The 57,671-nt window shown below is 34.9% G+C and carries 55 protein-coding genes, 1 tRNA gene, 1 pseudogene and 1 riboswitch (1 of these 58 running past the window's edge); of the genes and pseudogenes, 41 read left to right on the plus strand and 16 right to left on the minus strand.

From position 1 onward, the window contains the following. From ACTTKP_RS00690 to ACTTKP_RS00795, 22 genes and pseudogenes are all read left to right on the plus strand, one after another. Nucleotides 1–665 (plus strand): annotated as a pseudogene (locus tag ACTTKP_RS00690) (hypothetical protein); the annotation flags it as partial. A gap of 4 nt (nt 666–669) precedes the next feature. Next, nucleotides 670–1,635: a heme ABC transporter substrate-binding protein IsdE gene (isdE, locus tag ACTTKP_RS00695; protein WP_442551984.1), complete on the plus strand. Its 966-nt coding sequence runs from the start codon at nt 670–672 to the stop codon at nt 1,633–1,635. A gap of 28 nt (nt 1,636–1,663) precedes the next feature. After that, the gene (locus ACTTKP_RS00700) at nt 1,664–2,701 is read left to right on the plus strand and encodes a FecCD family ABC transporter permease (protein ID WP_442551985.1); all 1,038 of its coding nucleotides are present in this window, start codon (nt 1,664–1,666) and stop codon (nt 2,699–2,701) included. Next, the gene (locus tag ACTTKP_RS00705; protein WP_442551986.1) at nt 2,691–3,470 is read left to right on the plus strand and encodes an ABC transporter ATP-binding protein; all 780 of its coding nucleotides are present in this window, start codon (nt 2,691–2,693) and stop codon (nt 3,468–3,470) included. The genes ACTTKP_RS00700 and ACTTKP_RS00705 overlap by 11 nt, the downstream gene beginning before the upstream one ends. A gap of 264 nt (nt 3,471–3,734) precedes the next feature. Then, on the plus strand, nt 3,735–3,911 hold the full coding sequence (gene rpsU, locus ACTTKP_RS00710) for a 30S ribosomal protein S21 (protein ID WP_021886387.1): 177 nt from the start codon (nt 3,735–3,737) through the stop codon (nt 3,909–3,911). A 122-nt stretch (nt 3,912–4,033) separates the two neighbouring features. After that, nucleotides 4,034–5,032, plus strand: a complete 999-nt coding sequence (locus ACTTKP_RS00715) for a PhoH family protein (RefSeq protein WP_442551987.1) — start codon at nt 4,034–4,036, stop codon at nt 5,030–5,032. After that, nucleotides 5,029–6,279 carry a hypothetical protein gene (locus ACTTKP_RS00720; RefSeq protein WP_442551988.1) on the plus strand — a complete coding sequence of 417 codons (1,251 nt, stop codon included), beginning with the start codon at nt 5,029–5,031 and terminating at the stop codon, nt 6,277–6,279. Before ACTTKP_RS00715 ends, ACTTKP_RS00720 begins: the two co-directional genes overlap by 4 nt. After that, the gene (gene ybeY, locus ACTTKP_RS00725) at nt 6,257–6,763 is read left to right on the plus strand and encodes an rRNA maturation RNase YbeY (protein ID WP_442551989.1); all 507 of its coding nucleotides are present in this window, start codon (nt 6,257–6,259) and stop codon (nt 6,761–6,763) included. The genes ACTTKP_RS00720 and ybeY overlap by 23 nt, the downstream gene beginning before the upstream one ends. A 1-nt stretch (nt 6,764) precedes the next feature. Continuing rightward, a complete protein-coding gene (locus ACTTKP_RS00730; protein WP_442551990.1) occupies nt 6,765–7,892 on the plus strand; it encodes a DUF3048 domain-containing protein in 1,128 nt (375 codons plus the stop codon). A 7-nt stretch (nt 7,893–7,899) separates the two neighbouring features. After that, the gene (locus ACTTKP_RS00735) at nt 7,900–9,159 is read left to right on the plus strand and encodes an aminoacetone oxidase family FAD-binding enzyme (RefSeq protein ID WP_442551991.1); all 1,260 of its coding nucleotides are present in this window, start codon (nt 7,900–7,902) and stop codon (nt 9,157–9,159) included. Next, nucleotides 9,156–10,766 carry an NAD(P)/FAD-dependent oxidoreductase gene (locus ACTTKP_RS00740; RefSeq protein ID WP_442551992.1) on the plus strand — a complete coding sequence of 537 codons (1,611 nt, stop codon included), beginning with the start codon at nt 9,156–9,158 and terminating at the stop codon, nt 10,764–10,766. The genes ACTTKP_RS00735 and ACTTKP_RS00740 overlap by 4 nt, the downstream gene beginning before the upstream one ends. 13 nt (nt 10,767–10,779) lie before the next feature. Further along, nucleotides 10,780–11,364, plus strand: a complete 585-nt coding sequence (locus ACTTKP_RS00745) for a 5-formyltetrahydrofolate cyclo-ligase (RefSeq protein WP_442551993.1) — start codon at nt 10,780–10,782, stop codon at nt 11,362–11,364. A 10-nt stretch (nt 11,365–11,374) separates the two neighbouring features. Next, complete coding sequence (locus ACTTKP_RS00750; RefSeq protein ID WP_442551994.1) at nt 11,375–11,533, plus strand: hypothetical protein; 159 nt, start codon at nt 11,375–11,377, stop codon at nt 11,531–11,533. Nucleotides 11,534–11,661: 128 nt separating this feature from the next. Continuing rightward, complete coding sequence (miaB, locus tag ACTTKP_RS00755; protein WP_442551995.1) at nt 11,662–13,200, plus strand: tRNA (N6-isopentenyl adenosine(37)-C2)-methylthiotransferase MiaB; 1,539 nt, start codon at nt 11,662–11,664, stop codon at nt 13,198–13,200. 21 nt (nt 13,201–13,221) lie between these two features. Further along, nucleotides 13,222–14,580 (plus strand): Trk system potassium transporter TrkA, encoded by a 1,359-nt coding sequence (gene trkA / locus ACTTKP_RS00760; RefSeq protein ID WP_442551996.1) that lies wholly within the window; start codon nt 13,222–13,224, stop codon nt 14,578–14,580. A 5-nt stretch (nt 14,581–14,585) separates the two neighbouring features. Further along, nucleotides 14,586–16,022: a TrkH family potassium uptake protein gene (locus ACTTKP_RS00765; protein WP_442551997.1), complete on the plus strand. Its 1,437-nt coding sequence runs from the start codon at nt 14,586–14,588 to the stop codon at nt 16,020–16,022. A gap of 37 nt (nt 16,023–16,059) precedes the next feature. Continuing rightward, nucleotides 16,060–19,281, plus strand: coding sequence for an SNF2 helicase associated domain-containing protein (locus ACTTKP_RS00770; protein WP_442551998.1), 3,222 nt, complete (start codon nt 16,060–16,062; stop codon nt 19,279–19,281). 128 nt (nt 19,282–19,409) lie between these two features. Then, on the plus strand, nt 19,410–20,021 hold the full coding sequence (gene ruvA, locus ACTTKP_RS00775; RefSeq protein WP_442551999.1) for a Holliday junction branch migration protein RuvA: 612 nt from the start codon (nt 19,410–19,412) through the stop codon (nt 20,019–20,021). 13 nt (nt 20,022–20,034) lie between these two features. Next, entirely contained in the window at nt 20,035–21,036 is a 1,002-nt protein-coding gene (ruvB, locus tag ACTTKP_RS00780) for a Holliday junction branch migration DNA helicase RuvB (RefSeq protein ID WP_442552000.1), read from the plus strand. An 18-nt stretch (nt 21,037–21,054) separates the two neighbouring features. Next, on the plus strand, nt 21,055–21,387 hold the full coding sequence (locus ACTTKP_RS00785; protein ID WP_442552001.1) for a cell division protein ZapA: 333 nt from the start codon (nt 21,055–21,057) through the stop codon (nt 21,385–21,387). Further along, nucleotides 21,384–23,858, plus strand: coding sequence for a peptidase U32 family protein (locus tag ACTTKP_RS00790; RefSeq protein WP_442552002.1), 2,475 nt, complete (start codon nt 21,384–21,386; stop codon nt 23,856–23,858). The genes ACTTKP_RS00785 and ACTTKP_RS00790 overlap by 4 nt, the downstream gene beginning before the upstream one ends. Continuing rightward, nucleotides 23,839–26,568 carry an FtsW/RodA/SpoVE family cell cycle protein gene (locus tag ACTTKP_RS00795; RefSeq protein ID WP_442552003.1) on the plus strand — a complete coding sequence of 910 codons (2,730 nt, stop codon included), beginning with the start codon at nt 23,839–23,841 and terminating at the stop codon, nt 26,566–26,568. The genes ACTTKP_RS00790 and ACTTKP_RS00795 overlap by 20 nt, the downstream gene beginning before the upstream one ends. Nucleotides 26,569–26,761: 193 nt before the next feature. Here ACTTKP_RS00795 and ACTTKP_RS00800 read toward each other — a convergent pair. Further along, nucleotides 26,762–26,844, minus strand: a tRNA-Leu gene (locus tag ACTTKP_RS00800). Between the two features lie 189 nt (nt 26,845–27,033). Here ACTTKP_RS00800 and prmA point away from each other — a divergent pair. From prmA to thiI, 4 genes are read left to right on the plus strand one after another with little or no spacing between them, the layout of a single operon-like run. After that, on the plus strand, nt 27,034–28,050 hold the full coding sequence (gene prmA / locus ACTTKP_RS00805) for a 50S ribosomal protein L11 methyltransferase (RefSeq protein WP_442552004.1): 1,017 nt from the start codon (nt 27,034–27,036) through the stop codon (nt 28,048–28,050). Between the two features lies 1 nt (nt 28,051). Then, nucleotides 28,052–28,792 (plus strand): 16S rRNA (uracil(1498)-N(3))-methyltransferase, encoded by a 741-nt coding sequence (locus ACTTKP_RS00810; RefSeq protein ID WP_442552005.1) that lies wholly within the window; start codon nt 28,052–28,054, stop codon nt 28,790–28,792. A gap of 8 nt (nt 28,793–28,800) precedes the next feature. Beyond that, nucleotides 28,801–29,982: a cysteine desulfurase family protein gene (locus ACTTKP_RS00815; RefSeq protein WP_442552006.1), complete on the plus strand. Its 1,182-nt coding sequence runs from the start codon at nt 28,801–28,803 to the stop codon at nt 29,980–29,982. 2 nt (nt 29,983–29,984) lie between these two features. Next, nucleotides 29,985–31,190 (plus strand): tRNA uracil 4-sulfurtransferase ThiI, encoded by a 1,206-nt coding sequence (thiI, locus tag ACTTKP_RS00820; RefSeq protein ID WP_442552007.1) that lies wholly within the window; start codon nt 29,985–29,987, stop codon nt 31,188–31,190. A 52-nt stretch (nt 31,191–31,242) separates the two neighbouring features. Here thiI and ACTTKP_RS00825 read toward each other — a convergent pair whose 3' ends face one another. Continuing rightward, nucleotides 31,243–31,476 (minus strand): HPr family phosphocarrier protein, encoded by a 234-nt coding sequence (locus tag ACTTKP_RS00825; RefSeq protein WP_442552008.1) that lies wholly within the window; start codon nt 31,474–31,476, stop codon nt 31,243–31,245. Between the two features lie 108 nt (nt 31,477–31,584). On the opposite strand from ACTTKP_RS00825, the gene mtaB reads away from it, so the two are divergent. The 11 genes from mtaB to thiC all read left to right on the plus strand — a co-directional run bounded on the left by mtaB (nt 31,585) and on the right by thiC (nt 41,483). Then, entirely contained in the window at nt 31,585–32,961 is a 1,377-nt protein-coding gene (mtaB, locus tag ACTTKP_RS00830) for a tRNA (N(6)-L-threonylcarbamoyladenosine(37)-C(2))-methylthiotransferase MtaB (protein ID WP_442552009.1), read from the plus strand. A 13-nt stretch (nt 32,962–32,974) separates the two neighbouring features. After that, nucleotides 32,975–34,252 carry a methionine gamma-lyase family protein gene (locus ACTTKP_RS00835; RefSeq protein WP_442552010.1) on the plus strand — a complete coding sequence of 426 codons (1,278 nt, stop codon included), beginning with the start codon at nt 32,975–32,977 and terminating at the stop codon, nt 34,250–34,252. A gap of 132 nt (nt 34,253–34,384) precedes the next feature. Further along, nucleotides 34,385–34,981, plus strand: a complete 597-nt coding sequence (locus tag ACTTKP_RS00840) for a hypothetical protein (protein WP_442552011.1) — start codon at nt 34,385–34,387, stop codon at nt 34,979–34,981. 18 nt (nt 34,982–34,999) lie between these two features. Continuing rightward, entirely contained in the window at nt 35,000–35,185 is a 186-nt protein-coding gene (locus ACTTKP_RS00845; protein ID WP_442552012.1) for a hypothetical protein, read from the plus strand. 158 nt (nt 35,186–35,343) lie between these two features. Beyond that, entirely contained in the window at nt 35,344–36,405 is a 1,062-nt protein-coding gene (locus tag ACTTKP_RS00850) for an RluA family pseudouridine synthase (RefSeq protein WP_442552013.1), read from the plus strand. A 171-nt stretch (nt 36,406–36,576) separates the two neighbouring features. Further along, complete coding sequence (locus ACTTKP_RS00855) at nt 36,577–37,110, plus strand: Holliday junction resolvase RecU (protein ID WP_442552014.1); 534 nt, start codon at nt 36,577–36,579, stop codon at nt 37,108–37,110. A gap of 53 nt (nt 37,111–37,163) precedes the next feature. Continuing rightward, nucleotides 37,164–37,272, plus strand: a riboswitch (TPP riboswitch). Nucleotides 37,273–37,399: 127 nt separating this feature from the next. Further along, complete coding sequence (gene thiM / locus ACTTKP_RS00860) at nt 37,400–38,146, plus strand: hydroxyethylthiazole kinase (RefSeq protein ID WP_442552015.1); 747 nt, start codon at nt 37,400–37,402, stop codon at nt 38,144–38,146. Further along, the gene (gene thiE, locus ACTTKP_RS00865; protein WP_442552016.1) at nt 38,143–38,790 is read left to right on the plus strand and encodes a thiamine phosphate synthase; all 648 of its coding nucleotides are present in this window, start codon (nt 38,143–38,145) and stop codon (nt 38,788–38,790) included. Before thiM ends, thiE begins: the two co-directional genes overlap by 4 nt. A 30-nt stretch (nt 38,791–38,820) precedes the next feature. Further along, a complete protein-coding gene (thiW, locus tag ACTTKP_RS00870) occupies nt 38,821–39,330 on the plus strand; it encodes an energy coupling factor transporter S component ThiW (RefSeq protein WP_442552017.1) in 510 nt (169 codons plus the stop codon). A gap of 6 nt (nt 39,331–39,336) precedes the next feature. Further along, nucleotides 39,337–40,152 carry a bifunctional hydroxymethylpyrimidine kinase/phosphomethylpyrimidine kinase gene (thiD, locus tag ACTTKP_RS00875; protein ID WP_442552018.1) on the plus strand — a complete coding sequence of 272 codons (816 nt, stop codon included), beginning with the start codon at nt 39,337–39,339 and terminating at the stop codon, nt 40,150–40,152. 17 nt (nt 40,153–40,169) lie between these two features. Next, on the plus strand, nt 40,170–41,483 hold the full coding sequence (gene thiC / locus ACTTKP_RS00880; protein ID WP_442552019.1) for a phosphomethylpyrimidine synthase ThiC: 1,314 nt from the start codon (nt 40,170–40,172) through the stop codon (nt 41,481–41,483). Nucleotides 41,484–41,603: 120 nt separating this feature from the next. Here the strand turns inward: thiC and ACTTKP_RS00885 are convergent, their stop codons facing one another. Then, nucleotides 41,604–42,335, minus strand: a complete 732-nt coding sequence (locus ACTTKP_RS00885) for a Fic family protein (RefSeq protein ID WP_442552020.1) — start codon at nt 42,333–42,335, stop codon at nt 41,604–41,606. Between the two features lie 115 nt (nt 42,336–42,450). Here ACTTKP_RS00885 and ACTTKP_RS00890 point away from each other — a divergent pair, with 115 nt between their 5' ends. Continuing rightward, on the plus strand, nt 42,451–43,026 hold the full coding sequence (locus ACTTKP_RS00890; RefSeq protein WP_442552021.1) for a thymidine kinase: 576 nt from the start codon (nt 42,451–42,453) through the stop codon (nt 43,024–43,026). 86 nt (nt 43,027–43,112) lie between these two features. Beyond that, nucleotides 43,113–43,484, plus strand: a complete 372-nt coding sequence (locus tag ACTTKP_RS00895) for a BlaI/MecI/CopY family transcriptional regulator (RefSeq protein WP_442552022.1) — start codon at nt 43,113–43,115, stop codon at nt 43,482–43,484. A gap of 138 nt (nt 43,485–43,622) precedes the next feature. Here ACTTKP_RS00895 and ACTTKP_RS00900 read toward each other — a convergent pair whose 3' ends face one another. After that, entirely contained in the window at nt 43,623–45,212 is a 1,590-nt protein-coding gene (locus ACTTKP_RS00900; RefSeq protein WP_442552023.1) for a glycoside hydrolase family 10 protein, read from the minus strand. Between the two features lie 13 nt (nt 45,213–45,225). Then, the gene (locus ACTTKP_RS00905; protein WP_442552024.1) at nt 45,226–47,979 is read right to left on the minus strand and encodes an N-acetylmuramoyl-L-alanine amidase; all 2,754 of its coding nucleotides are present in this window, start codon (nt 47,977–47,979) and stop codon (nt 45,226–45,228) included. A 145-nt stretch (nt 47,980–48,124) separates the two neighbouring features. On the opposite strand from ACTTKP_RS00905, the gene ACTTKP_RS00910 reads away from it, so the two are divergent. Further along, nucleotides 48,125–49,177 (plus strand): tyrosine-type recombinase/integrase, encoded by a 1,053-nt coding sequence (locus tag ACTTKP_RS00910; protein ID WP_442552025.1) that lies wholly within the window; start codon nt 48,125–48,127, stop codon nt 49,175–49,177. Nucleotides 49,178–49,264: 87 nt separating this feature from the next. Then, nucleotides 49,265–49,879, plus strand: a complete 615-nt coding sequence (gene lexA / locus ACTTKP_RS00915) for a transcriptional repressor LexA (protein ID WP_442552026.1) — start codon at nt 49,265–49,267, stop codon at nt 49,877–49,879. Between the two features lie 72 nt (nt 49,880–49,951). Here the strand turns inward: lexA and rsfS are convergent, their stop codons facing one another. From rsfS to ACTTKP_RS00970, 11 genes are all read right to left on the minus strand, one after another. After that, on the minus strand, nt 49,952–50,308 hold the full coding sequence (rsfS, locus tag ACTTKP_RS00920; RefSeq protein ID WP_442552027.1) for a ribosome silencing factor: 357 nt from the start codon (nt 50,306–50,308) through the stop codon (nt 49,952–49,954). After that, nucleotides 50,308–50,892: a bis(5'-nucleosyl)-tetraphosphatase (symmetrical) YqeK gene (yqeK, locus tag ACTTKP_RS00925; protein WP_442552028.1), complete on the minus strand. Its 585-nt coding sequence runs from the start codon at nt 50,890–50,892 to the stop codon at nt 50,308–50,310. Before yqeK ends, rsfS begins: the two co-directional genes overlap by 1 nt. Before the next feature lies 1 nt (nt 50,893). After that, on the minus strand, nt 50,894–51,514 hold the full coding sequence (nadD, locus tag ACTTKP_RS00930) for a nicotinate-nucleotide adenylyltransferase (protein WP_442552029.1): 621 nt from the start codon (nt 51,512–51,514) through the stop codon (nt 50,894–50,896). Between the two features lie 18 nt (nt 51,515–51,532). Beyond that, nucleotides 51,533–51,826, minus strand: coding sequence for a ribosome assembly RNA-binding protein YhbY (gene yhbY, locus ACTTKP_RS00935; protein WP_442552030.1), 294 nt, complete (start codon nt 51,824–51,826; stop codon nt 51,533–51,535). 27 nt (nt 51,827–51,853) lie between these two features. Then, nucleotides 51,854–53,140, minus strand: a complete 1,287-nt coding sequence (gene obgE / locus ACTTKP_RS00940) for a GTPase ObgE (RefSeq protein WP_442552031.1) — start codon at nt 53,138–53,140, stop codon at nt 51,854–51,856. Between the two features lie 74 nt (nt 53,141–53,214). After that, complete coding sequence (rpmA, locus tag ACTTKP_RS00945) at nt 53,215–53,505, minus strand: 50S ribosomal protein L27 (protein WP_023353147.1); 291 nt, start codon at nt 53,503–53,505, stop codon at nt 53,215–53,217. A 4-nt stretch (nt 53,506–53,509) separates the two neighbouring features. Beyond that, the gene (locus tag ACTTKP_RS00950) at nt 53,510–53,839 is read right to left on the minus strand and encodes a ribosomal-processing cysteine protease Prp (RefSeq protein WP_442552032.1); all 330 of its coding nucleotides are present in this window, start codon (nt 53,837–53,839) and stop codon (nt 53,510–53,512) included. Between the two features lie 2 nt (nt 53,840–53,841). Then, the gene (gene rplU / locus ACTTKP_RS00955) at nt 53,842–54,150 is read right to left on the minus strand and encodes a 50S ribosomal protein L21 (protein ID WP_442552033.1); all 309 of its coding nucleotides are present in this window, start codon (nt 54,148–54,150) and stop codon (nt 53,842–53,844) included. Between the two features lie 188 nt (nt 54,151–54,338). Beyond that, entirely contained in the window at nt 54,339–55,283 is a 945-nt protein-coding gene (locus ACTTKP_RS00960) for an L-lactate dehydrogenase (RefSeq protein ID WP_442552034.1), read from the minus strand. Between the two features lie 348 nt (nt 55,284–55,631). Beyond that, nucleotides 55,632–56,360: an N-acetylmuramoyl-L-alanine amidase gene (locus tag ACTTKP_RS00965; protein WP_442552035.1), complete on the minus strand. Its 729-nt coding sequence runs from the start codon at nt 56,358–56,360 to the stop codon at nt 55,632–55,634. 430 nt (nt 56,361–56,790) lie between these two features. Further along, nucleotides 56,791–57,671: the 3' portion of an oxaloacetate decarboxylase subunit alpha gene (locus ACTTKP_RS00970; RefSeq protein ID WP_442552036.1), read on the minus strand. The gene runs 532 nt beyond the window's last position; 881 of the gene's 1,413 nt are visible here — the last part of the coding sequence; the start codon falls outside the window, past its right edge; the stop codon is at nt 56,791–56,793.

Here is a 57,671-nt window from a genome sequence, read left to right on the forward strand (position 1 = left end):
CACCTGATTCTGAAGTTAACGGGATGAATCAGGCACAAGGAGGTTATGCAATGCCACCGGTACAAGGAGGTTATGCAATGCCGCCGGCACAAGGAGGTTATGCAATGCCGCCGGTACAAAATGGTTATGCAATGCCGCCGGTACAAGGAGGTTATGCAATGCCGCCGGTACAAAATGGTTATGCAATGCCGCCGGCACAAGGAGGTTATGCAATGCCGCCGGCACAAGGAGGTTATGCAATGCCACCTGTACAAAATGGTTATGCAATGCCACCTGTACAAAATGGTTACGGAATGATACAGCCGCAAAATTCTTATGAATTTTTACCTAATTGGGGTTGGCAAGGAAACGGATATTATCCGGTGAATCCCGAGAATCATTTAAGCTCTATTCAAAATCCTATGATGATTAATCCGAATTTAACTGCTGTCGATCCGAGATTGGAATTTAACAATACTTATAGTGAAGCGGGCAGTGATGGAGTGAAAGGACTTGTCTTATCTACAGAAAAAGAAGCTCAGGAAGAATCACAAAAGCCTGTTAGAGTAAAGATACATTTAAATGAGGAAATACTTGAATATATTTTTGTGCTAGTACAGGGATTTGTTTTATGTTTTACTGTTACCTTTGGAGTAGGATATTTCAAGAAGAAAAAGAGAGAATAGTTGTATGAAAAAATTAAAAAAAATAATTTCGGCGATATTCTTTTTATTAATTATATCGCTACAGGTTTCGTGTGTTGATCAACATCCTGAACATAGTGGGGGGACATTAAGTGATATTGATTTACAAGAAAATAAGATTGTAAGACCGGCTGTAGCTTTAGCGAAAAAAAAAGCTAATAAGAAAAATTTGCGTATCATTGCTACATCTCCTACTATTATGGATATATGTGATAAGCTGCAGCTTGATTTAGTTGGAGGGGTGGGAAGTGTTATTTCGACTATTCCTGAAAGATATAAGGATGTGGAAAAAGTAGGAACACCTATGAGCCCTGATATGGAAATTGTTTCTTCACTCAACCCGGATTGGATTTTAAGTCCTCAGAGTTTAATATCAGACTTGAAGCCTAAGTACGAGGGAATAGGGATTAATTATGCTTTTTTGAATCTTAGCAGTATAAAGGGGATGTATAAATCTATTTATGAATTGGGTGAGATTTTTAATAGAAGAGAAGAAACAAAAGTATTGATTGATGAATTTGAAGCTTATTTGAAAACTTATAATGAAAACCATAGAGAGCAGAAACGACCTAAGGTTTTAATACTTATGGGATTGCCGGGGAGTTATATTATTGCAACAGAAAATTCCTATGTTGGCAGTTTAGTTGAAATGGCAGGTGGAATTAATGTGTATGCGGGTACTGATGAAGAATTTTTGAATGTAAATACAGAGGATATGAAATTAAAGGAGCCGGATATTATCTTAAGAGCTTCTCATGCAATTCCTGATAAAGTTAAGAGTATGTTTGATAAGGATTTTAAAGAAAATGATATTTGGAAACATTTTAAAGCTGTGGAAAGTGGAAGGGTGTACGATTTAACTTATCAAAATTTTGGAATGAGTGCTAAATTTAATTATCCGTCTGCATTAGAAGAGTTAGATGAAATTTTTTATGAAAAAGATAATAAGTAATATATTGTTGATTTGAAAGGTAGAGGATATGGATAATCCGAAAATAAGTAGTCTAAATGCTGATGAAAGGGATAGAAAGATAAAAAAAATTACGGCTTTACTTTCTTTTCTTATTTGCATTTTTTTTAACATAATATTAATTCTATTTGCTGTAAATACAGGTAGTTTAAAAGTATCTTTAATGGAATTGTATGATGGTTTATTTATTGCGTATAATCCTAATGTGGCAACGATTTATGATCTCAGATTTCCACGCATCATTATTTCGCTTTTGGCAGGAGCGGGGATAGCTACATCAGGATGTTTATTTCAGGCAGTACTTAAAAATCCTTTGGCGGATCCGGGAATTATAGGAATATCAAGTGGAGCAGGATTTGTATCAGTAATTATTACTGCATTTTTTCCGTTGTTATTCTTTCTGACACCTATTTTTGCATTTATCGGAGGGATTTTAGCATTTTTTTTAGTTTATACATTATCATGGAAGGATGGTCTATCTCCTCTAAGAATTATTTTAGTGGGTGTAGCTGTGAATGCTATGTTTGCCGGTTTATCGAGTGCATTAAATTCTATGGCGGGAGGTAATATGCAAGGAGTTGCATCTATTGTAAACGGTAATATTACTATGAAGACTTGGAGTGATGTATCTATCCTTTTTCCATATATTATAATTGGAATTATCTTATCTTTATTTATGGCTGTTAATTGTAATCTGTTAAGTTTGGAAGATACTACAGCAAAAGCGCTTGGAGTAAATGTGAATAGAACACGGATTGTAATATCTTCTATAGCTGTACTGCTTGCCAGTATCTCCACAGCTGTTGTTGGAATTATAGGATTTTTGGGGTTGATTGTACCACACATAGGACGCTTATTGGTGGGAGCAGATTATAGAAAACTTATTCCTTTTTCTGTTATTTTAGGTTCGTTTACTTTTTTACTCGCAGATACCTTGGGGCGTACGATTGCAAGTCCTTATGAAGTTCCAGCTGCAATTATTATGAGTATAATAGGTGGTCCTTTCTTTATTGCTTTATTAAGGGGGAGTCGAAATTATGGAAAATAAAGCTGTTATGACTGTAGAAGGTGTGCGTTTTTCTTATGGAAAAAATGAAGTATTAAAGGGAATTGATTTAGAAATAGAGGAAAATAAGATTACTACATTTTTGGGAGGTAATGGTTGTGGTAAGTCAACTTTGTTTTCTCTTATGACTAAAAGTCTTAATGTTTCAGAAGGAGAAATATGTTTAAGAAATATGAACATAAAAGATTATTCTCTTAAAAAATTTGCTCAAAATGTGGCAATTGTACATCAGTATAATAAAACAAGTTTGGATATTACAGTTGAACAATTGGTTGCTTTCGGTCGTACACCTTATAGGAGAGGGATGGTATTTAAAACAAAAGAAGATGAAGAAATAGTTGACAGAGCGATGGAAGTGACGGATATAAAGGATCTTAGACATAGGGAGATTGGACGTTTATCCGGAGGACAGAGGCAAAGAGTGTGGATAGCTATGTCCATTGCTCAAGACACTAAGATTTTATTTTTAGATGAACCTACTACCTATTTAGATATCAGATATCAAATAGATATATTGGAGTTAGTAAGAAAACTAAACAGAGAATATTGTATTACTATAGTTATGGTGTTGCATGATATGAATCAGGCTATTGCTTATTCAGATAATATTATAGCAATGAAACAAGGGAAAATAATGGCTACAGGAAATCCAAAGAAGATTATAGACAGTGAGTTAATAGAAAATATTTATGGAGTAAAATTGCCCGTAGTAAATGTTAATGGAGAAATATTTGTAATGAATTCCTTGTAAGCCTGTGTTATCTATAATTGGGTTTTATCACTGTATCATTTTGTAATAATCAGTAAGAGCATAGGTAAAAGTATGATATATGGAATAAGTAAAATCCATACTAATGTGGAATTTACTTTTTCAAATAACATTTGCTTAGAAATGGCGAAAATTAGGCTTGACAAAATGCCTGCCATCTTGTACAATATAAGAGTGCTATGATTATTATTACCCAATCAGTTGTCAGCACTAAATCTACAGCTGGAGGGGAGGGTTGGTGAGAGAATGTCAAATGTAATCGTGAAAGAAAACGAAACTCTTGATAGTGCTCTTCGCCGTTTCAAAAGAAACTGTGCGAAGGCCGGTATTCAGCAGGAGATTCGTAAAAGAGAGCATTACGAGAAGCCATCTGTCAGACGTAAGAAAAAGTCTGAGGCTGCTAGAAAACGCAAATTCAAATAGTTAAAGTTGAAAGGACGCAGTGTCGATATGGCTCTGCGTCTTTTTATATATTTTGTTAAAGATTGTTCGCTTATGAAATGGATGTGCACTCACACTTTTTATGATAAAAGGAGTATATAAAATTGGCACTTTCTGAAATTACAATAAATATACCGGTAAGTCATGAGTCAAATGTATCAGGAGCGTTTGACGCTAATATTAAGATTATAGAGAAATCTTTTGGTGTTAGTATAGTATCAAGAGATGGAATTACATATATAAAAGGAAGTAAAGAAGATGTTCTAAAGGCTCTGAAAGTAATGGAGCAGCTTCTCGCACTTTCTTTACGAGGAACGGATATAACGGAACAACAGGTGAATTATGCCGTTTCAATAATAAAAGACCCTATTGATTCCAGTGAAAGTCTTGAGAGTATAGACAAGGAAATAATAGCTCATACGGTAAGTGGTAAGCCTGTAAAGCCAAAGACTATAGGGCAGAAGAAGTATGTAGATCAGATAAAAAAAGATATAATTGTCTTTGGACTGGGACCGGCAGGAACCGGTAAGACCTATCTTGCGATGGCGATGGCTATTCAGGCATTTAAGGACAATAAAATAGAAAGAATTATACTTACCAGACCTGCGATAGAAGCCGGGGAAAAGCTTGGTTTTCTTCCCGGTGACTTACAGAGTAAGGTAGATCCTTATCTGAGACCATTATATGACGCCCTTAACCAAATTATGGGAGCTGAAAATTTTCAGTCAAATGTAGAAAAGGGGTTGATAGAAGTTGCACCCCTTGCTTATATGAGGGGAAGAACTCTTGATAATGCTTTTATTATTTTAGATGAGGCACAGAATACAACTCCTGCACAAATGAAGATGTTTCTTACAAGGATAGGGTTTGGTTCTAAGGTGGTTATTACAGGAGACTTAACTCAAAAAGACTTGGCAAGCGGTACTAAATCAGGGCTTGAGGAGGCAGTTAAAATACTGAAAAATATCGAAGGAATAGGTTTTTCAACCCTTACCAACAAGGATGTGGTTCGTCATCCTTTGGTACAAAAAATAGTGACTGCCTATGACGATTATGAAAAAAAGAATTTACACAAAGAAAATAAAAGGAGTTATCGGAGATGACCGAAGATAAACCTATATATAAATTGATAAAAGATAATCTGGTATTTATTTCAGTACCTTTATGTGCTCTGCTTAGTACAGTTAAATTTGACAGTTCATATAAAATAATCGGATTAGCTTTATTTGTATCTGTCTTTTGCGTCATTTACAGGCTGTATGCAAAGGCTGCAAGTCACAAAAATACAAGATGCAATAACGGTATTATGATGGAGCTGCTGTCAGTCTCAGGCTTTACAATAACTGTTTGCTTAGGTTTGTTTGCTGAAATGCCGATTTTCAGATGGTTTTTTTTAATAGGCATTATACTTGCCGTAACATTTACAGATATGCTCAGTGCATTAATGTCATCTTTTGCTTATGTGCTGATAGTGACTGTCTTTACTAATGTTACTCCTGAATTTGTGGCAAACAGCTTTCTGACAGCTGTTATTATGATTATCCTGACCAGGTATTATTCCGACTTTTTGAGTGTTATTTACTCAATCATAACTTTGCTGTCTTTTGAAGTGGCATTTTTTGTAATAGTGAATGGACTTAGGACGGATCAGATAATTACTGCATCACATTTAATTGATGTATTAATAATTTCAGGCTGTATTTTTTTAGGATGGATATTAAATAAAACTGCGGTTAAGAATATAGAACCGGATGTTAATATTATTTCAGAAGTTATAAAAAATGCTGCCGGAGAACGGAAAGCGGAAGACAAAATATCTGAACAAAAAGACTATTCTTATTTGCTTAATAATGATATAGCTGTTTATAAAAAAATGGTTGAAAATGAAAAACTTTTTAATATAGCAGAAAGAAATTCCAAATTTGTAAAGGAAATAGTTGAGCTTTTAGGTGGAAATGTAAGTCTTGCAAAGACAGGTGCTTTTTATGCGGAATGTGGCCGCCTTATAAGTAATAATTATATAGTAGAGGGTTTAGTTTTAGCAAAAGATAATAATTTCCCTAATGAAGTTATTGCTTTTATAAAGGAACATAATTTTAAGTTAGGTTATCCGAAATCTCGTGAAACTGCGATAACTATGATAGTATGTAAATTTTCTGCAACTGTATCCTATCTTGAAGGTAAGGGCATGAAACACAGCCTTAATCAAATAGTGGATAGTGTTATGGATTCTTGTCTTATGGCGGGAAGACTGAATGCATCAGGTCTTTCTTTGAATGAATATAAATTGATTAAGGACTATCTTATTGAGGAGGCAAGAGTGAACTATGACTATTTTAGTGGAGAATGAAACTGAGAAAGAGCTTGGATTTGATTATGAAAAGATTATTGAAGATGTGGTAAAGCAAACTCTTGAAACGGAGCATTGTCCTTACGAAGTAGAGATAAATATACTGATTACCAACAATGAGGAAATTCATAAAACAAATAAAGAATTCAGAGGTATTGACAGACCTACAGATGTACTTTCGTTTCCTATGGCAGATTATATTTCACCTGCTGACTTTACTTTGGTTGAGGAAAGCCCTGAAAGTTATTTTAATCCTGAAACAGATGAACTTCTCTTAGGAGATATTATGATTTCGGTTGATAAGGTATTAGAACAGGCTAAGGAGTACGGGCATAGTAATAAGAGAGAATTTGCCTTTTTGGTAGCTCACAGTATGTTACATTTGCTTGGGTATGACCACATAGATGAGGAAGAACGCTTAGTAATGGAGGCAAAACAGGAGGCAATATTACAGGCGTTAAGTATAACTAGAAATGAGGGATGAGATGAAAAATAAAATATTAATTACAGGCTTAATTATGCTATCCGCAGTATTTGTTTCTCTTTCAGGCTGTGGCAAAAAAACAGATACTTCATCTGTTATCAAAAATGTAACATCAGTTGTTTCAAATACTGTACCCAATATGCCGGAGTCTTCTTCCTCTGTATCTGAAATTCAGACAGAACCTGAGAAACCTGCTTACACCAGTCCTTTGAGTGGAAAACCTTTAGATGAAAAATATAAGGATAAGCGCCCATTTGCTTTTATGTTCAATAATATAGAATTTGCCTATCCACAAACAGGTACAGGGAGGGCAGAGATTATATATGAAATCTTGGCTGAAGGCGGAATAACAAGGCTTATGGGAGTCTTTGACTATATGAAGGGTGATAAAATAGGCTCAGTAAGGAGTGCAAGACATTATTATGTAGATTTTGCAAATGAGTTTGATGCCATTTTTGTTCATTTCGGTCAGACACATTATGCAATAGATGAAATAAAAAAATTAGGAGTGGATACTATTTCAGGACTGTCTTGGGAAGGAGCAAGGGCATTTTACAGGGATAACAATATAAGAGCTCCACACAATGCTTTTGCAAGTACTAAAGGGCTGATGCAGGCTATGAAGGATAAGAAGTTAAGAACCAAGCCTAAAAAAGGAATTTCATCACATTTTAATTTTTCTCAGGATGAAGAGGTAAATAATGACAAAAAGGATTCATTTAAGGCAGATTATGCTAAAATACCTTTCTCTGCATATATGACACCTTGGTTTACATTCAGTAAAAAAGATAAGTTGTATACCAGGTATGCTTTCGGAACAAAACATATTGATAAGGGGACAGGCAAGGCACTTAAGTTCAAAAATATTTTTATTCAGCTTGTAAATGAATATAATAAGGATAGAAATGGTTATCAGACAATGGATTTAATTAATCAGTCAGGAAATGCTTACTATATTACAAATGGTAGAGGAATTAAAGTTTATTGGGAGAAAAAGGGCGGAGCAGATAAAACCGGATTTTATTATGATAAGGCTCACACTGAGGAAGTCCGTGTAAATACAGGTAAAACTTATTATGCAGTCTTTCCTGTCAACAGAAAAGAAATGATAACATTCAAAAAGAAATAGAGGAACTATGGTTAATGAAATCAGAGACTTAATAGTTGTTGGCGGAGGGGCATCGGGCATATTTACTGCACTGATTGCAGCACGAAAGGGTAGCAGTGTAACCATAATTGAACATGGTAAAATTTTGGGTAAAAAGCTTGCTATAACCGGTAATGGGAAATGTAATTTTACCAATCTTTATCAGACAAAATCTTGCTATAACAGTGGTGATATAGATAAGGCTTATAACCTTATAAATAAGATGGGAGGGAAAGGGCTTACAGACCTTTTCTCTTCTTTTGGCATTGAGTGGATAGTTAAAAAAGGCAGGAATTTTGACAGGATAGAGGCGGGCTATGTATATCCGGCAGGCGAAAGCGGTAAAGAATTTGTAAATATTTTAACCGATGAGTTAATAAGGCTTAAAGTTAAGGTAAAAACGAATATAAATATTATAGATGTTAAGAAAAACGATGGAATATTTGAAGTTGTAACAGGAGATAGTAATAATTCTTATTCGTACTTCGCAAAGAAACTGGTAATCGCCTGCGGAGGACTTGCCTCTAATTCTACCGGTAGTGACGGCTCTTTTTATAATATAATTAAAAACCTAGGACACAGTATAATCAAGCCTTTGCCGGCTCTTTCTTCGGTTAAAATAAGTAGGCATAACTTTGCAGGAATCAGATGCACGGCTAAGATAACAGCCTATATTGACCATGGAGAAAGCAAGGTACTGCTAGGTAGTGAAATAGGAGAGTTGCAATTTAGTGAACAGGGTGTCGGCGGCATACCTGTAATGCAGCTTTCAGGCAGGATTGCAAGAGAATTGGATAAGGGGAATAAGCTATACTTTGACATAGATTTTTATTATGAAAAATCAGAAGAAGAGCTTAGAGCTATTTTAAAAAACCGAAAAGATATCTTAGCAGAAAAAACGGTTGATAAATTTTTAACAGGCTTTACTTACGAGAAAATTGTAAAATATATCTCAGATAAGTTTTTAACTGATAGAGGCTATGTGAAAGGTATAACTGATGATAAAATTGGTATGATTTCACAGTGGCTTAAATCAGCCAAATTTGATATAATATCCGTTAACAGTTTTGAATCGGCACAGACAACTTCCGGTGGCGTCCCAATGGAAGAGGTTACAAACAGCCTGGAATCAAAGTTAGTAAAAGGACTTTTTTTTGTTGGAGAAGTTCTTGATGTAGATGGACTTTGTGGCGGTTATAACCTTACTTGGGCATTTTCAAGTGCTTATGAAGTTGGAAATGGAGAATGATGAAAGAAGGAAATTTACTTCAGGTTTCACAAATAAAGCTTCCAATAGGCTATAAAGAGGATGATTTAAGAAAAGCCTGCATAAGGAAGTTAAAGATAAATGATAAAGATTTGCTTGCATACGAAATCAAAAAGCAATCAATTGATGCAAGAAAAAAAGAGGAAATACATTATAGTCTATCTGTTGTTGTCACATTGGCAGATAAGGCTTATAATAAAGTATTATCTGCAAAAAAAACTAATACTGATATAACAGTATATAAAGATGAAAAACTTAGTATTAAAAAAATTGAACACAGTGATAAAAGGAACAGACCTATCATTATAGGAAGCGGACCGGCAGGACTTTTTTGTGCCTATGTGCTTGCATTAGCAGGTCTTAATCCAATAATTATAGAGCAGGGGCAGGAGGTAGAAAAAAGGACTGCTACTGTAGAAAAGTTTTGGGAAAGAGGAGAACTTTCAGAAACAAGCAATGTACAGTTTGGTGAGGGTGGTGCAGGTACTTTTTCTGACGGAAAGTTAAACACAATGGTAAAAGACCCTTTTAGAAGAATTCCTTTTGTGCTTGAAACTTTTGTAAAATTTGGTGCAGACCCTGAAATCTTATATATTAATAAGCCTCATATCGGAACTGATGTGCTTAAGACTGTGCTTATAAATATGCGTAAAGAAATAGAGGCACTTGGGGGAGAATATAGGTTTGAAACTAAGTTTACTGATTTTCATACAAAAAACGGGGAACTAATCGGTGTAGTGTTAAATCAGGAAGAAACAGTTCCTTGTAATGAGGTAATTTTAGCTCTTGGTCATTCATCAAGGGATACCTTCAGTCTTCTTTCCTCAAAGGGAATTATTATGACACCTAAGCCTTTTGCTATTGGAGTGAGGGTAGAACATCCTCAGGAAATGATAAGCAGATACCAATATGGTAAGCTGTATGACAGACTTCCTCCTGCAGATTATAAAGTAACATCTACAGGTGTGGAAGGGAGAGGAGTCTACTCTTTCTGTATGTGTCCCGGAGGTTATGTGGTAAATTCTTCCTCAGAAAAGGGTGGGACTTTGGTAAATGGTATGAGCTATCATAATAGAGATTCAAAAAATGCCAACAGTGCCATAGTTGTAGCTGTAAATACAGCTGATTTCGGTGCGGAGGATGCTTTGGCAGGTGTAAGATTTCAAAAGGAACTGGAAAAAAAAGCCTTTAATTTAGCAGGCGGAGCAATTCCTGTTCAGCTTTTAGGTGATTTTAAGGAAAATAAAATAAGTTCAGGTTTTGGTTTGATTGATACAGTATCAAAGGGAAAGACTCAGTTTGCTAATTTGAGAGAAATATTGCCTAACTATATTGTACAGTCAATCATTCTTGGAATGGAAGATTTCGGCAATAAGATAAAGGGTTTTAATAGAGATGATGTGGTTATGCTCGGTGTAGAGTCAAGAACATCCTGTCCTCTTAGGATTGTAAGAGATAATAACACCTTTGAGTCAAATATAGCAGGAATTTATCCTATTGGAGAGGGTGCAGGTTATGCCGGCGGTATAACAAGTGCTGCTGTCGATGGTATAAAAGTTGCCGAGAAGATAATTGAGAAGAGAAGTTGATAGAGGTATTCTTATGAACAAGGAGTATTTTAGGCAAATAGTAAAAAAGAGGAGAATTACCTCTGATTCTGTTATCTTAGAAAATGATTTGAAAAAAGCTTCTATAATCATTGAAAGCTATTTAAATAGTAATTATTATAAAAATGCAGAAATAATATTTGCTTATTCATCCATGGACGGTGAGATACCACTAATAAAAATAATAGAAACAGCTATTAATGACGATAAAATATTGGCTCTGCCTAAAATAAGGACATCTATTGCAGCAGGGGCGAAGATGGATTTTGTAGCAGTAGATAATAATACTGAGTATAAGAGAGGAACTTGGGGTATATTAGAACCGATTTCAGACAGAATTATCAATATAAATGAGACCGATAAAATGGTAGAAATGATAATTCCCGGATTATGCTTTGATATAAACAGGAACAGAATTGGCTATGGCGGAGGATATTTTGACAGATATTTGGCGAAATTTCCTGATAAGTTTCATATAACTGCCTTGGCTTATGAATATCAGATATTTAATAAACTGCCGGTTGATAATAATGATAAGAAAGTTGATTTAATAGTAACTGAAAACAGGTATATTGATTAAGAGGTTGGGTATGGTAGAAGTACTAAAGAAAGCTAAAAAAATTTCGTATGAACTTGCTCTGCTTCAGTCAGATGTTAAAAACAAGGTTTTAATGTCTTGTGCGGAATTTATACTAAAAAATACAGATGAAATTTTGATTGCTAATAATCTTGATATAACTACTTTTTAATAACCTTGCTCGTCTGCCTGACCCGATAGGAGGTCCTATGGGACTTACAGAACTCACTTGTGAGAAATATGTAATTATCGGCAATGGTCAGATAAGATAGTTTTGATTAAATATTAGATAGGATGAAAATGGAAGATAAAGTAATAAATATTTTTAAAGTTAATTATGATTTTGAAGCGGTAAGGGCAACAGAGCCTATAGCTGAACCTGACAGGCAGTATTATTATATGGAAAAGGCTGCTGAAGTCTTTAAGTTAATTTGCAAAAATGCAGGAAAACAACTTACATTTAATTGTAATACATTCGGCTGTCAGATGAATTTCAGAGATTCTGAGAAGATAGCAGGAATACTTGAAAAAATAGGTTTTACAAACACTGAAGATAAAAGTCCCGATTTTGTAATTCTTAATACCTGTACAATTAGGGAAAATGCCGATCAAAAGGTCTATGGCAATTTAGGATATTTAAAAAAATTAAAAGAACTTAATCCTAATATGATAATTGCTCTATGCGGCTGTATGATGCAGGAGACAACTGTAGTCCAGAAGCTTAGAGAAAGTTATTCATTTATAGATTTAATTTACGGCACTCACAATATATACAAGCTTGCTGAACTTATGTTTGCTTTGTTTGCAGCGAAAAGTTATGCTGCACATCATCCTGTGAAAAAGAATGGAAAGTATAAGATTAAACATTCTATGCTTGTAGATATATGGAAGGATACTGATAAAATAGTTGAAGATTTACCGGATGAAAGAAAGTATTCATTTAAGGCAAGTGTAAATATTACCTATGGCTGTGATAATTTCTGTACTTACTGCATAGTGCCTTATGTGAGGGGAAGGGAAAGAAGCAGAAGACCTGAAGATATAGTAAAAGAGGTAAAATGTCTTGCGGATGCCGGTGTAATAGAGATTATGCTGCTTGGTCAAAATGTAAATTCATACGGAAAAGGCTTGTCTGCTGAGGATGGAGAGCCTGTTACCTTTGCAAAACTCTTAAAAATGGTAGAAAAGGTGGAAGGTATTAGACGCATCCGTTTTATGACACCTCATCCAAAAGATTTTTCAGATGAACTTATTGAGGTGATAGCAGAGTCTGATAAAGTCTGTAGACATATACATCTTCCGTTTCAGGCAGGAAGTAATAATGTGCTTAAGAGAATGAACAGGCGGTATACAAAAGAAGGATATCTTGAACTTACTGAAAAGATAAAAAGAAGGATTCCTGATATTGCACTTACCACCGATATTATCGTCGGTTTTCCGGGAGAAACAGAGGAAGACTTTGAAGATACTTTAGATGTTGTAAGGAAGGTACGCTATCAAAGTGCCTATATGTTTGAATATTCTAAAAGGACAGGAACTCCTGCCGCCACTATGACGGATCAGGTAGAGATTGAAGCTGTGAAAAGAAGATTTAAAAGGCTGCAGGATACCGTAGCAGAATATTCTGATGATAAATTCGGTAGTCAGGTAGGACAGGTAGTAGAGGTGTTAGCAGAAGAAGTTAATAGCGAAGACAATCTACTTATTACAGGGAGGATGTCTGATAATACACTTGTACATTTTAAAGTACCTACAAACAAAAAAGAAGATTATATTGGAAGACTGTTAAATGTTAAGATTACTGAAAATTGCAGATTTTATTTAATGGGTGAATTATAGTTTAGGGGGGACTGATATTCCATGAATATAATAATAGTTGGCTGTGGCAAGGTGGGATATGCTCTTGCGAGAGAGTTAAGTAATGAAAAAAATGACATTTGTATAATTGACAGGGACAATACAGCACTTCAAAATGCAGTAAATATTTTAGATGTGCAGGCTGTATATGGAGATGGTACAAGTTATAAGATGCTTCTTGAAGCAGATGTACAGGATGCTGATTTGCTGATAGCTGTTACAGATAAGGATGAGATTAACCTGCTCTGTTGTCTTATGGCAAAGAAAGCAGGTAACTGCCAGACTATAGCAAGGGTGAGAAATCCTCAGTATTATGAAGAAATTAACTATATAAAAGAAGAGCTTGGACTTTCAATGGCTATTAATCCTGAGAGAATAGCCGCTTTTGAAATAGCAAGACTAATTCATTTCCCATCAGCTATAGAGGTGGATACTTTTTATAAAGGCAGGGTTAACCTTATTTCACTTACAATAGGAGAAGATTCTATACTGGATGGAATGAGTCTCATAGAATTTTCAAAAACGATCTCCGGTAATGTGCTTATATGCATGGTAAGAAGAGATGGGAAGGTTGAAATACCTAACGGATCTTTTGTTCTTAGAAAAGGAGATACTTTTTCCTGTATACTTAAGTTTAAAGATTCTTATGATTTCTTTAACAAAGTTGGAGTGAATACAAGACCGATTAAGAATGTGATGGTTTGCGGGGGAGGTACGGTAGCTTACTACCTATGTTTAGAGCTTGTAAAAGCTAAGATAGATGTAAAAATAATAGAAGCCGATGAGGCACGCTGTGCTGAACTTTCAGAACTTATTCCTGAGGCTATCGTAATACATGCTGATGCTACAGATAAGAGAATTCTGTTAGAGGAAGGGATAGAAAATGCTGATGCAGTTGTAACCTTAACCAGTATTGATGAGGAGAACATCCTCCTTTCAATGTATACTCACCATATTTCTAAGGCAAAATCAATTACTAAAATAAATAAAATAGAATTTGAAGAAGTTATAAGGGAACTCCCTATAGGTTCTGTAATAGCTCCTAAGCAGATAACTTCACAGTACATACTAAAATATGTCCGTTCTATGCAAAACTCAAAAGGAAGCAATGTTGAAACTTTATATAAAATGTTTGGAAATGAGGCAGAAGCTTTAGAGTTTTTGATAAAGTCTGATTCCAAAATAACAAAAAAGACTTTAGAAAAATTAAATATAAAGCCTAATGTTATTGTAGCTGCAATTTATAGAAATAATCAGATTATTACACCATCAGGTAAAGATATTATTCAAAAAGGAGACAGCGTTATTGTAATTACTACCAATGCAGGTCTTGGCAGTATAGACGATATAATTGCTGAGTAAGAATTATGAATTACTTAATTATAGCCTATATTATGGGCTGGGTACTTAATTTTGAAGGAGCATTCCTGCTCCTGCCTGCTGTTACGGCACTTATTTATGGCGAAAAAGAAGGTTATGCTTTTCTTGCCTGCTCTGTTTTATCCTTTATAATAGGAGGACTTGTAACACTTAAAAAACCTACAAATAAGAGGTTCTATGCAAGAGAGGGTTTTGTAATCTGCTCCCTTACCTGGATAGTAATAAGTCTTGTTGGAGCTATTCCTTTTGTACTTACAGGTGTGCTTCCCAATTATATTGATGCACTGTTTGAAATTGTTTCAGGATTTACAACTACAGGGTCAAGTGTTATTACCGACTTAACGCCGGTTCCTCATTGTGTACTTATTTGGAGAAGTTTTTCACATTGGATAGGGGGAATGGGAGTCCTTGTTTTCATACTGGCAATCTTACCTCTATTTGGTGGTGTAGATATGCACCTTATGAGAGCGGAAAGCCCGGGGCCTTCAGTAGGTAAGCTGGTTCCAAATGTAAAGAAAACAGCTTCTTACCTTTATAAGATTTATCTTGGAATGACAGTTGTGCAGTTTATTATTTTACTTTGTACAGGTATGAACCCATTTGATGCCGTATGTATAACTTTTGGAACTGCAGGTACCGGTGGGTTCGGTATACATAATGACAGCTGCGGAGGCTATACTATACTGCAACAGGCTGTAATTACAGTATTTATGTTACTTTTTGGAATAAACTTCAATGTTTACTTTTTAATGATTAAGAAGAAAATTAAAGAAGTTATCAAGATTGAAGAGGTGAAATGGTATCTGATTATAGTATTTACAGCAGTAGCATTGATTGTAATAAATTTGGGAGAATGGGACAATATTTATTTAAGCATTCACTATGCTTTTTTTTCAGTAGCCTCAGTAATAACTACAACAGGTTATGCCACGGCAGATTTTAATCTATGGCCGATGTTTGCAAAGACTGTCCTCCTTATGATTATGTTTGTCGGAGCCTGTGCAGGAAGTACAGGAGGAGGAATGAAGGTTTCAAGAATACTTATTTATGCTAAAACTGTAAAAAAAGAAATTGTAGGTATGATTCATCAAAAAAGTATAAAGATATTGAAAATGGATTGCAAAACAGTAGAACATTCGGTTATTAGAAATGCAAATGTCTACTTAGTTTCTTATATTTTAATAATGGCATTTTCTTTATTAATAATATCTCTAGACAACATAGATTTTGAATCAAGTTTTACTGCTGTTGTTGCTACCTTTAATAATATTGGACCCGGACTTAATAAAGTAGGGCCGACAGGAAATTTTTCCGAATTTTCCAATCTGTCAAAATTAGTATTTATTTTTGATATGTTAGCCGGAAGATTGGAGATATTCCCAATGCTTTTATTGTTCTCGAAAGCTACCTGGAGTAGAAAATAATTAGGGTTTAACATCATTTAATATTTAAAGAGGTATTATGGCTGAATTAAATAGGACGATTATTAAAAATCTGGCTGCAAATGACATTGCTTATAATAGAGGTATAAGATATTACTCTGCAAAAGCAATAAAGACAATATCTAAATCTAAAAGTAGAGAGCATTACAGAGCTACTGTTCAAGGTAAGAGTGAATATACAGTTGATATTGATTTAAATAATAAGGATATAATTGAGTATCAATGCAATTGTCCTTCGAGCAGAAAACACCCCGGAGCTTGTAAACATGCTGTGGCAGTAATGCTTTTTATAAATGATTATTCAGATAAACGGAAACAGCAGAAAATAGAATCCGGTGATAAAAGGCGTGTAGCAAGGGTTTTAGACTACTTTGATAATATGGACTACATGGCAGGTCTTGGAGATATTTTTCATATAAAAGTAAGCATAATGCTTCCGTCTATGTTTAGAGCCGATAATTCTGTAAATGCATCTGTAAATATAATGGCAGGCAGTATAAAAATGTATAAAGTACAAAATATAAGGAAATTTTTGTCTGATTACATACATAATCAGCCAATTTCTCTAGGAAAAGATTTTTCATATTTTCCGGGTGAAAATCGCTTTGACTATGAATCAGAGGCAGTACTTGATTTTCTTTGTGAAATTTTTGACATACAAGAAATTGTCAGCAAAGGAAGTTCTTCAAGTATGTTTGTAAAATCAAATATTTTCTTAGACAGGCATATGCTGCTTAGACTGTTAAAAATAATAAAGTTTCCTTTTAGTTTTAGCTTTGCGGATGAAACTTTTGAAAATGTACAATTCATTGTAGGAAAACCTGATTTAAATTTTTATCTTAATCTGTCAGATGAAGATGATTCGATTATTTTATCTTGGGATGATGAAAGAATTATCCCGTTAGACGAAAAAGGAAAGCTGTTTTATTATGATAATAAGGTTTATCATCCGGACAGGATATTTACAAGAAACTTCCTGCCATTTTACCATACACCTAATGATGGAGAAGAGGATGCATTGGTTTTTGAAGGTAAGGAAAAAGACCACTTTCTAAATGTTGTGCTACCTCGCATCCACGAAACTTTTTCACTTACAATTCCCAAGGCACTCAGGGATAATTATATAACAGAAAATGTAAAATTTGAACTTTATATGGATATATACAGGGGGAGTATTAAACTTGAAGTAATTACTGCTTATGGAGAGTATAAATTTAATCCGTTCCTTAAAATGCCTGATGTAAAGGCAGTAATTGTACGAAAACCAAGCCGTGAAGCAGAATGTTTTGAAGATATTGAAAGCTTAGGTTTTATCAGAGAGGAACAGTATTTTTATTTAAATAATGAATCAGAGATTTATGATTTTTTAAAAAATAGTTTAGAATATTTATCTGGAAAATATGAATTGTTCTACTCAGAAGAATTTAAAAAAATTAAAGTAAATCAGCCCAAAATAGCAAAAACCTCTGTTCGTGTACAAAGTGAAAACAATATGCTTGAAGTTGACTTTGATTTTGATGGACTTTCAAGTGATGAACTTACAGACCTTTTTAACAGTCTTAAGTTAAAAAAGAAGTTTTTCAGGCTAAGAAACGGCAGTTTTATAGACCTTACCGGCAGCGGAGAGCTGGATAAATTAAGTGCACTTATTGATAAAATCGGAAATAGTAAAGGCAGTATTACAGATGGTAAGATATACACCTCGCTTGACTATGCATTTTACTTAAGTCAAGCATCTGACGAAGGTTTGTACGAGATAGAAGCGGATCAATCTTTTACAGCTTTGATAGAAGAAATTAACCATCCGGAAAATGTTAAAATAGAAGTTCCTGCGGAAATTAAAGTGAAACTTCGTCCTTATCAGGAAGTTGGTTTTGAATGGCTTACTTCTCTTTCAAAGTACTATCTTGGCGGTATTCTTGCGGATGATATGGGACTTGGCAAGACTTTACAGGCTATTACCTATATTGCATCAGTTTGGAAAAAGAATAAAGATGCTGTATTTATAGTAGTCTGCCCATCGTCACTGCTTTTTAACTGGCAGGATGAAATTGAGAATTTTTGCCCGGAACTCAGCACTCTTATGATTTTAGGTAATCCAAATGAAAGAAAAGAGTTGATAGCAAAGTATACTAATCATCAGGTTGTGCTGGTTTCTTATCCGATTCTTAGAAGAGATATTGATATCTTGAAGGAGATTAATTTTCATACAGCCTTTTTGGATGAGGCACAGTTTATCAAGAATCCTAACAGCCGTAATGCGAAGGCAGTAAAAATGCTTAATGCAAGCCATAGATTCGCACTTACAGGAACTCCGATAGAAAATAATCTGTCTGAACTTTGGTCAATATTTGACTTCCTTATGCCCGGTTATCTGTATTCACATTCCAAATTTGTGAATCTTTATGAAAAGCCGGTAGTAAGGTTTGAAAGTGAGGAAGCACTTAAACAGCTTAATTTTCATATAAAACCGTTTATCCTTAGAAGAATGAAGAGAGATGTGCTTGAGGAACTTCCTGAAAAGACAGAAAGAAAGATGGTTTCAGATATGACAGAGGAACAGAAGGAAGTTTATATGTCATACCTTGACGATATGAAAAAGAAGATAAATAGTGAAATTGACAAAAATGGTTTTGAAAAGAGTAGAATGATGATACTTGCTTCTTTGACAAGGCTTAGGCAAATCTGCTGCCATCCATCTACCTTCATATCAAACTATAACGGAAATTCAGGAAAACTGGTATTACTGCTACAGTTGGTACAAAATGCTATTGAAGGAGGACATAGGATTCTTGTATTTTCACAGTTTACATCTATGCTTAATCTGATAGAAGAGGAGTTTAAAAAGCTTAAAATCAGCTATTATTACTTAGATGGCTCTACACCTATTTCTCAGCGAAGTGAGGATGTTAAGGCTTTCAACAGTGGAAGCCGTGATGTATATCTTATTTCACTTAAAGCCGGCGGTACAGGGCTTAATCTTGTGGGGGCAGATATGGTTATTCATTATGATCCCTGGTGGAATCCGGCAGTAGAAGATCAGGCTACGGACAGAGTTTACAGGATAGGACAGAAAAACAGTGTTAATGTAGTTAAGCTCATAACCAAGGGTACTATAGAAGAAAAAATTTATAAGCTTCAGGAGAAGAAGAAAAATTTGGCTGACTCAGTAATCAAGGCAGGAGAGGTATTTATAAATAAGCTTACTAAGGAAGAGGTTGAGGATTTGTTTAATTCTTGATTTGATTAAAGCGATTAAGAGAGATTCTTAGTCGCTATTTTTCACACCTAAACTTTGACATAAAGTTCCATTTGTTGTATCATAGAAATACTTATGTGATGAGATTAATTTTAGTTAGGAGATAAGGTATGATAGCCTCGGTGAAAGGAAAACTGGAAGCTGTAACGGCTGAAAGTGTAATTATTGATGTAAACGGTTTTGGGGTGGAAGCAATAGTTCCTGCTACAGTTTTTAATCGTCTTCCTAAACTAGAGGATAATATAAGGTTATACACATATCTTCATGTGAGAGAAGATATTATGCAACTTTATGGATTTCTTGAGAAAGAAGATTTAGAGTTCTTTAAATTATTAATTACAGTAAACGGAATCGGACCAAAGGCAGGTATAGCAATTCTTTCCTCAATGCCTGCTGATATTCTTACTTTTGCAATACTTTCTGAGGATACTAAAACAATAGAAAAGGCTCAAGGTATAGGTGCAAAGACGGCAAAGAAGCTTGTACTGGAACTTAAGGACAAGGTAGGAATTATAAATAAGACAAGTACTGTCATCTTTGAAAGTCAGGATGACCTTGTGAATACAGACATAAACCATGAAATAAAAGGAGAAGCATCAGAGGTGCTTGTTGCACTCGGATATAGCCGGACAGAAGCGATGAAGGCTATCAGTCTGGTAGAAGTTACTACAGAAATTACAGCTGAAGAACTGGTTAAACTTGCTCTCAAAAATTTGATGTAAAAGGTTGGATTAAATGGAAAATGGTGTAAAAAGACGAATAATATCAACTGTAGCTTCTGAGGAAGATATTAGAAATGATGACACTCTCAGACCGAAACTTTTAGCTGACTATATTGGTCAGAAAAAGGCTAAGGAAATGATGAAGGTGTATATAGAAGCTGCAAAAGGGAGAAAAGAACCCCTTGACCATGTTCTTTTATATGGACCACCCGGTCTTGGTAAAACTACTCTTGCAGGCATTATAGCTAATGAAATGGGAGTACATATTAAAATAACCTCAGGTCCTGCTATAGAAAAACCCGGAGATGTAGCTGCCATCCTAAATAACCTAAAAGAGGGTGATGTACTCTTTGTTGATGAAATCCACAGGCTTAACAGGCAGGTTGAAGAGGTGCTTTATCCCGCTATGGAAGATTTTGCTATTGATGTAGTAATTGGAAAAGGTGCAACTTCAAAGAGTATAAGACTGGAACTTCCAAAGTTTACTCTAATAGGGGCAACTACAAGAGCCGGGATGCTTTCAGCACCTCTTCGAGACAGGTTTGGAGTAGTTAACAGGCTTGAATACTATACCTTATCAGAGCTTGAGACTATAATTATGAGGTCAGCCAAGGTAATTGGAGTTAAAATAGAAAAAGATGCAGCACTTGAAATGGCTAAGCGTTCAAGGGGAACTCCAAGGCTTGCGAACAGGATGTTAAAAAGAGTCAGAGATTTTGCTGAGGTTAAGTATGATGGTAGGGTAACAAAGGAAGTCGGTACAGAGGTACTTACACTTTTAAATATAGATGGATATGGTCTTGACCATATTGACCGCCAGATTCTTACCGCAATGATAGAGAAATTTAATGGCGGTCCTGTAGGGCTTGAAACGATTGCTGTTTCAATAGGAGAAGATACAGCTACTATTGAAGATGTATATGAACCATATTTAATCCAATCCGGCTTTATTGCAAGGACTCCCAGAGGAAGAGTAGTTACAGAGCTTGCATACAGTCATTTGGGTCTAAGATAAACTATTTTGGGGGAAAATATGAACGAGAAAAACAATATTAAAGTGATTATAAACGATAAGCCATATACTTTAAGCGGATATGAAAGTGAAGAGTATTTACAAAAAATAGCACTGTTTTTAAATTCTAAATATGCTGAACTTTCTAAAGAAGCGGGATACAGGCATTTAGATGACAATCAGAAAAACCTTACAATGCAGATTAATATTGTAGATGAATATTATAAGATGGTTGAAAGAAATGAAGATTTAGAAAAAGAACTTGAAAAAAAAGATAAAGAATTATTTGAGTTAAAGCATGAATTAATTTCTAAAAAAGAGGATGAACGAGGAAAAAAACATAACAGCAGATGAATAAGAAAAGAGAGATAGAAATATTAGCCCCTGCCGGCTCTGTAGATAGGATGAAGGCAGCTTTTTCAGGAGGAGCAGATGCCTGTTACATAGGTGGTAAAAACTTTGGTGCCAGAGCCTATGCAGATAATCCTGAAGAAAAAGAACTTGTAGATGCAATCTACTATGCACATGTGCATGATAAAAAATTATATATGACAATAAATACCCTTATCAAAGAAGATGAGATGAAGGGGCTTTATAACTATGTTTTGCCTTACTACAAGGCAGGTATAGATGCTGTGCTTGTACAGGATTTTGGTGTATTAAAGTTTCTTCATGAAAATTTTCCGGATCTTGTATTGCATGCAAGCACACAGATGACAGTCTGTGACACAGGAGCAGTCAGACTTCTTAAGCAGTATGATGTAAAGCGAATAGTACTTTCAAGGGAACTTTCATTAGTTGAGGTTGCCGCATTTAAGAAAGAAAAGGTTGAGATAGAGTGTTTTGTTCATGGAGCACTCTGTGTTTGTTATTCAGGACAGTGTCTTATGTCAGCTATGAACGGTGGAAGAAGCGGAAATAGAGGCAGCTGTGCAGGTCCTTGCCGCATGAGCTATAACCTTTATGCCGGGAATCAATCCGGAGGAATAAGGCCGACTGAAAAACTTGAAACAAAGCCATATTTACTAAGTCCTAAGGATATATGTACCTTAGACCTGATACCTGATATGGTAGAGGCGGGCATTGATTCTTTTAAGATAGAAGGAAGAATGAAACGCCCTGAATATGCTGCTCTTACTGCATATTTATATAGAAAATGGACAGATATTTATCTAGAGTACGGTAAAGAATATTTTAATTTAGACCAAAGCACAAGAGAGCGAAATGCAGATGTCGAAAAACTTTCCGATATATATAACAGGGGAAGTTTTACAAAAGGATATCTTGTCCATTATAACGGCGAAGAAATGATGTCAAATACAAGACCTAACCATAATGGGGTACTTGTAGGTAGTGTTAAAAATGTTATAACAAACGGCAAAAAAAATGTAATTGTTATTAATTTAACAAAAGATATTAATGCTCATGATGTAGTTGAAATAAGAGCAGATGATAAGCCTACAGAACCGGTTTATGAATTTACACTAAAGGATGGTAAAAGAGCCGGAGAGAGTTTTGAAGCTAATTTTACTAAGGGACTTCAAATGAGGGTCGGATTGTCAGTATATAGGACAAAAAACGAAACACTGCTTGAGAATATAAATACAAATATTATTAAAGAGCCAATTAAAAAGAGGATTAAGGCAAGTTTTTATGCAGAGCCTGACAACGAACTTATGCTCACTCTTTATACAGAAAACAGCAGTATTACTGTAAATGGAGCAGTCTGCATGAGGGCGGAAAAAAGACCGATTGAAGCAGGAAGAGTAGTGGAAGCATTGATGAAACTTGGGGATACCGAGTTTGTTATAGATAAAAATGATGTAGAAATTACTTTGATTGGCGAAGTCTTTTTCCCAATATCTGCACTTAATGAGCTAAGACGAAATGCCTGTGATGCACTATATAAGGCCTTAGCTGAAAAAAATGAGAAAATTCCTCCTGCTGTTTCTAATAATACGAACAAGCTTTTTCCGGTCCCAGATTTTAATCCGAGATATGAAATAGTTGTATCAACTATGGAACAACTTAAAGCATTGTTAAAATTTACTAAAAATAATAAAGAAGAGTTTGAAATATTCATAAACCTTGAGCATTTTGGGCTGAATAATCTTATAACCGGACTTGACCTGGTGGAAGATGATGGCAGAAAGGCATATCTAAGGCTTCCTGAAATATTTAGAAGAAGCACCCACAAAAAATATGTAAAGTATTTTGATACAGTTGATGGTTTGGATGTGCTGCTTAGAATAAATGGTTTTATGGTCAGAAATTTAGAAGAAATATCGTTTGTAAAAGATATGATTGAAATTGCGGATGTACCACTTGATATGGTAGCAGATACTAATTTATATACCTTTAATTCTAAGGCAGTAGAAAGCCTTGCGGGCTTTGATGTTCATCATTATACCGTAAGTCTTGAACAGAGTTTGAGGGAGGCAAAACTTGTCCGCAGCAATATCACTACAGCTTCCAAACTCTCGCTTGTAGTGTATGGTAGGGAAGAATTAATGGTTATGACACAGTGCCAATGGAAAAATAAGGGGGCTTGCATTAAAAAATTAAAAAAAGGTCAAAAGCCTCTTCCTGATATTCTTTATATTGAAAACAAAAAGAATAAGGCAGGTGGAGAACAGGGAAAATTTCCTGTTGTAAAAAACTGTGACAGCTGCACAAATTATGTTTATCAGGATATTCCTATCAACCTCTTTAATAAGATGGATGAGATTAAGGAGCTGTCTCCTGATTTTCTAAGGTTTGATTTTTTGCTGGAAACAGAATCAGAAGTAAGAGAGGTAATAAAACTTGCAAATTTTAGTAAGTGAAATATCTAAGTATATAATTATTATCATTACAGCAATTTATGCCTATTTGGGATTTATAGGTTTTATAAATAATGATAAATACAATAGCGGTGAAATATATTTTTTTCAGCCGATATTAACTTTAATGCTTCATTTTGCAGGATTTTTATGTATATTTTTAAAAATGCCTGAAATGAAGGTTGCCATTCTTTATTTTGCTCAGATAGTTTTGCTTATAAGCTCAACGTTTTTATATAGAATTTTTTATAAAAATTTATTTAAAAGCCTGTTTTCACATATGCAGTTTCTTATAACAATAGGCTTTATATTCTTGACCAGGTTGAAATTTATATGGGGAGTAAAGCAGACCATATTTGTGGCAGCTGCATTAGCTGCCTGTCTTATTCTGCCATTTTTAATCAAAAAAATGTCCATGCTTAGAAGTATGGGATATTTGTACGCAATAGCCGGTATAGGCTCTTTGGGCTATGTATTTTTACGGGCAAAGGTACAGTATGGTGCTAAAAACTGGATAAATGTTTTAGGAATGAGCATACAGCCGTCTGAATTTGTAAAAATATTATTAATTTTTATGATAGCTTCACTGCTCTATGTAAGTAAGAGCCTTAAGCAGATTATAATAACAACGGCACTCACAGCTATGATGGTGCTTTTACTTGTACTTAGTAAGGATCTTGGCGGTGCTATGCTCTTTTTTACTACTTTTACAGTAATGACATATTTTGCAACCGGAAGTATGAAACTTCTGGGATTATTTACCGGTGGAGGAGTAATTTCAGCAGTTGCAGGCTACTATTTATTTTCACATGTAAGAGTTAGAGTTCAGGCGTTTGTTGATCCTTGGAAATATATAGATGATAAGGGGTATCAGGTTACCCAGTCTTTGTTCGGCATAGGCAGCGGCGGATGGTTCGGCTTTGGACTTAGTAATGGTCTGCCTTCAAATACACCTGTAGTTGAAAGTGATTTTATTTTTTCAGGGCTTTGTGAAGAACTTGGACTGCTTTTTGGATTCTGCCTGATTTTAATTTATCTTTGTACAATTATAGCCTTTATTTTACTTGCCTGGCGAACAAAGAACCAATTTCATCAGCTTGTGTCGATAGGCTGTGCAGCTATGTATTCATTTCAGATATTTTTATCCATAGGAGGAACTGTCAAATTTATTCCTTCAACAGGTGTGACCCTTCCGCTTGTGAGCCAAGGAGGAAGTTCTGTTATTAGTACCATCATTATCTTTGGTGTAATTCAGGGTCTTTATATTACCGGTGCCAAAAGAGAAGATAATGCTGCCGGAATTAAGGTGAAACTTGTAAAAAAGCCTGTTGGGCTTGTTTACATCATACTTATACTTTTTGTATCTATGTCAGCTTATCTTACTTATTTTCAGTTTCTTACCGCACCCGGGATAATGAACAACTCTTATAATAAAAGAACTGATATTTATGCAGCATATGTATCAAGAGGGAAAATTCTTTCATCAGATGGAGATGTACTTGCATATACTAGAGAAGAAGGCAAAAAGAGTGTAAGAGTATATCCATATGGTGATATGTATAGTCATATTGTCGGAAGAAATGCTTCAGGCAAGACGGGAATAGAAGCAATTATGAATTATGAGCTTCTTTCATCCAATGACAATGTCTTTACCAGAGTTTTTGAGAGGATTAATCAGGATAAGAACAAGGGTGACAGTGTAGTTACTACGATAGACAGTAAATTGCAAAAATCTCTTAATGCTGCACTTAACGGCTACCATGGAGCGGGGGTAATCCTTGAACCTTCAACAGGAAGAGTTTTGGCTATGGTATCAAAACCTGATTATGACCCGAATACTGTAATAGCAGATTGGGAAACATTGTCGAGTCTGCCGCAAAAAGATGCGAAGCTGGTAAATAGGGCTACAAATGGTTTATATCCTCCGGGCTCTACATTTAAGGTACTTACAGCCCTTGAATATATGAATGAACATAAGGACTATGACAAATTTAAGTTTGACTGTAATGGGATTTTTTCATCAGGCAAGGAAAGCATAGTCTGCTTCGACCGCACAAGGCATGGAAAGGAAGATTTAAAAACTGCTTTTGCAAAATCTTGTAACGGTGCTTTTGCAAGTATTGGACTTAAATTAAATAAAAATAAGTTTACAAAGCTCACAGAAAAGTTTTTATACAATAAAGAACTACCTTTTGAACTTACAACTTCAAAAAGCAGTTTTGTGCTTAATTCATCATCCGGTACTGAAGAGATTTTACATACTTCAATAGGGCAGGGAAAAACTCAGATTACTCCTTTTCATAATGCCTTAATAGCATCGGCCATAGCAAATAACGGTATGCTTATGAAACCTTATACGGTAGAGAAAATAGTTACATATGATGGTAAAAGAATTGTAAATAGCTATAAACCTGAAAAATTCGCCAGACTTTGTTCTAAGAAAAAGGCAGAAACCCTTCAGGGTTTTATGAGGGCTGTTGTAACTTATGGCACTGCCCAAAAACTTTCTTGGATAGGATATGATATTTATGGAAAGACAGGTACTGCAGAATATCAGAAAGAAGATGGAACTAAGGGAGACCACTCATGGTTTATGGGGTTTGGTGATAAAAAAGGAAAGAAAATTGCTATAAGTGTTGTTGTTGAAGGGGAGGGTAGAGGAAGCTATTCGGGAACTGATGTTGCAAGCAAAGTATTTGCAGGCTGGAAGTAATTTGTAAATTCAAATTATTCACGCCATAGGTCACAGACCTCTTTGATTATATGTTATATTGATATGGGCAATGTCGGTCTGTGACTATGGGGGTTATTACCAAGCACCTTCTAAAACACATAATTCCAAGCCTTCGGCTTGATTATGTGTTTCCGAAGTTGCTTCGTGAATAATTTGAATTTAAAATAAAAAATACAGGAGATGGGACTTGAACCCACATGATATTGCTATCGTCAGATTTTGAGTCTGATGCGTCTACCATTCCGCCACTCCTGCAAAACAATAAATATTTTAGCATAATTTACTACAATATGCAAGAGGTAAAATAAATATAATAGCATGAATCATACCTGAAAATATTATACAAGTGCAAGCAAGAGAAGAATCTAAGTTATTAATAATACTTTTTGCAATAAATACAGAAATATGATAAAATTAATGAGTTTATAAATGGGAGGAAAATATATGAAATGGCTTAAATATACCCTTGAAACACGAACGGAAGCCGTAGATTTAATTATTGATATGCTTGGAGAACTTGGCATATATGGAGTAGAAGTTATAGATAAAGTACCTCTTACAGAAGCGGAAAAAAAGCAAATGTATGTTGATATTCTGCCTGAAATAGAGCCTGATGACGGAAATGCAGAGCTTGTTTTTTATATCAGTGATGGTGCACCTGATGAAAATTCATCTGCATTCTACAATAGTGGAACAGGAATTGAAGATGTCGCAGCATTTTATTCCGATGAACTGATTGAAAATATCAGAAAAGGACTTGAAAATGTTTCAAATTTTGTTGATATTGGAAGTGGGGCAATATATATTTCAGAAACTGATGATGTAGACTGGGCAAATAAATGGAAGGAGTTTTTCCATACTTTCAGGATAGGCAAAAACATAGTTATAACACCTTCTTGGGAAGAAGCCCGGGATATAAACGAAGAGGATATTGTTATAAGAATAGACCCGGGAGTAGCCTTTGGTACAGGAACTCATGAAACTACAAGACTTTGTGTAGAAGAACTTCAAAAATATGTAAATAGAGATGTAAAAATTCTTGATATTGGCTGTGGAAGTGCAATTCTTACAATAGCCGCCCTAAAACTTGGTGCAAAATGGGCATATGCTATCGACATAGATGAAACTGCTGTTAAATCTGCTAAAGAAAACCTTCTACAAAATGAGATTACAGATGAAGAAGCAAGACTTGAAACAGGCAATCTCCTTGAAGATAAAGAACTCTGCGAACAACTCTATAAAGAGCAGTACGATATAGTTGTGGCTAATATTCTTGCTCCGGTATTAGTACCACTTACTCCTATTATAGTACCTGCACTTAGTGAGGGCGGATATTATATCTGCTCAGGTATAGTTAAAGAACTTGCAGATACTGTAATTAAAGCCATAGAAGATGCAGGACTGAAACTTGTATCAAACACCTGTGATAATGACTGGGTTTGTTTAGTAGCGAGGAAATAAAATGTCAATTTTTTTTATAGACAGTTGTAGTATAGACGGAGAAAATGCCTATATTACAGGGGATGATGTAAATCATATCAAAAATGTACTGAGGATGAAGGAAAAAGATGAGGTAAGACTGTCTTCCGGAAACGGACTCATATACACTGCTGAAATTAAAGCGTTTTTATCTGACAGAATTATTTGTAAAATTACTGATTGTGAGGGAGAAAAATCAGAATTACCGGCTAAGATATTACTTTTTCAAGGACTGCCCAAAAAAGATAAGATGGAACTTATAATACAAAAAGCTGTAGAGCTTGGAGTATCTAAGATTGTTCCTGTTCTTATGAAGAGAACAATAGTAAAGCTTGAAGACCGCAAAAAAGAACAGAAAAAACTTGAAAGATGGCGTACTATTTCCCTGACTGCCGCAAAACAATCAGGTAGAGCGATAATCCCCGAAATTTCTGATTTTGTAAACTTTAATGAGGCTGTAAAAATGGCAGAATCCCTCGAATATAATCTAATACCATATGAAAATGAAAAGGGAATGGATAGGGCGAGAGAACTTATAAAAGAAGTTAATGGGAAGAAAAGTATCGGTATCTTCATAGGTCCTGAAGGTGGTATTGCTGATGAAGAGCTTGAGCTTGCAATAAAAACCGGAGTTAAGCCGATAAGTCTTGGAAACAGAATACTTCGGACTGAAACTGCCGGGCTTGCCTTAGTTTCCGTGATAGCCTTTGAAATAGATGAATAGGAGAGATTATGGAATGCTATTTAGATAATGCGGCTACCACAAGGCCGTTTGACAGTGTAATTGAGATAATGAATGAAACTATGAGGAATGCCTATGCAAATCCTTCATCCAAACATATAAAAGGTTTTGAGGCAGAAAGATTTGTAGAAGATGCCAAAGAAAAAATTGCAAAAACCTTAAAAGCCAAGAAGAATGAAATTATATTTACTTCCTGCGGTACAGAATCTAATAATCAGGCAATTTTAATGGGAGCTGCCACAAAAAAACGCTATGGGAATAAGATTGTTACCACTTGCTTTGAACATGCTTCTGTATACCAATCTATGGAAGTGCTTGCAAAAGAAGGTTATCAGATAACTTATCTGCCTGTGGATAAGTTAGGTCATATAAGGGATGAAGATTTAATAAAGGCAATAGATAATGAAACAATAATGTTATCATTTATGTTGGTAAATAATGAGATTGGTGCAGTAGCTGATGCCGAACATATAATAAAACTTGTCAAAGATAAAAATCCTAATATCCTAGTCCATATAGATGCCATTCAAGGGTACGGTAAGTTTGAAATCAATACCAGAAAATTGAATGCAGATTTTATTTCTGTAAGCGGACATAAATTCCATGCTCCAAAGGGAATAGGTTTCCTTTATGTGAGAGAGGGTGTAAGGATTACCCCTTATATTCATGGAGGAGGACAGCAAAAAAATCTCCGTTCAGGCACTCTTAATGTACCGGGGATAGCCGCCATAGGAACTGCTGCTGAAGCTGTGTATGATAATCATAAAGAAAAGATTAGTAAGCTATACACGATTAAAGAAAAATTTATAAGAGATTTACTTACAAATTTTTCTGACTGTACCATAAACGGAGTTGATACTAGAGGAGATTTGTCAGCAAATATCTTAAAAACAGCTCCACAGATAGTTAGCGTAAGTTTTAAGGGAATAAAGGCAGAAGTATTACTGCACGCCTTGGAAGAAAAGGGAATCTATGTATCTTCAGGTTCAGCCTGCTCATCCCATCACCCGGACTATAGCGGAACTCTTAAAGGCATAGGTCTTCAGGATGACTTATTAGACTCAACACTCAGATTTAGTTTCGGAATGTTTACTGAGACTGAAATGACTGACTATGCAGTAGAAATGCTTAAAGAACTTGTACCAATACTTTCAAAATACAGGAGAAAATAATAATGTTTGAATATAGAGCTTTTTTGATAAAATATGCTGAAATTGGAGTAAAAGGGAAGAATCGTTATCTTTTTGAAGATGCACTTGTAGGACAAATAGCCAATGCATTAAAAAAAATAGAAGGTAACTATAAGGTATATAAACAGCCGGGCAGAGTTTTTGTAGAGGCAGGCAAGGGAGATATAGACTATGAAGGTGCATTAAATGCTCTTAAAAGAGTGATGGGTGTCTTACATATTTGCCCTGTTTATATTGCCGATACCACAGAACTTGATAAGGTTTATGACGAGGCAGTAACTTATATTGGAGAATGTTACCCTTCTGAAAGTTTTACATTTAAGGTAATGGCAAAACGCAGTAATAAAAAGATGCCTAAGACTTCTCCTGAGATTTCAGCAGATATAGGCGGACTAATTCTTGATAATTATGGTGACAGACTTACAGTAAATGTTAAAAATCCTGATAAGTTTATTACAGTCGAACTTAGAGACAAGGCATATATTTATTCTGAGACAATTAAAGGAGAAGGTGGTATGCCTATAGGTACGGCAGGTAAGGCTATGTGCCTGCTTTCAGGTGGTATAGACAGTCCTGTTGCTGCTTATATGATGGCAAGGCGTGGAGTTAAGGTAGAGGCTGTTTATTTTCATGCACCTCCTTATACCAGCGAAAGGGCAAAACAAAAGGTGGTTGACCTTGCAAGGCTTACAGCCAGATATGCAGGAAATATAAAGTTATACGTGGTTAATTTTACAGATATTCAGCTTGCCATTTATGAGAAATGCCCTCATGATGAGCTTACTATAATAATGCGAAGATATATGATGAAAATAGCTGAAGATTTGGCTAAAAAAGATGAGTGTTTCGGTCTTGTAACAGGAGAGAGCATAGGACAGGTTGCAAGTCAGACTATGCAAAGCCTTCTTACAACAAATGCAGTCTGCGAACTTCCGGTATACCGTCCTGTCATCTGTTTTGATAAGCAGGATATTATAGATGTTTCTAAGAGGATAGGCACCTTTGAAACATCAATCCTTCCTTTTGAAGACTGTTGTACTATTTTTGTTGCTGAGCATCCTGTGACTAAACCTCTTCTTTCCAAAATTGAAAAAGATGAGCATAAACTTGATGATGTAATAGAGGAGTTATATAAAAAGACAATAGAAAGTATTGAAATAATTAACTGTGAGCCAATGGAGATTGAGTAAAGCAAAGAAGCCCACTTACCATAGGTAAGTGGGCGATACATACTAGCAGTTATTATTCTACTATAAAAGGATTAAGTGCATTAACAATGTTGTCTGCCTGTGCATCATTGTGGATGTTCAGGTCAATTGGTTTTGAAAGATCAAGACTGAAGATACCCATAATTGACTTAGCATCAATTACATATCTTCCAGAAACAAGATCAAAGTCTGAATCAAACTTTGTTACCTCATTTACAAATGCCTTTACCTTGTCGATAGAATTCAAAGAAATCTTAACTGACTTCATTTTTGATCCTCCTCCTTATTCAAAATTATTGCTGTATACAGTTAAATGATAAGGTTTAGAGAGCAAAAAGTCAATATGCATAATATATAAAAAGGAATGATAAAAACTGTGAAAATCAACTATAATTATAAGTCAGCAGCATTTTTAAGCCTCGGATGTAAGGTAAATGCCTATGAAACTGAGTCAATTAAAGAAATGTTTAGAAATGCAGGCTATGATATAAGACAATTTAATGAAGTTGCAGATATTTATATAGTAAACACCTGTACTGTTACAAATATTGCAGACAGAAAATCAAGGCAGATGTTACATAGGGCAAAAAAATTAAATCCTGAGGCTGTTGTTGTTGCAGTTGGCTGCTATGTTCAAGCTCCTCAGTCAAAGCTTGAGGATGATGAGCTTGTAGATATCTTAGTCGGTACAAGAGGGAAGGCTTCTGTTTTAAGTTTAGTAGAAGAGTATATTCGCAGCAACAAACAGCATGATTTTAAGCATAATGTTATTAAATCAGGCGATGAAAATAAGGACTGGGTATATGACAGCGGTGAAGTAAATGCTGCCGGAGATAAGACCCGTGCAAATATTAAAATTCAGGATGGCTGTGATCAGTTCTGTACCTACTGTATTATTCCTTTTGTAAGGGGAAGAATAAGAAGCAGGGATATGGAGAGCATAGTTGAAGAAACAAAGAGGCTTGCCGAAGCCGGTTTTAAGGAAATGGTACTGACCGGTATTCACATAGGCTCTTATGGGAGAGATATAGATGGCAAAAGCAGAATGCTCGAACTTTTAGAAAAACTAAATGCCATAGAGGGAGATTTTAGAATCCGTCTTGGCTCTGTAGAACCAAGGCTAATCACAGAAGAATTTTTAGAAGGACTGATTAAGCTAAAAAAAGTCTGTCCACATTTTCATCTTTCTTTACAAAGTGGCTCTACTACCGTTCTTAAGCGAATGAACAGACATTATACTGCAGAAGAGTATCTTCAGTCAGTAAAATTGCTTCAGAAATACTATGACAGACCCGGCATTACAACTGATATTATAGTAGGCTTTCCCGGTGAAACTGATAAGGAATTTGAAGAAACTGCTGCCTTCGTTAAAGAAGTAGGTTTCTTAAAAGTTCATGTATTTCCTTATTCAAAAAGAGAGGGTACTTATGCTGCTAAAATGCCTGAACAGGTTGATCCTGAAATAAAAAAAGAAAGAGAAGATATATTGATTAATATATGCAATGAAATTTCTTTAAAATACATGGAAAGCTTTGATGGTGATTCTGAAAGAATTTTGCTTGAGGAAAATATAAAAGGTAGAGAAGATTATATACTTGGACATACAGATAGATATATTGAAGTTGCTGTTCCAAAAATATTGCTCGCAACTAAAGAAAATGTAGATAAGGATTTTGTTATAGTTAAGAACTTAGTACTTTCAGATGCCTCAGATAAGGCACTTCAAAATATGATGATAGCTGGAGAACTATAGAAAAGAGGAAGTTATGTTAAAAAAATGGTATTTAGAAATGGGCATAAGTGAACAAGTTTTTGATTATTGTGAAAAAATTTGTGAAAATCTTAACACACGATTAAAAAAAGTAGATGAAATAGCAGAAATCAATCAATTAAAAGTACTTAGGGCAATGCAGAAAAACAGGGTTTCTGATATACATTTTGCAGCCAGCAGCGGATATGGATATAATGATTTAGGTAGAGATACTCTTGAATCTGTGTATGCAGATGTTTTTCATACTGAAGCAGCCCTTGTAAGACCGTCTATTCTCTGTGGAACTCATGCACTTACCGTAGCTATGTTTGGTAATTTAAGACCGGGTGACGAGATACTCTCTCCTGTAGGTAAGCCTTATGATACCTTAGATGGAGTAATAGGGATTACTCCCATGGACGGCTCTTTGGCTGAGTACGGTGTAAGTTACAGACAGGTGGATCTACTTCCCGATTTTTCTTTTGATTACGATGGAATAAAAAATGCAATAAATGACAAAACAAAATTGGTTACAATACAGCGTTCCAAGGGATATGATGTGAGACCTACATTTTCAGTAGAAAAAATAGGTGAACTTATCAACTTTATTAAAAAGATTAAACCAGATGTAATCTGTATGGTAGATAACTGCTATGGAGAGTTTGTAGAAGAGTCTGAGCCTACTGATGTAGGTGCTGATATGATAGTTGGTTCTCTTATTAAAAATCCGGGTGGCGGACTTGCTCCTATAGGAGGATATGTAGCCGGTAAAGAAAAGTATGTAGATATGGCATCATACCGCCTATCCTGTCCGGGACTTGGCAAAGAAGTAGGTGCGAGTTTAGGACTTAACCAAGCATTTTACCAAGGGTTATTTATGGCCCCTACTGTAACTGCCGGAGCAGTAAAAGGTGCAATCTTTGCTGCAAATGTATATGAAAGTCTGGGTTTTGATGTACTTCCAAACAGTAAAGAAGACAGGTATGACATAATTCAGGCAGTTTCACTTAAATCAGGTGACAGGCTTAAGGCTTTTTGTGAGGGCATACAGGCAGCAGCTCCTGTAGACAGCTTTGTAACGCCTGAGCCTTGGGATATGCCCGGATATAATGATCAGGTTATTATGGCGGCTGGAGCCTTTGTACAGGGTTCTTCAATAGAGCTTTCTGCTGATGGTCCTATGCGTGAGCCTTATGCCGCATATTTTCAAGGAGGACTTACCTTTAATCATGCAAAATTTGGTATAATGATGAGCTTACAGAAAATATTTGAAAAAGGACTGATTAAGCTGTAATTATATTGCTAAAGCTCATATTATATGAGTGTCAAAAGATAATAAACTTTTTGTTATATATAAATAGTTAAAATTTACAAAAAATAGTACAAAAACCATATAAAATATTGTATAATTAGGACAGGGATTTTTATGAAAAAATATAAGAAATTTGAAAAAGGCTATCTAACTTACAGAAAAAATAAATTATTCTTAAATGTAGCCTTAAATGTATTGTCAGCAGTTATTATTTTTATTGCCGGACTTTTACTAAATAAAATGCAGCCTAGAAATATATTTTCAGTTTTGGCTTTGCTTTTTGTACTTCCGGTGGGAAGAAGTCTGGCTACATATTTTATTCTTTTACCCTATAAAGAAATAAAAGGCGGCCACTTGTTTAGGGTTGAAGAAAATATAAAAGATAAAGGGATTTTATTATATTCACCAGTATTTACTTCAGCAGAAAATGTAATGCACCTTGACCTTATAGCTGTATTTAAGGGGAGAATATTAGGCTATAAGGAAAAGAGTGGTAAATCTGTTAGAAATGAATATGATTATAAGAAAAAAACTGATGCAGCTAAAGCTTACATAGATAAACATCTAAAAAATCAGGGAAGGGGGGATAATATAGTAGTTTTTGACGACTTGGATAAGTTTATCAAAGCATTTCCTGAAAACAAAATATCTGAGGAGGAAATGGCAGAGATAAAAGGCTTTGTAGAAAGTATGGAGTATTTTGTAGTGTAGTAACTTAATAAGAAAACTTTGATAAAAAAATTGGATGAGTATGTATTTATTACGGATATATCAGCTACAGATTTAACTTATCATACAGGTAAAACAAGCGACTCTGATGGCTGTATTTGGACATTGGGTACTAAGGCATATATCGCTAAATTAGGTAGGAAGGTAAAAGTTTTAGATGGTTCTCTTAGTCCGGATAAAATTTAGAAAAGATCACTGAACTGGTTAAGATCTAATCTTACATCCGGGGGATGCCTGGAAGCTCGTGTTAAAGTAGAAGAAGGTAAGGTAGTGGAGATTGAACTTCCATATCAGCCTTAAATTGTGGATTTAGATTAATAGATTGTTAAAAAGGTAACTAATAAATGATATTACTTAAAATAAAGCATATAGATGCCGGAGGGAGACTTGATAAATATCTGCTAAAATTTTTAAAAGATGCTCCCACCAGCTTCATTTACAAGATGCTTAGAAAGAAAAACATAGTACTAAACGGCAAGAAAGCTGCCGGAAATGAATTCTTAAAAGAAAATGATGAAGTCAAACTTTTCCTTGCAGATGAGACTATAGTCAAATTTGGAGGAAAAGTAACTTTGTCACAGACTGCTGACAGGGAATATGTTGCTACTGCCGAGGATAGTATTGAAGGTAGTAGTGACGATTCCCTGTATAATTTCTTAAAATCTCTTAAATGGGAATTTGATGAACCAAAGGTCATATATGAGGACAGGGATATTATTATACTTAATAAGCCTGTGAATGTGCTTTCCCAAATAGCAAAAAGAGGTGATATTTCTATGAATGAATGGCTTATAAGCTATTTAATAAACTCAAAAAGCCTCACAGCAGAAGATATGCTTACAGTTAAGCCTGCAGTTGTAAATAGGCTTGATAGAAATACAAGCGGAATTATACTTGCCGGAAAGACGCTTACAGGGCTTAGATTTCTTTCAGATATTATTAAAGCCAGAACACTTAAAAAGTATTATCTGACCATAGTTAAGGGAGAGGTGCTTAAGAATTTTACTGCTGAAGCCTATCTTCTAAAAAATGACAATCATAATACAGTTAAAATCTATCAAGATAAGGTAGAGGGAGCAGACTATATAAAGACAGCTTATGAAGTTTTAGAGGTAAAAGGCGGACATAGTCTGCTTAAAGTAGAACTTATTACCGGAAAAAGCCATCAGATTAGAGCACATTTATCTTTCCTCGGATATCCTGTGATAGGAGATGGCAAGTATGGTCTTAAATCTGAAAATACAGACTATAGGAGAATGGGGCTTAGCAGCCAGTTTTTACATTCTTATGAAATTCAGTTTCCTAAGTTTGAAGGTGAATTTGCATATTTGAGTGGTAAAAAATTCAATGCTAAACTGCCTGAAAGGCTTGAAAAGGTTTCAAATAAGCTTGGGTTTAATATTTAATTTCATTCTTGATCAAATAATAATTTAATTCTCTAAAGCATTAACGTTTTAGAGAATTAAATTAAAGCTTACTGATAGTATACCGTATCAAAATATTAATATCCGATGCAAGCTTGTATTCAAGAGAATTTACTGTTATTTTATTGTATAATAATTCAAAAAGGAGATTATATGCCGTCTTGGAATTCCAGAGGTCTTAGAGGTTCATTGCTTGAAACTCTTATAAATATGACAAATGATAAGTACAGAGAGCAGGGGCTTGCACTTGTCCAGAAAGTACCGACTCCGATTACCCCTGTAAATATAAATGATAAAGGGCAGATTACCCTTGCGTATTTTGACAGTAAGAGTACAGTAGACTATATAGGTGTGGTACAGGGGGTTCCGGTTTGTTTTGATGCTAAAGAATGCAATAAACCAAATTTTCCACTTCAAAATATCCATGAGCATCAGGTGAAATTTATGGAAGATTTTGAATCTCAAGACGGAATAGCCTTTATGATAATTTATTTTTCGGATACTGATGAATATTACTATTCACCTTTTAAGGAAATTCAAAAATACTGGAATAGAGCTGTAAATGGTGGTAGAAAGAGTATTAAAAGAGAAGAATTTACAGAAGGATATTATCTGGATATTACAGGAAAAACTACTGTATCTTATCTGGAAGGAATAAGTAAAGATTTAGAAAGCAGAGAAAGTTAAACAGGTGTTTGACAGAATTAAGTTTTAGGTGTAGAATGAGTTGGTAAAATTTAATAAGAATACAAGGGAGCTATAATTGCTGAGAGGCAGTTCTGAAATGGACTGCGACCTTCGAACCTGATTTGGATAATGCCAACGTAGGAAAGTATAAGTCTATATTTTAAATATTGACAGGTAATACTACGGTATTGCCTGTTTTTTTGTTTAATAAGAAAGTTTTCCAAAATTTCCTGTTAAACAAAAATCTCTAAAAAATATATTAATTTTCAACACTTGACAGGAGGAAGCGGTGAAAAGGATTAATCCGTTGGTACATCTTATATCTAATGAAGTTACACTTAATGATGTGGTAAATGTTATACTTGGTGCAGGAGGCAGAGCAGTCTGTGCTGTTGCGAAAGAGGAAGTACTTGAAATTACATCAACTTCCGATGCTTTAGTCTTAAATATAGGTGTTCCAAACAAAAAAAAGTTAGAAGCCATGCTAATTGCAGGAAAACGGGCCAATGAGATAGGAATCCCTGTTGTCTTGGATCCTGTCGGCTTAGGAGCTTCTGCTTTTAGAAATGAGTTTGTAAATCATTTGCTTGAAGAAATTTCATTTACCTGTATAAAAGGTAACAGGGCAGAGATTGCAGAACTTTGTGGATTTGAGATTATTTCAGAGGGAGTCGATAGTAAAGATGTTAAACTAAGTATATCTGATATTCAACATTTATCATTCAGGACAGGAGCCATTATAGCCGCTACAGGGGAGGTGAATATAATTGCGGATGACCGCTCGAGTTTTGAAGTAAAAGGCGGAAGTCATCTACTTACAAAAATAACAGGAAGCGGATGTATGTTATCAGGTCTTATAGGCTTATATTTAGCTGATGAAGGTCAAAATATAAATTCAGTAGTATCTGCAGTAAAATATTTCAATAATGCAGGAAAATCCGCTGAATCAGATCTTTTTGCCGAGGGAATAAAAGGCACAGGCAGTTACCGTATCAAACTAATAGACAGACTGAGTGAGAGAGGAGAATATTTATGAGAATATCTAAAGATATTTTCAAGTTATACGGAATTATAGGAGGATACGAAACAGGTGATGTCAATGAATATATTATTTCATCCTGCAACAAGGCCAGAGATGCTTTCATAGGCGGAGTAACTATGTTACAGCTTCGTGAAAAACACCTGCCGGAGGTATATCGGATAAATCTTGCAAAAGCAATAAAAGAAGTTTGTGAAAGTTATAAGATACCTCTTATCATAAACGACAGTATTGACCTTTGTATTTTATCGGGTGCTGACGGTGTTCATTTAGGACAGGACGACGGCTCGATAAGTGATGCTCGTAAGATTTTAGGACCTCACAAAATCATAGGAGCTACCGCCCACAATTTATCTGAAGCTGTTCAAGCTGAAGAGGACGGTGCAAATTACCTAGGTTCGGGTGCAGCTTTCGGCTCAATATCTAAAATTAATGCATCCAAAATTAAACTTGATGAATATAACGAAATTACAAAAACTGTGAAAATTCCTGTTATTGCCATTGGAGGAATTACTATTGATAATATTGACTTGCTTGCAAACAGAGGGTTGGCGGGAATTGCTTGTATTTCAGGCATTTTCGAGGGGGAAGATGTTAAATATAATGCCGGTATGTTAAAAGAAAAGCTTAGACACTGGTAGCAGTTTTGTAAATGAAAGGATTGGACAATAATGAATTATTGGAAGGTTAAAAAATTAGTAATTGCTTCAATGTTTGTTGCCGTTGGGGTGATAATGTCGCCTCTTAACATCCCGCTTGGAGCTTCAAAATGTTTTCCAACACAGCATATTATCAATGTAATTTTAGCAGTTTTTTTAGGTCCTGCCTATGGTGTAGGTGCAGCTTTTGCAACATCTTTAATAAGAAATATGATAGGTACCGGAACTCTTTTAGCTTTTCCGGGCAGCATGGTGGGTGCTTTATTTTGTGGAATGGCATACAAGATTACAAAAAAACTTTGGATTACCTGTATTTTTGAAGTGATAGGTACCGGAATTTTGGGTGCACTCTTAGCCTTTCCTGTAGCAATTTTAATTATGGGAAAGGAAGCTGCTATGTTTACCTTTGTAATACCATTTTTAGTAAGTACTGCAGGCGGAAGCCTTATAGCTTCAATATTGATATTTAGTATGGAAAAAATGGGAATCAACAGTATGTTAAAACATCAAATGGAAGTGTAGGTAATTATGAAGAGTGTATTGACAATAGCAGGAAGTGATTGCAGCGGCGGTGCAGGTATTCAAGCAGATATAAAGGCTATGCTTGCAAATGATGTATATGCTATGTCTGCCGTTACTGCACTTACCGCACAAAATACTACCGGTGTAGTAGATGTGTTATCTGTAGATGCTGATTTTCTTAAAAAACAGATAAAAGCTGTATTTACAGATATACCTCCGGAAGCAGTTAAAACAGGCATGATTGCTTCAGTTGAGCAGGTGAAAGCAGTAGCTGATTTAATGAAATTATATGAAGTTGAAAATCTTGTAGTGGATCCTGTTATGATTTCAACAAGCGGAGCCGAGCTAGCCAACAAAGATGTGGTAGAAGCTATGATAAAATATTTATTTCCTATATCTAAACTCATTACCCCAAATTTAACTGAAGCTGTAGCTCTTATTAACTTAATCGGTGAACCATCAATTTTGCATCATGACATAACCGACTCAGATGTTGAAGAAATGGCAGAGAAAATTTCAAAAAATCTTAACTGTAATGTACTGATTAAGGGTGGGCATAGAAAAGTCTCCAGCAATGATTTGTTATATGAAAAGAATGGCAAATTTATATGGTTTAGAGGACTAAGAATTGAGAATAATAATACACACGGTACAGGCTGCACTCTTTCAAGTACAATTGCTTCTTACCTTGCGAAGGGCAATGGTCTTGAAAAAAGTATAGAACTTTCAAAAAACTATATTGCAGCCATACTAAAATCAAATTTAAACTTAGGTAACGGAAGTGGTCCACTGGATCATGGATACCTTTTAAGAAGGTTGTAATATTAAATGGAGGAAGAATGGAAAGAAAGTATCATACACAGATGGAAGCTGCCAAACTTGGAATAATAACACCTGAGTTAATAGCAGTGTCAACAAAAGAAAATAGGAGAGTAGAGGAACTGTTACCATTGGTTGCAGAAGGCAAAATTGTAATTCCTGCAAATATTAATCATAAATGCATTGATGTAAATGGAGTAGGCAGTATGCTTAAGACCAAAGTCAATGTAAATCTTGGAATAAGCCGTGACTGTAAGGACTATGATATAGAGATGAAAAAGGTAATGCAGGCTGTCGAGCTTGGAGCAGAATCTATTATGGATTTATCAAGCCATGGTGATACAACTGCTTTCAGAAGAAAACTCTGTTCAGAATGTCCTGCTATGATTGGAACAGTTCCTATCTATGATTCGGTTATCCATTTTAAGAGAGACTTAAAGGAACTCACAGCTAAGGATTTTTTAGATGTAATAAGGCTTCATGGAGAGGATGGAGTGGACTTTGTTACCTTACACTGCGGAATCACAAGGAAGACCATTGAACAGATAAGAAATGGCGGAAGAAAAATGAATATAGTCAGTCGTGGTGGAAGCCTTGTATTTGCATGGATGAGTATGACGGGTGAAGAAAATCCTTTTTATGAATATTATGATGAAATACTTGAGATTTGTCGTGAATATGATATTACTATAAGTCTTGGAGATGCCTGCAGACCGGGATGTCTGGCAGATGCAACTGACGGAGTACAGATAGAGGAGTTAATTAAGCTTGGAGAACTTACGGAAAGAGCCTGGAAGAGAGATGTACAGGTTATGGTTGAAGGACCGGGACATGTACCTATGGATCAGATAGCTGCCAACATGAAGATTCAGCAAACTATATGCAAAGGTGCTCCTTTTTATGTACTTGGACCTTTAGTAACAGATATAGCACCGGGTTATGACCACATTACTTCAGCCATAGGAGGGGCTATAGCAGCATGGTCAGGGGCAGCCTTCCTTTGCTATGTAACTCCTGCAGAGCATCTTGCTCTTCCAAATGTAGATGATGTAAGAGATGGTATTATAGCTAGTAAAATAGCAGCTCATGCAGCTGACATAGCTAAAGGAATACCGGGAGCAAGAGAGCAGGATGATAGAATGGCAGATGCCAGAAAGAAACTTGATTGGGATGCTCAGTGGCTTGAGGCACTTGATCCTGAGACAGCTAAGGCCATAAGAGATAGCAGGCTGCCTGAAGATGACCATTCTGATACCTGTAGTATGTGCGGTAAATTCTGTGCAGTACGCAGTATGAATAAGGCTCTGGCAGGTGACATAATAGATATTTTATAGTATAAAATGATGTGGGTGTCAAAAGTATTTGACACCCAATGATACAGGATTGCTTTGGCTTCACCTCTCCGGGTTCTTGCAAAAATATTCTTAATCTGCTCATTTTTTTGCAAAAAATGGCTACTTACTCATATTCAAATACCTGTCAAGCTGTACTTCTACAAGCTCTGCAATCATATCCGCAAAAGGAGCGAGATTATCATTTACCGCATAGTCCTCAAGAGCATTAAAGTATAAGATTCTATTGTCTTTTGATATAGAAATTGCCGGAAAGCCTGATAACATAAGCTGGTAATTCATTATAAGCCTTGAAGTTCTACCATTCCCATCCGGAAAAGGATGGATTTTAACAAATTCCACATGAGTCCAAGCGGCAAACTCTATTTCGTTAAATTCTTTCTTTTTCCATGATAAATCGGCATAAAAATTTTTAATCTGTTTATCCATTTCAGTGGGAGAGGGAGGTATATGCTCTGCTCCTGAAATATATACATCAAAATACCTATAAATTCCTCCGGCAATAATATTGTCCATTAATAATGAATGAATATCTTTTATGATATTTTCATCAAGTTTAATTTGTTTAGATATACATTCTTTGACATAGCGATATGCCTTCTTATGATTTACAGTTTCGTATATTTCTCTAAGATTTTTACCTCCTATGCTAATTCCATCTTCAAGCAACACCTTTGTTTCCATAAGAGTAAGGGTATTGCCTTCTATTGCTGTAGAGTTATGTGTATATTCTATTTCGAAGGCATTTTCGTATGTACTTAGAGTAAGCTCAGGAATATGAATTTTTCTAGCCAGATACTGTTCTTTTTTATTTAAAATTTCATTATAATTCAAAATAATATATCTCCTTTCAAATAATTCTATAGCTTAGTATATCATAATATTAGCAACTTGCCAAAATATTAAAAAAGTTATATCATAATACGAGAATAATTTTAAGGAGCGGGAAATGGCAAAATTATATTTTAGATATGGGGCAATGAATTGCGGAAAGACAACAGCTCTTTTGCAGACGGCACATAATTATTCAGAGAGTGGGCAGAGGGCAATAATTATTAAGCCTGCTGTTGATACAAAAACAAAGTCTTGTGTTACTAGTCGCTTAGGTATACAAAGAGAAGTAGATCTTCTTGTCGATGAATCTCAGAATTTGTATCAATATTTCGAGAACTATGGTACTAAACTTGACTGTATTTTAGTTGATGAAGTTCAATTTTTAACGGTGGCACAGATAGAAGAGCTTTATAGAGTTGCCGTATTACTCAATATACCTGTTATTTGTTACGGTTTACGTACAGACTTTAGAATGGATGGCTTTCCTGCCAGTTCAAGACTATTAGAACTCGCACACTCAATTACTGAGATGAAAAATGTATGTTCTTGTGGAAAAAAAGCTACCTGTAACTTAAGACTGGTAAACGGAATTCCTATATTTAAAGGAAATCAGGTAGAAATAGATAATTCAGATTTTATTGCGTATAAGGCTGTATGCTCCGAGTGTTTTGAAAGATTGAAAACTCAGTAACTGCTTGACTTTAAGGTGGTTTGATACTATACTACCATTATAGTATATATTAATTAGACAATAGTAGTATAAGTGGGGGAGTTAGTATGAGTGAACTTAAATTACATGGCGGAGAGTTAAATGTAATGGAACTTCTTTGGTCAAATAAAGAACTGGCTGCCAAAGATATTTCTAAGATTATTAAAGAATATATAGGATGGGAAAAAAATACTACCTATACTGTTATTAAGCGACTTATAGATAAAGGAGCCGTCAAGCGAACCGATCCCGGCTTTATATGTAGTGCACTTATTTCTCAGCGTTCTGTCCGTGAAATTGAAACCAAAAGATTTTTGGAACAGTTTTATAACGGTTCTTTACAAACTTTTATAACTGAGTTTTTAATGAATCAGGAACTTTCAGAAAATAACATAACGGAATTGAAGGAGATAGTTGCAAAGAAATCCGGAAAAAATTGAGGAAGTCTCGAAAGAACTATTCGCTAAACCCGAGTTTAACGAATAGTTGAATAACAAAGCTAATAACAAAAGGAGCTATAGCACCAAGTTTTAGTGCTGCAGCTCCTTTTGTTTAATATAAAACTTCTACAAAGTTTATTATTTATTTTTTATTACATTAATCAAATTACGATATTCATCCATAGCACCGGATTTTTTAAGATATTCTTCTTTCATATAGGCATATCTGTAAATAGAAAATCCCTTTAATGATTTACTTCTAAGACTTGATACCATTTTTCCTAAAATATCATGATTATTTTTCCATTCGGAGGTTTCCTGAGCCTGTGCAAGGTGCATAGGTAAGGCAACATATAATTTTACATTAGGATTAGTAACTACAGCCATCCATTTATTTACATTTTCTTCAAACGGGCATACACTGTGTTCGAATCCCCAGTATTGCTGTGGAGCAATGTAATCAACAAATCCGGTTTCACTGCCCCATCTGTCTATATCCACATAATATTTGTCATTAGCCCTTAAATTATTAAGATTACCTGCCGGACTTATTCCGAAAGTTTTATTGCTACCTGAGTTTTTAACTGTTGTATATACAGCCTTAACCATCTTATTTATATTATTTCTTCGCCACTCGACTATAGAAACCGGATTATCAGTATTAGTTACATATTCTTCATATTCTTTTGAATCGAATTTGGCAGAATAATTACTTCCTAATGACGGATAAAAATAATCATCAAAAATAATTCCGTCAACATCATAGTTGTTAACAATTTCCGCAACGCCATTTTTTATTAATTTTATAACATCTTCTGACGAAGGATTGTAGTAATACATTTTACTAAACTTTAGTACATTTCTATCATTATCTTCGTCATCATCATTAAGCCATTTATAAGCAGGATTATTTTTAGCCAAATTATTAAATTCTGCTTCTGTAGATATTCTGTATGGATTTATATAAGCATGAATTTTTAATTTTCTGGCATGTGCAGCATCTGTCATAATCTTCAGAGGATCAAAGCCCGGATCCTGTCCTTGCTTTCCTGAGATATATTTAGACCATGGAAAGTAAGCTGAACGATACATAGCATCACTAAACGGTCTTACATGTACATATATATGATTCATTCCATCAGCAGATATTTTATCAAACATACTGTTAATCTGATTAGTAAAATCACTTTCAGTATATCCCTTATCGGAAAATTCCAAAAATGTAATCCATACAGCTCTAACTTCCTCCGAAGATACTATATTCTTGTTTGCATCATCTATATTATTGGAAGTATTAGTGTTATCAGAAGTACCTGTATTACTGCCGTTATTTCCGGAAATGAGCTTAACCCTGACTCTTTGTACTACACTATTACCTGACTTATCCATAGCATATATAGTGTAAACTTCATTTTCCTTAACATTGATACTTGTAGTTACCTTTTTAGATGAGGTAAGCGATACACTGTTATTTTTTTTAGCATAAAATGAATCTTTGAAAAATGACATTCTGTGGCTACCTGATGAATATTTGATTACTGTAACTGCCTTATTATCAGTTACAGTAATTTTCATCTTTAGTTTACCATTATTTTGGTCTTGGTATACAGAACAGTTTATTACCGGTTCTGTATCATCCTTTGCATAAACTTCACAGCTGTAAAACATATTAAAAAATAACTGTAGTACCATTGTGATTATAAAAAATCTTTTTACATACTTATTCAATCCTGTTCTCCTTCTATCTTCCTGTAGGATAATTATCAAATATTTCTTCTATTGTATTATATAATATTTCAGCAGATTTATCATGAGTTTCAAGCTTGCTGAATTTTTTTAAATCATCCGGATTTGTCAAAAAACCAAATTCAATAAGCACTGCCGGAACAGTATTCATATTAGTTACCACAAAAATATTACTCTTCACTCCCCTATTTGTCATTTTTAATGTTGAAGTAATATTTTTTAAGAACATACTCGCCATTGTATAACTTGAAAGTCCATTTGGCTGTACGGCATTATTTCTTGTGGAATAGTATACCTCTGTCCCATTTGGCTTTGTGGTAGTAAATGAATTCATATGAACACTTATAAATAAGTCGGCATCCACCTTACTTGGGAAGGCAGCTCTCTCCTTCAATGTTGGGTATGTATCATCTTTTCTCGTCCAATATACCTTTAAGTCTTCATCTTCAAGATAGTTACGAAAATATGTATAACCTATTGAAAGAACTACATTTTTTTCTTTATATATACCATTCATACTAAGCATTCCCGGATCATGCCCGCCATGTCCCGGATCTATGACAACTACTTTTGAATATAGATTTTTGGCCCTGTCTATTGCAATATTTATCTTGTTTTTATCAAAATTGAGTCTGTAGGCATAAAGTTTAGTTGTGTAGAAAGTAAGCACTGTATCTCCATCATCATTTAAGGCAATAGTAACATTACTTACCTTACTGTTATCGTATTGAACCGGATTTGTATCGTAATAACTTCTTACATCTCCCGGAAGTGTCACTGTAAAATTATTTGAAAAATAATTATCTTCATCTTCAATATCATCTTTACTAATTCCATCAGGTAGTTGCACTACTGCACCATTAACTTGAGATGATGAAGATTCTGAAAGTATCAGACTTACGGAATTACCTGTTTGTTTAGTATAGTATTTAAGCTTAGATGACTTGGTTACTGAAACCCTGCCCTCTTCTATTCCATTATTAAAATAAGTAAATAAGCTTATACCTCCTCCGGAAATATCTGCATAAGAGCCTGAACCTATCGAGTCAATAATATTATGTATACTAAAATCAACATTACTATCAGAACTTCCATTTTCCTGCAGTACTAACGGTGCAAGCCCTTTAAAAGTAAAAGTATATATACCATTACTATATTCGCCAGTAATTTCTTCAATTGTATTTTTGTATATTTTCAATATGAGTGTCTTATTGTCTTCAGACAAAGACATATCATATCCGATAACTCCTGGAATAAGTGTAAAATCTATATTAGTAGAGTTGGTTCCTACATTATAAAGTGTAGTTATAGAAGATGTTGTCCGTATATTTGCAGCATATACCTGACCATTATTTGAGGTCATCTTCTCAATATTTAACAATAAATGATTATTATTTAAATTTCCTGTTACACCTGAAAATCCCATTGTAGATGTAATAAGATAAGTATCAAACGGGCCTTCTGTACTCACCGGAAGACTCTTTATATCAACAATTGATGAATCTGATAAATTATTCTGTTTACCGGCTAAGTTCTGCACGGCTGATAAAGCTGAGCTTGGAACAGTTACACCATTCCTCTTCCAATTAAACGGAAAACTGTTTGAACTAAATGGTTCAGCAGGTTTTTTAGTTGTGGAATTATCAATTTTATTATCTTCCTTTTCGCTGCTCTCTGTATTGTCACTGTCTTTTTTATCATCTTCTTTCTTATCACTGTCTGAGATTGTTTCAGTAGGTTTTTCAACAATAATCTCTTCAGCATCATCAATATCAGGCAGAGTTAATGAACTTACTGATTTTTCAGTTTCAATATCAATTTCAAACAAATTACAAATATCTTCTATAGGTGCATAGATATAATTTTTATCTGAAAAATTTAGCCTAATATCATTAGGTGCTTTACTAAGTTTTACTTGAGTTCCATTGTAATCAGCAGTTTTACTGCCTAAAGTCATTGTTAAAATATTATCATCTAATCCTAAAGTTATATTTTTTGTAGATTTATTATAATAATAAGTACCTTCTGATGCATTTGATAAGAAAATCTTCTTAACAGGTGCCATCAAAGTTTTTCCTATATAAACTCCGGGAAGCTTTGCGTTATTCAGTTTTACATTATCTATATTAAATATTACTTTTTTGCCTTTTACATTGTAAGTCTTTTTATTATAGACAAAAGTTTCTTTATTAGTTTGTTTTGCATTTTTATTATTATCTTTTTGTGAGGCTTTTTTCTTGGCTTTTTTAACAGTTTTACCGCTCATAGCTGCAATCCCGGTACTACTATCCCAGTTATAATTCAATCCAAATGTCTGAGCTACATATCTTGCAGGAACATATACTTTCGATACTTTATTGCTGAATTTTATAAGCTTAGGTACAACAGGAACTGTTTCAATCTGCCCGTTTACCTTTGCTGTATATGAGTCTAAGGTAAGTACCAGTTTGATTTTGTCTCTTTTTAATTCAACAGTTTTAGATTTTTTATTAAACTTATAAGATAGACCTATCTTAGAATCCGCAAAAATTTCTTTTACACTGGCAAGAGACACTTGGTCTATTATAATTCCCGGATACTTAGACTTTATTTTAGAACCGTTTATAGTATACTGAACCTGAGTATCGGAATAGTTCATCTGCCTATTATCATATTTTATTTTTATACTATCTGCAAGAGACATATCCGGAAAGCTACAGCTTAACAATCCCAACACTGATATAAATGTAATTATTTTCTTAAAATTCATTTTTTTACTCCAATCAAAATAAATATACCGAACAATTTTACTGTTAAATAATAAATTTTTCAAGTGTTAAAATTATGGCATTTTGACTATATTTATCATATATGCTATAATTTCGCTATAAATGTTTATAAATTAAGGAGTTCACATGGCAGAACACACATATAGCCAAAAAGTTGATATTGAAAATGAATTAAAACTAAGAGAACTGTTAAAAAAACTTCCTAAATTTGCATCAGACTTTTTTAGGGGTATTGAGTCAACCACTGCTTCCAGAACCCGAATTGCTTATGCTTATGACCTCATTGTGTTTTTTAGCTGGCTAAAAGAAGTTAATCCGTCACTTGCAGAAATTAATGTGCAAAATATCGGAATTGAGATTCTTGACAGCCTTAAGGCGATTGATATTGAGGAATATATTTCTTATATAAGATATTATGTCAAAGACGGTACAGGGCATGGCAATAAAGAAAAGGGGATTAAACGCAAGCTGATAGCCTTAAGAACCTTTTATAAATACTATTATAAGAAGGAATTAATCAAAACCAATCCAAGTGTCTTGGTAGATACTCCTAAACTTCATGATAAGGCTATAGTAAGGCTGGAGCCTGATGAAGTAGCAAATCTGCTTGATAATATAGAGTCCGGAGAAGGTCTGTCGAAAGTACAGTACAGATTTCATGAAAAGAATTCAACTCGTGATTTAGCCATCATTACTCTATTGCTTGGTACCGGGATACGAGTTTCCGAATGTGTAGGCATAGATATCACTGACATAGATTTTAAAACTAACGGTGTAAAAGTTCATAGAAAGGGAGGATATGAAACAGTTGTTTATTTTGGAAATGAGACTGAAACAGCTTTGATAAATTACATAGAAGAAAGAAAAAAAATAACTGCTGCAGATGGACATAAAAATGCCCTCTTCCTCTCTATGCAAAAAAAACGCATAAGTGTAAGAGCTGTGGAAATTCTTGTAAAAAAATATGCAAGCTTGGTCACTTCACTGAAAAAAATAACCCCACATAAACTTCGCAGTACATACGGTACAAGCCTTTATAGAGAAACCGGAGATATTTATTTAGTAGCTGATGTTCTAGGTCACAAAGATGTAAATACGACCAAAAAACATTATGCTGCCATCGAAGAAGACAGACGAAGAAAAGCAGCTAATATCGTTAAATTGCGTGAGCAGAAATAAACGAACAAATTTTTGGAACATTAGTTTGACAATTTACCTGAAATAAATTATAATTGACATATACTGATTTACTTTTGGAGGTTTATTATGGGATATGGCAAAATTAGTGCAAAACAACAGGAAATTTTAGATTATTTAAAGACTCAGGTATTATCTAAAGGATATCCTCCTTCAGTTAGGGAAATTTGTGAAGCAGTTCATTTAAAATCTACTTCTTCAGTACACTCTCATCTTGAAACCTTGGAAAAAAACGGCTATATCAGACGTGATCCTACTAAACCCAGAGCTATTGAAATTGTAGACGATGAGTTTAACATTACCAGACGAGAACTTGTAAGTATACCGGTTGTTGGAACTGTGGCTGCCGGTGAGCCTATATTTGCTGTTGAAAATATATCTGAATACTTTCCTATTCCTGCTGAATATATGCCTGCTGAGGAAACTTTTATGCTCGTTGTAAAAGGCGACAGTATGATTAATGTAGGAGTATATAACGGTGATAAGATTATAGTTAAGAAGTGCTCAACAGCTTCAAACGGAGATATAGTTGTAGCCATGGTTGATGATTCTGCTACTGTTAAGACTTTTTATAAAGAAAACGGGCATTTCAGATTACAGCCTGAAAATGATTCTATGGAACCTATTATTACTGAGCAGGTAGAAATTCTCGGCAAAGTTATAGGGTTGATAAGAATGTATTAGCATTGTAATTATAATTTTAAATTATAAAACTGCCATAAATTATATTAGATTGTAATTTATGGCAGTTTTAATTTATCTGATAAGCATATCTGTATCAAGTGTCTTTCCGTCAGACCAAATTCTTTCTATATTGTAAAACTCTCTGTCTTCTCTTGAGAAAATATGAACTACAAATTCGCCAAAATCCATAAGAATCCAGTGTTCTGATCTACTTCCCTCAATTCTTTCGGGGTTGATTCCTGCTTTTCCAAGACTTTCTTCTACTGCATCCTGCAGGGCTTTCATCTGATTTTCATTTTTAGCATCGGCTATTATAAAATACTCGGAGATAGTTGTCAGGTGTGCAATATCAATTACTTTAATATCATTTGCCAAATGCTCATCTAAAGATTTACAAACTATTCTTACTGCATCTAAAATATTATCCATTATCCCTCCACGATTCGTTTATAAAACTCAAATGTTTCTTCTGTTCTCTTATCCATAACTCCATCACTTTGATTTACTTTTGCTATTACTGATTTAAGTTCATACAGAGTTGCCTTATGCAGATTATTAAAAGCACAGGCTCTCATTTCGTTTATATATGGAAGCTCAGGTCTACCCGGCTCTATATAATCTGCTACATAAATAATTTCTTCCAAAAGACTCATATCAGGTCTTCCTGTAGTATGGTATAAAATAGCTGAGAGAACTTCTTCGTCATTTACACCATAAACTTTTTGAGCAAAGTACGCACCAAGTTTTGTATGTAAAAGTCCCGGAGACTTCCTCTCTATCTCAGTGATTTCTATTCCATACTTCTCACACTCTATTATCATTTCAGAACCCTTAAGATATTTGGCACAGTCATGCAAAAGACCGGCAAGTTCTGCCTTATAAATGTCGGCTCCATGGCTCATTGCGAGGCTTGCGGCTGTATAAGACACTCCTAGGGTATGGTAAAATCTATACTCAGGTAAAATCTCTCTCAATCTATTCTGTAAATCTAAAAAATGTATTACCCCATCCATATCAGTTCTCCTTATACAGTCCATTTTTTAAGATATAATCCATAACTTGTTCATTGATGTTTAACTGTTTGCTATCTTCTATTCCCTCTGCTATAAGCCGTCTTATTTCTGTTGAAGAAACAGATGTTATTTCAAAGGGAATTTCCTGCATCCTGACATTCTTAAAAGTCGTTTTTAATACATTTTGAATATGATGTTTACACTTCCTAGAAGCATCACCAACTCTGGACACATATAAGATAACAGCATTATCAAATATATCCTGTGGTTTATGCCAATCTTCAAGATATAATACTGAATCTCCCCCTATAATAAGATAAAATTCTACATTTTGATAATACTTTCTTAACTCAATGAGGGTATCTGAAGTATAACTTATGCCATCTCGTAGTATTTCAAAATCCGAAGGATAAATATTATCCGCATTTTCAAGTGCAAGTTTCACCATATTATATCTGTGAAAGTCCTCAGTTATAGCCATTCCTAACTTATTAGGAGGAATTTTAGCAGGCATCATCCAAACTTCTGATAGATCTTGGCTAGATAATGCTGCCTTAGCCATTTCAATATGGGTATTATGAATCGGGTTAAATGTTCCTCCTAAAATGCCTATTTTTTTCATATTTCACTCTACTTTTACTTACTTTTTAGGAAGCTCAATTTTTTTATGATCTTTTGATTCTTTATAAAGCACTATTTTCTTTCCTATAACCTGAACAACTTGAGAATGTGTGCGTTCAGCTAAAACTTCCGCTATTTCTCTTGGTTCATCTAAACAATTTTTAAGTACTGCAATTTTAATAAGCTCTCTTGTTTCCAGAACCTCTGCAATCGCTATAGTAAATTCAGGCGTAATACTAGCCTTTCCCACATTGAATATCGGATCTAAATTCATTGCCAGACCTTTAAGATATGCTCTCTGTTTGCTTGTCATGTTATCTCCTACTTTATTATTTTAAATTTATTTATAATAATCGAAACTAATATCTCCAAGATTTACAAGATCCCCTTCTTCTATGCCAAGTTCCTCTAATTTAGCTATTATTCCCTGATCACGCAGGAATTTTTGGAAGAACGCAAAGCCCTTCTCATCATCTAAATTAGTATAACCAAGCATCTTATCGATTTTGGAACCCTTAACAAGATATTCTCCCTCTTTGACTTTTGTAATTTCAAGAGGACTTTCTTCTCTAACAAGATCAGAAGCATCAAACTCTTTATGGAAAACCACAGGAGTTCTGTCAAGAGTCTTAAGTATATTATTTACAGCATACAAAAGCTCTTTAATACCCTTTCCGGAAACTGCTGAAATAGGGTAAATGGCAATATTTTCTCCATCAAAAGCCTCATGAAATTCTTTTAGTTTTTCATCGGCTTCATCTCCATAAAATAAGTCCATCTTATTAGCTGCTATAATTTGTGGTATTTTCAATAATTCAGGGTTATAATTTTCTAACTCTTTATTAATACTTTTTATGTCCTGAATTGGCTCTCTTCCCTCAGAACCTGAAATATCAACCACATGTACAATTACCCTTGTTCTTTCAATGTGTCTTAAGAACTGATGACCTAAACCTACTCCATCAGAAGCACCATCTATGAGTCCCGGAATATCAGCAATTACAAAACCGCTTCCACTACCAAGATCAACCACACCAAGATTTGGATGTAAAGTTGTAAAATGATAGTTAGCAATCTTCGGCTTAGCATTAGTACACCTTGAAAGTATGGTTGATTTACCCACATTAGGATAACCTACCAATCCTACATCAGCAATGAGTTTAAGCTCTAAAATAAGAGTAAGTTCAATACCCTTTTTTCCCGGCTGAGCATAGGTAGGAACCTGCATAGTAGGTGTTGCAAAGTTCATATTACCTTTTCCACCTCTACCGCCTTTTAAGATAACTTCTCGTTGATTGTCACCTGACATATCAACTATTACCTTGCCTGACTCTGCATCTTTAACTACAGTACCTTCAGGTACTTTTATAATTATGTCATCGCCGTCTTTTCCATGACAGCGTTTCTTCCCACCTTCATCACCATCTTTAGCATAATATTTTCTTACATATCTAAATTCATTGAGAGTATTTATATTCTTATCTACAACAAAAATTACATCTCCGCCGTCTCCACCATCTCCGCCATCAGGCCCTCCTGCGGCTACAAAAAGCTCTCTTCTGAAACTTACATGGCCATTTCCGCCATTTCCCGATTTTACATATATTTTTGCACTATCTGCAAACATTTTTCTTTTCCTTTTTTATATTAAAAATGCTCCAAATCTATGCTACACAAAGATTTGGAGCTAATTATCAGTTATTATTCAGCTACAGCTACCGGATAAACAGAAACCTGCTTTCTGTCTCTTCCTAATCTCTCGAATTTAACTTTTCCATCAACTGTTGCAAATAATGTGTCATCTTTGCCGATTCCAACATTTGTTCCAGGATGAATATGAGTTCCACGCTGTCTATAAAGAATATTTCCAGCTAATACGAACTGACCATCTGCTCTTTTAGCACCAAGTCTTTTGGACTCAGAATCTCTGCCGTTCTTTGTAGAACCAACACCCTTCTTATGAGCAAAAAACTGAAGGTTCAATCTTAACATCGCATTACACCTCCTGCCTTATTATTGTAATGAACTTTTTACCGTATTCATGTGATATTCCATCAAGACCTAACATTAGAGATTTTATAAGTAAATTAGCTTTATCACTTAATTTACTCTTAAATTCAGCTTTCAGATAACCCTTAGCAGCGTCATCTTCAGCATCAAATTTATCTCCACACAATGCCTCAATAGAGTTCAGCGTATTCAGAGCTAATATAGAAACTGCAGCACACACTATATCATTGCCATAATCTGCAAATAAAGCATGTCCTGAAAATTCAATGCTCTTGTAACCGCCGTTTTTGTCTACAGACACAATAACCTTAATCATAATTAAGCGTTGATTTTTTCAATCTTAAGCTTTGTATATAACTGTCTATGTCCGTTTTTCTTGTGGTATCCACTCTTGCGTTTATACTTGTAGACAACAATCTTAGGTCCCTTGCCTTCTTTTTCAACTGTAGCTGTTACAGTAGCACCGGCTACTACAGGGTTTCCAAGAACAAACTTGTCACCACCGATTGCAAGAACCTGATCAAAGGTATAAGTCTCTCCGGCTGCTACACCAAGTTTTTCAACCTGAATAACATCACCTTCAGCTACCTTATACTGCTTACCACCTGTTGCAATAATTGCGTACATATGGCTCCTCCTATTATAATTCTCGCCTGCTTAGGTGCTGCCTTTTTCAGACAAACTTCTACCCACACAGTGCGGCACAATTTATAGTTTATCATACTAAAATATAGATGTCAACTAATTTTCTGCTTATCTTCAAATTTTCTACAGTATATTTTCCTGTAACATTTATTTGATATAATATAATAATCCTAAATATTCAATTCAGATATAATTCCCTTAAGTATACCTGCTGATTCCCTAAGCCTCTTCAATTCATCCTCATCAAGTTTAATAGGTACCTGAGTTTCAATTCCGTCACTTCCTACTATGCAAGGCATACTAAGTACTACTCCGTCTATTCCCTGTTCACCATGCATCATTGTAGACACCGGAAGAATTGACTTTTCATCTCTTACTATAACTTCACAAATTCTCTTAACTGCCATAGCTACACCAAAATAAGTAGCTCTCTTTCTTTGAATAATCTCATAAGCAGCATTTTTAACTTCTTCTGCTATATTTTTTTCTGATTCATCATGGCTGTAATGACCTCTCATTTCGCAGAAATCATTAAGAGGAATACCTGAAACATTGGCAGAGCTAAATGCTGCTATCTCACTATCTCCATGCTCTCCTATTATAAATGCATGTATACTTCTTGAGTCAACTCCCAGATGGTCACTAAGTCTGGTTTTAAGACGACCTGTATCAAGAACTGTACCTGAACCGATTACCCTGTTTTCAGGCAGTCCCGAAAGTTTTTGAGCTACAGAAGTAAGGATATCCACCGGATTTGCAACTATGAGCAGAATTCCCTTGAAATCTCTGCTTGCTATTTCAGGTATTATACTTTTAAATATTCCTACATTTTTATGAACCAAATCTAATCTTGTTTCATCAGGCTTCTGATTAGCTCCGGCTGTCACTATAACTATACCTGCATCTCTTACATCATCATAGTTTCCGGCATACACACGCATATGCTTTGCAAAAGGTATGCCATGGCTTATATCCATAGCCTCCCCCTCTGCTTTATCCATATCGGCATCTATCATTGCTATTTCTGAAAAAAGTCCACTCTGCATAAGTGCAAAAACTGATGCTGAACCTACAAAACCGCAACCTACCATAACTGCTTTTCTAAAATTTATCATAAATTCCCCTTTCTTAGTTGAGATTTGTTATCATTATAGCATTAATTGGTTTGTAAGGATAGATATGTTTTTAGAATAGTACATTAGGATTTCTTGTATAGTCTTTTAATTATGCCGGATAGCTAATTAATACATAGATATCTTCAACGAATTTCTCCGGATATAGTACCTTTACCATACTCAATTACACTTTTACAATCATGTCCTACTTCATTGTAATGATACATCTCTCTCAAAATAATTTTTTTCAAGCATATTACGGTCATGAAATCAAAATAATGTTAAAATACTTAAAAAAACGGCAGTATTTATAGCTAATTCACTATAAATACTGCCAATTTTTTATACTTACTTACCAAGAGCCTTAAAATACTCATCTATTCCATTCGCCATTCCTTCAGCCATTTTTTTCTGATAAGAAGCGGTATTTAATGCCTTATCTTCTACTTCATTAGTCATATATCCCATTTCTATTATAGTTACAGGGACCTGAGCCCAGTTTATACCACTCATAGTATCGGTTTCCCAGACATACTGCTTCTTACAGCCGGATTTAGCTACAACACCATCCAGTACCTTTTCAGACAATAACTTACTTTTAGAATATAAATCTGAATTAAAAGGATTATTTTTAGTCTGGCAGATAGTCATTGCACCATTTACAGTCTTACTTGCAGCACCGTTTGCATGAATCCTGATAAATGCATCAGCATTAGCTTCATTTGCAATCGCAGCTCTTTCAGAGTTACTCATATTTACATCATTTTTTTCTCTGCACATTATTACCTTGTAGCCACGTTTTTTAAGAATCTTTTTTAATTTTTTAGCCACCTTAAGAGCAAGACTATACTCAGTCTGCTTAGTCCACAACCCGCTTGTACCGCCTGTTACCTTAAATTTAGTGGTTTTTGCACCGGGACCTATAGGCTCTTTTTCAAGGTTAGCCTTGGTCTGATGTCCGGCATCTATGCATATTATTTTTTTATCACTCTTAACTGCACTAACAGTAGTTACATCATTCATCCACAAAGCCATAAACATTGACAAAATCAATACAAAGCTTAATATCTTTCTCATATCTTTCTCCTTAATCCTAAAGAACAATCTACTTGCAATTTACTTTCTTCACAGCCAATGAACAGTATATTTGTATTCATGCAGTAATTGAAAGTCTGCATTTAACTTTACCACAATATCACACTGAGCGGAAGTATGTTTCCTACTATTTAATTCTTTTAATTTTAAAATAATCCCTAACTATTCACTCCATAGGTAAAAGACCTCTTATTCCGCATAGCACACTAAAATAAACTATTTTCGGTCTATGACTATGGGGAGAACTGCAAAATATCGTAATTGGAGACTCTTGCTTAATTACGATATTTCGCAATATTTTTGTGAATAATTTGGGATAATTTATTCAAAAAGGCAGTTACCCGGAATTTTATAATCCTTTGCAACTGCCTGTTTTTATATCATTTTTTCAAATACTTTTGACACCCTAATTTTATACCGGATAAGCTCCGTTAGCGGTATCTGCTACAGTGCTGTCAACCTTTGTCTGCTGAGCTTTTCTGTATTTGAAGAATTCTGTAGCAACCTGTGGGAAAAGTGCATAAGAAAGCACATCCTCATCTTGCTGTTTCCACTCTTTTACTTCTTCCTCAAACTTAGCAAGCTGTGGCTCTATAAGGTCTGCAGGTCTGCAGGTAATTGGCTTCTGGTCTCCGATAGCCTTCTTAACAACCTCCGGATTGAAAGGCTTAACTGTCTCACCGAACTCACCTGAAAGAATCTTCTTTGACTCTTTTGTTATCATCTTGTAACGCTCACCCTGAAGCACGTTGAGAACTGCCTGAGTACCAACTATCTGTGAAGAAGGTGTAACAAGAGGTGGCTCACCGAAGTCAGCTCTTACTCTTGGTATCTCCTTAAGTACTTCTTCGTACTTATCTTCTGCATGAGCTTCTTTAAGCTGAGATACAAGGTTTGAAAGCATACCGCCAGGTACCTGGTAAAGAAGTGTCTTGATGTTTACACCAAGAACCTTGGTACTCATAAGTCCGCTTGCAAGATATTTCTCACGAAGTGGGCGGAAATAATCTGCTATTTCAGCAAGCTTATTCTGGTCAAGTCCTGTATCATACTCAGTTCCCCTGAAAGCTTCAACCATAACTTCTGTAGCTGGCTGGCTGGTTCCCATAGCAAGAGGACTCATAGCTGTATCTATTATATTTGCACCTGCTTCAACAGACTTCATATAAGTCATAGAAGCAACACCTGATGTATAGTGTGTATGCATTTCGATAGGAAGATTTGTACCTTCACGAAGTGCTGTAACAAGCTTTGTAGCCTCAGTTGGTACAAGAAGTCCTGCCATATCCTTTA

Origin of the sequence: Catonella sp. (genome assembly GCF_052169795.1) — a bacterium.
Taxonomy (GTDB): Bacteria; Bacillota; Clostridia; order Lachnospirales; family Lachnospiraceae; genus Catonella.

Excerpts from the sequence above, each read along its gene's own strand:
- ACTTKP_RS00895 (WP_442552022.1), top strand. The coding sequence starts at position 43,113 with ATGAGTGAACTTAAATTACATGGCGGAGAGTTAAATGTAATGGAACTT.
- ACTTKP_RS00700 (WP_442551985.1), top strand. The coding sequence starts at position 1,664 with ATGGATAATCCGAAAATAAGTAGTCTAAATGCTGATGAAAGGGATAGA.
- thiD (WP_442552018.1), top strand. The coding sequence starts at position 39,337 with ATGAAGAGTGTATTGACAATAGCAGGAAGTGATTGCAGCGGCGGTGCA.
- rpsU (WP_021886387.1), top strand. The coding sequence starts at position 3,735 with ATGTCAAATGTAATCGTGAAAGAAAACGAAACTCTTGATAGTGCTCTT.
- thiI (WP_442552007.1), top strand. The coding sequence starts at position 29,985 with ATGTTTGAATATAGAGCTTTTTTGATAAAATATGCTGAAATTGGAGTA.
- ACTTKP_RS00960 (WP_442552034.1), bottom strand. The coding sequence starts at position 55,283 with ATGATAAATTTTAGAAAAGCAGTTATGGTAGGTTGCGGTTTTGTAGGT.
- ACTTKP_RS00850 (WP_442552013.1), top strand. The coding sequence starts at position 35,344 with ATGATATTACTTAAAATAAAGCATATAGATGCCGGAGGGAGACTTGAT.
- ACTTKP_RS00750 (WP_442551994.1), top strand. The coding sequence starts at position 11,375 with ATGGTAGAAGTACTAAAGAAAGCTAAAAAAATTTCGTATGAACTTGCT.
- ACTTKP_RS00745 (WP_442551993.1), top strand. The coding sequence starts at position 10,780 with ATGAACAAGGAGTATTTTAGGCAAATAGTAAAAAAGAGGAGAATTACC.
- prmA (WP_442552004.1), top strand. The coding sequence starts at position 27,034 with ATGAAATGGCTTAAATATACCCTTGAAACACGAACGGAAGCCGTAGAT.
- trkA (WP_442551996.1), top strand. The coding sequence starts at position 13,222 with ATGAATATAATAATAGTTGGCTGTGGCAAGGTGGGATATGCTCTTGCG.
- ACTTKP_RS00950 (WP_442552032.1), bottom strand. The coding sequence starts at position 53,839 with ATGATTAAGGTTATTGTGTCTGTAGACAAAAACGGCGGTTACAAGAGC.
- ACTTKP_RS00740 (WP_442551992.1), top strand. The coding sequence starts at position 9,156 with ATGATGAAAGAAGGAAATTTACTTCAGGTTTCACAAATAAAGCTTCCA.
- ACTTKP_RS00905 (WP_442552024.1), bottom strand. The coding sequence starts at position 47,979 with ATGAATTTTAAGAAAATAATTACATTTATATCAGTGTTGGGATTGTTA.
- ACTTKP_RS00730 (WP_442551990.1), top strand. The coding sequence starts at position 6,765 with ATGAAAAATAAAATATTAATTACAGGCTTAATTATGCTATCCGCAGTA.
- ACTTKP_RS00855 (WP_442552014.1), top strand. The coding sequence starts at position 36,577 with ATGCCGTCTTGGAATTCCAGAGGTCTTAGAGGTTCATTGCTTGAAACT.
- ACTTKP_RS00810 (WP_442552005.1), top strand. The coding sequence starts at position 28,052 with ATGTCAATTTTTTTTATAGACAGTTGTAGTATAGACGGAGAAAATGCC.
- ACTTKP_RS00785 (WP_442552001.1), top strand. The coding sequence starts at position 21,055 with ATGAACGAGAAAAACAATATTAAAGTGATTATAAACGATAAGCCATAT.
- ACTTKP_RS00765 (WP_442551997.1), top strand. The coding sequence starts at position 14,586 with ATGAATTACTTAATTATAGCCTATATTATGGGCTGGGTACTTAATTTT.
- ACTTKP_RS00890 (WP_442552021.1), top strand. The coding sequence starts at position 42,451 with ATGGCAAAATTATATTTTAGATATGGGGCAATGAATTGCGGAAAGACA.
- ACTTKP_RS00835 (WP_442552010.1), top strand. The coding sequence starts at position 32,975 with ATGTTAAAAAAATGGTATTTAGAAATGGGCATAAGTGAACAAGTTTTT.
- ybeY (WP_442551989.1), top strand. The coding sequence starts at position 6,257 with ATGACTATTTTAGTGGAGAATGAAACTGAGAAAGAGCTTGGATTTGAT.
- thiE (WP_442552016.1), top strand. The coding sequence starts at position 38,143 with ATGAGAATATCTAAAGATATTTTCAAGTTATACGGAATTATAGGAGGA.
- yqeK (WP_442552028.1), bottom strand. The coding sequence starts at position 50,892 with ATGGATGGGGTAATACATTTTTTAGATTTACAGAATAGATTGAGAGAG.
- ACTTKP_RS00720 (WP_442551988.1), top strand. The coding sequence starts at position 5,029 with ATGACCGAAGATAAACCTATATATAAATTGATAAAAGATAATCTGGTA.
- ACTTKP_RS00965 (WP_442552035.1), bottom strand. The coding sequence starts at position 56,360 with ATGAGAAAGATATTAAGCTTTGTATTGATTTTGTCAATGTTTATGGCT.
- ACTTKP_RS00735 (WP_442551991.1), top strand. The coding sequence starts at position 7,900 with ATGGTTAATGAAATCAGAGACTTAATAGTTGTTGGCGGAGGGGCATCG.
- thiW (WP_442552017.1), top strand. The coding sequence starts at position 38,821 with ATGAATTATTGGAAGGTTAAAAAATTAGTAATTGCTTCAATGTTTGTT.
- lexA (WP_442552026.1), top strand. The coding sequence starts at position 49,265 with ATGGGATATGGCAAAATTAGTGCAAAACAACAGGAAATTTTAGATTAT.
- ACTTKP_RS00770 (WP_442551998.1), top strand. The coding sequence starts at position 16,060 with ATGGCTGAATTAAATAGGACGATTATTAAAAATCTGGCTGCAAATGAC.
- rpmA (WP_023353147.1), bottom strand. The coding sequence starts at position 53,505 with ATGTTAAGATTGAACCTTCAGTTTTTTGCTCATAAGAAGGGTGTTGGT.
- ACTTKP_RS00840 (WP_442552011.1), top strand. The coding sequence starts at position 34,385 with ATGAAAAAATATAAGAAATTTGAAAAAGGCTATCTAACTTACAGAAAA.
- rsfS (WP_442552027.1), bottom strand. The coding sequence starts at position 50,308 with ATGGATAATATTTTAGATGCAGTAAGAATAGTTTGTAAATCTTTAGAT.
- thiC (WP_442552019.1), top strand. The coding sequence starts at position 40,170 with ATGGAAAGAAAGTATCATACACAGATGGAAGCTGCCAAACTTGGAATA.
- ACTTKP_RS00815 (WP_442552006.1), top strand. The coding sequence starts at position 28,801 with ATGGAATGCTATTTAGATAATGCGGCTACCACAAGGCCGTTTGACAGT.
- nadD (WP_442552029.1), bottom strand. The coding sequence starts at position 51,514 with ATGAAAAAAATAGGCATTTTAGGAGGAACATTTAACCCGATTCATAAT.
- ACTTKP_RS00790 (WP_442552002.1), top strand. The coding sequence starts at position 21,384 with ATGAATAAGAAAAGAGAGATAGAAATATTAGCCCCTGCCGGCTCTGTA.
- ruvB (WP_442552000.1), top strand. The coding sequence starts at position 20,035 with ATGGAAAATGGTGTAAAAAGACGAATAATATCAACTGTAGCTTCTGAG.
- miaB (WP_442551995.1), top strand. The coding sequence starts at position 11,662 with ATGGAAGATAAAGTAATAAATATTTTTAAAGTTAATTATGATTTTGAA.
- yhbY (WP_442552030.1), bottom strand. The coding sequence starts at position 51,826 with ATGACAAGCAAACAGAGAGCATATCTTAAAGGTCTGGCAATGAATTTA.
- obgE (WP_442552031.1), bottom strand. The coding sequence starts at position 53,140 with ATGTTTGCAGATAGTGCAAAAATATATGTAAAATCGGGAAATGGCGGA.
- ruvA (WP_442551999.1), top strand. The coding sequence starts at position 19,410 with ATGATAGCCTCGGTGAAAGGAAAACTGGAAGCTGTAACGGCTGAAAGT.
- rplU (WP_442552033.1), bottom strand. The coding sequence starts at position 54,150 with ATGTACGCAATTATTGCAACAGGTGGTAAGCAGTATAAGGTAGCTGAA.
- ACTTKP_RS00825 (WP_442552008.1), bottom strand. The coding sequence starts at position 31,476 with ATGAAGTCAGTTAAGATTTCTTTGAATTCTATCGACAAGGTAAAGGCA.
- ACTTKP_RS00910 (WP_442552025.1), top strand. The coding sequence starts at position 48,125 with ATGGCAGAACACACATATAGCCAAAAAGTTGATATTGAAAATGAATTA.
- ACTTKP_RS00705 (WP_442551986.1), top strand. The coding sequence starts at position 2,691 with ATGGAAAATAAAGCTGTTATGACTGTAGAAGGTGTGCGTTTTTCTTAT.
- isdE (WP_442551984.1), top strand. The coding sequence starts at position 670 with ATGAAAAAATTAAAAAAAATAATTTCGGCGATATTCTTTTTATTAATT.